Origin of the sequence: Sporosarcina sp. P37 (genome assembly GCF_002109365.1) — a bacterium.
Taxonomy (GTDB): domain Bacteria; phylum Bacillota; class Bacilli; order Bacillales_A; family Planococcaceae; genus Sporosarcina.
Genome location: NZ_CP015349.1, coordinates 517,240 through 574,910, shown reverse-complemented (window position 1 = coordinate 574,910; position 57,671 = coordinate 517,240). Strand labels below are relative to the sequence as shown.

Here is a 57,671-nt window from a genome sequence, read left to right as displayed (position 1 = left end):
CAATGACTTTCCCGCGTTCATTAATCACAGGACTGCCGCTGTTTCCTCTGTACACAGGCGCTTTAATCATCACGACAGGGCGATCCCAATCGGATAACTGTATGTAGTCAATTATATTCCCTTTATTGGCGATTCCCGAAAAACTGAGGGGGTTTCCAATGAATGTAATAGGTTCGCGGTCATAGAATGTCGTCTCTTCTGCTAAAGATAAGAACGGGAGGCCGGTTCCATCGACTTTGAGCACCGCAAGATCAATTTCCGGGAACACTTCCGTGACATCAGCAGTAAACCGATCTCCTTCGGGGAAAGAGACGATCATCGTGTCATGACCTTCCACGACATGATAGTTAGTCAGAATCGTTCCTTCTGCATCAATTGAAAAACCGGTGCCTTTACTGTTTTCTGTTGCGACGACTACAACTGCTTCTTTGTATGTTGCAATGGCTGGATTCTGCGACAGTTCTGAAGACGCTTTTAAAAATTCCAGCGCAGGAATCGAATAAATTTGAAAGACGATAGCAAACGTACTGACCATTAATGTAGTTGCCATTGTCCAGAATACCCACTTAGGAAAAGGGCGATACGTGCGGCGGACGTTTTTTTCGGCAGCCGCTTTGTCTAACGCTTCACGCTGCGCTTCCAAGACAAGGTCCTGTAACTCGTCGTCATCCAAGTCTTCCTGAAACGGATCTTTTCTATCCACTGTACCCACCTCTTTCTCGTACATAGTTTACCAGATAATCCATGCAAATGATCTCCGTGAAAAACATGCGCAGTTATCAGAAAATATAGACTCTTCCAGTAAAGAAACAATTTAATGTGGTATAATAGTAATGAAGATAAAGAACTATTCGGATGGAGGTGGAACTATGACCCGATCTATTACAATCCAGGCAGAAACTGTTGAGAAGGCGATAGAGGAGGCGCTTGTTATCCTTCAATTGACGCTGGATGAAGTTCATGTGCATGTAAAACGCCCCGCCCGTACATCCATTTTTGGTTTGCGGAAAGTATTAGCTGAAGTAACGGTAAGCCGTCTGGAACAAACGAAAGAAACTATAGAAAAACAGGTGCAAGAAACCCCGGCCGGTGTCAGAATTCATAATGGGCAGCTGGAAGCCCGTTTTGGGACACAGTCATATCCCATCATCGTTCCGTCAGCGGGAGTGGAATTGCGGGTTAACAGTGAAGAGAGCAGACAGCGCACCATTATTCTGCCTTCAGATATAATCGAATGTACAGCGATTCATGAAGATATCGCTGCACAGTATCTAGTGAATCTGAGCAAAGATCTGATGACAGCCGCCGCTAAAGTGACGCCCGGAAAACGAATAACCCGCAGGCTTTTGGATTCCTCCTGGAAACGGGTGCTGGATATACAGGCAACAGAAGATATTGAAGTTTATAATCAGCTGACAACAGAGGATATCTTAGAAGAACTGGACGGTTTGGGTATCGTTGCCGGCATCAAAATGAGCGGCATTATTCAGGCGGTGAATACGCTGGAAATGGCGGAGATCGTCATTGCAGAAGGTATGGCTCCTATTGCAAGTCAGGATGCCCGCTTAGACATTCATTTGAAAAGTAAAAAAGAACATGCGGAAGACCATGAGCGCGTGGACTTCCGGGAACACAATTTCATCCCTACAGTAAAAGCGGGCCAATTAATCGCCACTTATATTCCCGCGGTTCAGGGGAAGAACGGGTTGAATTTGCTGGGAAAAGAATATAAAGTAAAACCGCCCAAAGAAGTGATTGTTCGGCCTGGCCCAAGTGTCGACAGTGTTCTGCATAAGCTGTATGCTAAAATTGACGGCAGGCCTGTAATCGAATGGCGCGGGAAAGTAGTGAAAGTCAGCGTCAACCGTGAATACCGTCATGCGGCAGACGTAAATCTGGAAAGCGGAAACATTCATTTTGAAGGAGACGTATGGATTGGAGGCAGTGTTCATCCATCCATGTTCATTGCTGCTTCCGGTGAAATTACAGTGATGAAAAATTGTACGAAAGCTTCCATTCGAGGGACGAAATCTGTATATATTAAAGGGAGTATTTTCTCTTCGACAGTTACAGTAGGTATTCAAGAGAAAATTATTACAATGATGGTGAATGATTTAGAAGAAATTCTGAAGTACTTGCGTAATATCGAATTGGCACTCAGACAAATTTTCGCCTTACGCGGTGAAGTTCCTGAAGAGGTCCCGCCGTTTACTTTGAAACAGGCCATTCAATTATTGCTGGAACAAAAATATAGTGAATTCACTGAGAAAAATAAGCATTTTATCCAATTGGTGAAAAACCATACGAGACGACTGGACAAAGAATGGCTGGCACTCGCTGATTGGCTGTATCAGTTATTTATTGATCCGCAGAGAGAAGAGCAGACAACGATTCTTTCCTTGCGTACGCTGATTCAGGAGGCGGATGAGCTGCTGCAATTGTACAGCGAAGAAATCAGTCCGGAGTCCGTGCTGCAGGCGGCATTTGCGCTGAACAGTATTCTGTACAGTAACGGCAATATCCAAATCCGCTCAAAAGGTGTCTACAATTGTTCCATTACAGCGCTTCATGATATTACAATAAAAGGCGTGTGCCGGGGCGGGGAAGTCATTGCCGGAAGATATATTGAGCTGGACGAAACCGGGTCAGCTGCCGGAGTAAAAACGCATATCCAGACAAGTGAAAAAGGAGTCATCCGAATTGCCAGAGCGCATCCCGGAACGGTACTTCAGATTGGTTCACACTCTCATGAATTCTTCCAAACCCGGCAGCAAGTTACAGCCAGGCTGAATGAACATGGCGCACTGGAGATTACACAGCTGTGATTTTCGCAGAAAATGTTGAATGAACAATGAATTTCATAAAATTATTTCATAGAATATAGCAGAATATGATAAAAAGTTCGTTGTTTTTTAAAAAAGATGTGAATACAAGACGAAAATGCTTTAAACATGTTACGATATACTATAATATCTAAAGTAGTCACTTTATGCGCGAAGTGTGGGATAGGGGGATCATAGTGAGATGATATACGTCATCATTCCATTAATTATCGTCATTATTTTGACGGTAGTGGCATTTCTGGCTAGGCGAAAGCATATAACGGAAATCAGTGAAATGGAACAAGAAAAATTACAAATTCAAAACCAGCCAATATTTGAAGAAATGACGAAAGTTAAGCAGCTCAATATGACCGGTGAGACAGAAGAGATGTTCGAGAGATGGCGCAACGCTTGGACTGAAGTAGTGGATGACCGGCTTCATACTGTAGATTTGCTTTTACTGGATGCTGAAGGACAAGTCGATCGTTTCCGTTTTAAGAAAGCTGCCGGAACTGAAAGACAAATCCGCGAAATATTGATGGAATGTGAAAAAGAGATGCAAACGATCTTGAAGGAACTGAACGAATTGATTGGCAGTGAAGAACGAAATCGGTTCGAGATAGAAACGGTGAAAGAACACCACCGTGCCGCGCGCAAAAAGATCTTAGCTCATCAATATGCATTCGGACCTGCTGTAGAACCATTGGAAAAAGAGTGGGAATCGTTCATTCCAAGATTTGAGGAATACGATGCACTGATTGAAAATGGGAATTACTTGCAAGCACGTGAAATCGTCATTGTCTTAGGGGCAAAAGAAGAACGCTTTTCATTCCTGCTGGACGAGATTCCTGCATTGCTGACAGAACTGCAGACGAAAATTCCTGCAGCACTGCGTGAATTGCGCAAAGGAATTATCGAAATGGAAGGTCAGGAGTATTATTTAGGACACCTGAAAATGCCTTCGAGATTCGATAAGATTGAGCAGCGGGTAGCAGACCTTCGCCAGCTGCTGGCACGTCTGGACGTAGAAGAAGTGGCAGCGGAAGTGAACGAAATTCATGATGAAATCGAATCATTCTACGATGTGCTGGAAGAAGAAGTAAGTTCCCGCCATTATGTGGATGAGCATCTGGATCAAATGCTGGATCTGTTTGAAGAACTTCAATATTCGATTCCGGATACGATTGAAGAAGTGAAATTCGTGCAGCAGAGCTACCGCCTGGACGACAACGAAGTGATTATTCCGCAAATGGCATTGCAGAAACTTAACGCACTGGCAAAGCGAATTGAAATATTCATTGAGCGCCAAGATGCGAAAAACCTTGCATATTCCGCTCAGCAGATCGAACTGCAGGAACTTGTGGAAGAGTTGGATGCAATTGCTGAAGCGCATAATAAATTCAGCAATCGCATCAAGAATCTTCGCATCGATGAAAATCTTGTGCGTTCCCGCATTGTGACGCTTGCACAGCAGCTTCAAATTGCGGACCGTAATCTGCACCGCGCCAATATTCCCGGAATACCGGACGATATGGAAGTGCAGCTTGAAGAAGCAGACGAGCAAATTTTCATCGTCAAGCAAAGTTTGGAAGAAGTGCCGCTTAATATGGCATTGGTTGAATCATATGTTCAAAAAGCAGATGTGGTTGTCAATGATGTATGTGCGAAAGCAGAAGACATGATTGAAAATGCTTTGCTTGTCGAACGGATCATCCAATACGGCAACCGGTATCGCGCGTCTCATCCGCATGTACATGAAAAATTATTGCAGGCGGAAGAATCTTTCATGCAGTTCCGCTATTTACGTGCATTAGAAGAAGCAGGTACTGCAGTAGAAGAAGTAGAACCGGGTGCCATGAAAAAAATTCAAGGAATGCTTCATCAGAAAGCATAACTATATTCCGACAAAGCCACCGGTTTTCCGGTGGCTTTGTTTCTTTCATTCTCATGGAAAAGAGAGGATTCACATATGTATTTTGATCACAGCGCCACAACAAAGCCAGACGAACGGGTTCTTCAGACCTTTATGGACGCTTCCGTTTCTTATTTCGCGAACCCGGCTTCATTACATATGGAAGGAAAACGTACGGAAAAATTATTGGAACGTGCACGCGCTCAAATTCTTGCGGCAATTGGACTGGATTTGACGGAAGGGATATTCACGTCTGGAGGAACGGAAGCGAATAATCTTGCGATACTGGGCTTTGTATACGCCAATCAGCATAAAGGACGCCATCTGATCACGAGCAGTATCGAACATCCATCAGTGCTGCGCGTATTTCAGCAGCTGGAACAGCAGCATTTCACAGTTGACTACTTGCCTGCAGACGAAGAAGGAAAGGTGTCGCCAGCTGATGTAAAGGCTGCATTAAGACGTGACACGATACTTGTCAGCATTATGCATGTCAATAATGAAATCGGAACGGTTCAGCCGATCGAACAGTTCGCACAAATCATTCATTCATCCTCACGGGCAATGTTTCATTCGGACTGTGTGCAGAGTTTTGGTAAGCTGCTGCCCGGTAATTTTTCGGACGGGCCTGATCTTGTCACGTTATCAGCCCATAAAATTTATGGCATAAAGAACAGCGGCTTTTTAGCTTATCGGCAAAATATCCGGCTGCAGCCGATAGTGTTTGGCGGCGGGCAGGAACAGGAACTGCGCAGCGGCACGGTATCCGTACCTCATGCGGCATCGCTTGCAAAAGCTGCACGTCTGATCGCGGAAGAAGCGGATATGCAGCAGTTCAGCCAATGGCGAACGGATCTGATTCAATTCTTTTCGACTTTCGAGGAATGTAAAGTATTGGCTCCGCAGGCAGGTGCACCCTACATCCTGTCGGTTGCATTTGCGCACATTACCGGAGAAGTCGCGATCAATTTCCTGCAGGAACGCGGTATTATTGTGTCGACATCCAGCGCTTGTTCTTCAAAAAATTCGAGTGTCAGTCATGTGATTGAAGCCATACAGGTTCCGGCCGATTATGCAAAAGGTGTAATCCGGATCAGTTTCGGCAAAGATCAGACAACAGAAGAAATTGAACAATTGAAAGAAGCGGTTCGTCAATTAATCGGACTGCTGAGAAAAGGAGTGGGAAAATGAACTGGAATACTATTTTGATCCGATATGGTGAAATGTCGTTAAAAGGAAAAAATAAAAGTAAATTTGTCCGCAAACTGAAAGAGAATATAAAAGCTGCATTGTCTGAACTGACTACATTGACGATGCGTGCAGAACGGGACCGAATGTTTATTTATACAGAAAAACCGGAGGAGCTGGAACGGGCAATTGAGATCCTGCCGAACGTTTTCGGCATTCAGTCGTTCAGCCCGATAGCGATTTGCGAGCCGACACTTGAAGCGATTAAAGAAACATCGCTAAAGGTGATGGGCAAGACGGAAACAGCCGGTAAAACATTTAAAGTGGATGTCAAGCGTACGGATAAACGTTTTCCGCTCAACACAGGTGAAATACAGCAGGAGCTCGGCGGACATGTCCTGCGCTCATTCCCTGAGTTAATTGTACAAATGAAAAAACCTGAGATTTTACTGTATATTGAAATTCAGCAAACAGCAGCCTATATTTCATCACATGTCTATAAAGGAGCCGGCGGGATGCCTGTCGGTTCTAACGGCCATTCACTGCTGCTGCTGTCGGGAGGAATCGACAGTCCGGTGGCAGGTTATCTGATGATGAAACGCGGTGTGTCATTTGATGCCATTCACTTCGCGAGCCCGCCGTTCACAAGCGATTTAGCAAAGCAAAAAGTAGAAGACATCATAAGACAGCTGAATACATTCGGCGCGGATATCCGTTTGCATGTCATTCCGTTTACCGATTTGCAGCAGACAATTGTTAAGCAAGTGCCCAGCAATTTGTCGATGACTACGACCAGACGAATGATGATGAAAGTGGCGGATCAGGTGCGTAAAGACACCCATTCACTCGGTTTGATTACTGGGGAGAGTCTGGGTCAGGTAGCAAGCCAGACGTTGGAAAGCTTGACTGCGATCAATGAAGTCACTGCTACACCAATTCTGCGTCCGCTCATCGCGATGGACAAACTGGATATCATCCGGATTGCTGAAAAAATCGGAACGTATGACATATCCATTCGGCCGTACGACGATTGCTGCACGGTATTTACACCTCCAAGCAATAAAACAAAACCGCAAATCGATAAAGTCGTCTATTACGAAAGTTTCCAGGAGTTCGATGATATGGTGGCACAAGCCGCAAATCAGCGCGTCACCACCATTCCAAGCAGACAGACGGAAGAAGATTTCGACGGCCTGCTGTAAGAAGAAATTTCCTGTCACCTTCCTTGCATGATATTTTGAGAAGTGGCCATTCTAATGTCACAAGGAGGTGAACGACATGCCAAACAACAACAGCGGCAACTCAAACCAATTGTTAGTTCCAGGAGTACAGCAGGCGCTAAACCAAATGAAAGAAGAAATTGCTTCTGAATTTGGTGTACAACTTGGACCAGACTCCACATCGCGTGCCAACGGATCCGTCGGCGGAGAAATCACAAAGCGATTAGTGCGTCAGGCTCAATCTCAAATGAATGGTTACACAAAGTAAGTAAAATGTAAGACATGGGATGCCTTCAGAAGCTGAAAAACTTCTGAAAGCATCCTTTTTGATTTGAAAAAGCTGCAAAATGCATACAGATTCTTGTCTCTATCCGCTTTTTTAATGCGCGAGACAGTTCGGTGTAGTCTGTGAAAAGCACGTTATCGTATACGTTTTTAAACAGTATATTGGAAAAAAGTATATAAAGTTTTGAATTATTGTCTTTCTATTTGTATACTTATACTATTACGAAAAAGGGGGAATGAATATGAACCGTGAAGACCTGCTTGCGCCGGCTCGCTATAATATTGTTTCGGAGTTCGAAAAATATGCTACGGGTGATGGCAGACAAGCAATAATTTATGTAAATGAGCAAAATCAAAAACAAGAGGTAACATACGATGAACTCATCCGGGCGGCGAACCGAACAGCCAACGTGCTGACAGAGAACGGCCTGAAACAAGGTGATGTAGTATTAGTGATGGTACCGCGCATGATTGAAGCATATGTTACATATATCGGCGCGCTAAAAGCAGGACTTGTTGTAATCCCTAGTTCAGAAATGCTGCGTTCCTCCGATATTGAATACCGAATCGAGCATAGTAATGCAAAAGCAATTATTGCATACGATGCATTCACCGATCAGCTGGAACACGTAGACAATATAGATAAAGTGAATATCTATATTATCGGTGAGGCAAAAGAAGGCGAAATTTCTTTGACAGAACAAGAAAAAAACGCGTCTTCTGAATTTGCGGCCAGTGATACTGCCAGTGACGATACTGCGTTTTTATCGTATACGTCGGGTACAACAGGCAAACCAAAAGGTGTTGTGCATACACATGGATGGGGATACGCACACTTACGTACCGCTGCGCCGAACTGGCTGGGCATTGCGGAACGTGACATTGTCTGGGCTACAGCAGCTCCCGGCTGGCAAAAATGGATTTGGTCACCGTTTTTATCCGTACTCGGAAGCGGCGCGACAGGATTTGTCTACAGCGGCAAGTTTGATGTAGATAAATACTTACACTTCTTGGATGAATATCAAATCAACGTTCTATGCTGTACCCCGACTGAATATCGTTTTATGGCCAAAGCGGAAAACTTGAATAACTTCTCACTGGCTTCTGTTAAAAGTGCAGTATCTGCCGGCGAACCGTTAAACCGGGAAGTCATTGATATTTTCGAAAAACAGTTTTCACTCACTGTGCGCGACGGCTACGGACAGACAGAAAATACCCTGCTGGTCGGCACGATGATTGGAATGACACCGCGTCCAGGCTCTATGGGGAAGCCGACGCCCGGCAATATTGTGGAAGTGATTACCGATGAAGGAACTGTAGCGGGGGTTGATGAAGTAGGCGATATTGCAGTCCACAAATCAACACCGGCACTTTTTAAAGAGTACTTAAATGACTCTGAACGGACGAAGATGCAATTTAGAGGCGATTATTATATTACAGGCGACCGTGCGAAAAAAGATGCGGAAGGCTATTTTTGGTTTGAAGGACGAGGCGATGATATCATCATCAGCTCGGGTTACACAATTGGGCCTTTCGAAGTGGAAGATGCGCTGATCAAACATCCGGCAGTCCGTGAATGTGCGGTTGTGGCGAGTCCTGATCCAGAACGCGGAAATGTTGTGAAAGCGTTTGTTGTATTGCGTGACGAGGCGGCAGACTCTACTGAAAAAATGGTGAAAGACTTGCAGGATCACGTCAAACAATTGACGGCACCTTATAAATATCCGCGGAAGATTGAGTTTTTACAAGAGTTGCCGAAGACTTCTTCCGGAAAGATTATGCGTGTTGAATTGCGTAAAAAAGAACAAAATCAGTAAATTGATAGATTGGCTGCAATGAAAAAAGGACTGCCAAAAGTCGTTTTTATCCGACGATTGGATAGTCCTTTTAGCTTTTAATCAAAAAAACGTGCGCTGAACTTTTTCGAAGAATGAGTTGTCTGAAAGCTTGGCTGTACGGATGACTTTCTTGCTGAGCATCGCTTCCACCTTTTCGACTTGTTTAATGCCAAGCGCTTCGTTGTCGGCAGCGATCGAAGGGAATTCATTGCCTTCCTGCTGAATATTGAGAGTCAATTGACGCTGATTGCTTAAAATAAAGGAAGCGCCAAGTGTGCGGTAACGGTTATTGTTTACAGATGCGAGCTCAGTCACCTGGAAACTTTGAAGCAGCGGGTCAATCACCGCGCCTTTTACGGACTTATTATATGCCGTGCTGCCTGTAGGCGTCGAAATGATCATGCCGTCACCTAAAAAGGTTTCGAATAGCAAATCGTCGATGTAAATATCCATGACGAATGTGCGGATGATCGTGGAGCGGATACTGAATTCATTCAGACAATAAAAAGGTTTATGCCCGTTAATTTTCACTTCCAGTAAAGGGTAATGACGTTCTTTAATAGTTGATTGCCGTAATGTTTGGATCAGCGGACGAATATCATCATATTGGAAATCGCAATATACGCCGTGCGGACCTTTTATAGAAAGTCCCAGGTAAATGCAGTCCTGACGGAAATCAGTCTTGCGCACTGCCTGAAGGAAAGTTCCGTCACTGCCGATACTGATAACAACATTTGCTTCTGTATGATTGTCTGTCAGTACAAAACCTTCCTTTTGCAGCTGTTTTCCAACAAAACTTTTTTTATGGACGGTATCTTCGTCCAGCCGGCTAAACAGAAATATCACGTATTCCGAAGTCATTTGAATCGTCTCCTTTTTCAGTTAATAGACCAAGTGTAGCATGAATGAAACATTAGGACGATGAGGAACGTACAGTAATATGTGGACAAAGGAGGAAATTATTTATGAATGCAAAAAGATGGATTGCCGTTGCTGTTGCGGCGACATTGATTATTGTGTCCGTTGGGATCAATATGATGTCATGGGTCTTTACGAGAGACTGGAACAGTTTCGTCAATGAAATCAATGTAATGGAAAAGCAAGTGCAGGAAACGATCGTGGAGGAAGGAAGTACCAGTGAACGCATCGCGGTATTAACGGTGGATGGCGTTATTCAGGACACAGGTGAAGCGTCTATATTCAGCGGAGCGGAGTACAATCACCGCCAATTTATGACGCAATTGAATGAATTGGCAAATGACGACACCGTGAAAGGGATTGTGCTTTCAGTGAATTCCCCAGGCGGCGGTGTGCTGGAATCCTCCGATATCTATGATGCGCTGACAGAAATTCAGTCAGCGAAAAAAATTCCGGTGTATGCGGCGATGGGCGGCATGGCGGCTTCAGGAGGCTATTATATTTCCGCTCCGGCAGACAAGATATATGTTCATCCTGAAACATTAACCGGTTCAATTGGAGTCATCATGCAGTCTGTCAATTATGGAAAACTGGCGGAAAAATACGGAGTCGATTTCCCGACGATTAAATCAGGTCCATATAAAGATATGATGAGTCCTACACGGGAAATGAAATCTGAAGAACGTGCCATGCTGCAAGAAATGATTGATGACTCGTATCAGCGTTTCGTCGACATTATTGTAGAAGGGCGCGGCATGAAAGAAGCAGCGGTGCGCAAAGTAGCTGATGGGCGCGTCATGAATGGCCGTCAAGCAATTGAAGCAGGGCTTGCTGATGATTATGGAAAGCTGCCCCTTGTCATTTCTCAAATGAAAGAAGACTATCATTTGGAGAAAGCGGAAGTGTTTGAGTATGGAACACCTACAAATTTAACCGCATTGCTTTCCATGAAAGCCCATGATGTATTCAGTGGAGATGCAGAGTCACAAATCATGAAAAAGCTGCTGACTGATAATCACGCGCCGCGCATGATGTATTTATATGGTGAGTAAGGAGGAGGACATGATCATGATGAACGAACTGCCGGATACAGATCAAACAGTGCAGATGGAACAGAGACTCATACCTAAATACGCTGGATTCTGGATCAGACTATGGGCATTTTTACTTGATATGCTAGTTATTTCGGCGATAAGCGGCATCTTTGTCAAGCCGGTGTTTCGCGTGCTCGATATAGCCATTACCAAGCCATCCGCCTTTTTATTCAGCCCGTATAAAGTGACGGCACTTGTTTTACTGCTGCTGTATTTTATGTTGATGACGAAGTTTGCGGGGCAGACGATAGGAAAGATGGTCATGGGAATCCGTGTCATGACAGCGGACGGACGCAAGCCAGGCTGGAGCGCTATTCTGTTCAGAGAAGGCTTCGGACGTTTTATTTCACAAATGTTATGGATTCCTTATTTGCTCGTTTTGTTCCTGCCGAAAAAGATGGCGCTTCATGACTTGTTTGCGGATACAGTCGTTGTTCATGAACGCACATTTGAAAGAGTGGAAGTTCAGAAGATGATACATCCTGAACAACATCAGTTGCAAGAAGACCCTACCGTTTAGTACACTATCGTAAAAGGAGTGGTTAGTTATGGTACAAGTCACATTCAAAAATAATCCGATTCATCTTCTAGGCTCAGAAGTAAAAGTAGGTGATCAGGCACCGGATTTTACAGTGCTTGCGAATGATTTGAATCCTGTCACATTAGATGATTCAAAAGGTAAAGTACGCTTGATCAGTGTAGTGCCTTCTGTCGACACGGGTGTATGCTCTATTCAAACGAAGCGCTTTAACGATGAAGCAAATTCCCTTGGCAATGATGTGGAAGTCATGACGGTTTCATGCGACCTTCCTTTTGCTCAAGCACGCTGGAAGGAAGAAGAAAAGGTAGAAAATGTACACCTTTATTCTGATCACCGCGACCTGTCATTCGGAAAAGCATTCGGTACGGCAATTGAAGAATTGCGTTTATTGACTCGTTCAATCTTTGTAGTTGACCGCGATGATAACGTAACGTATGTAGAGTATGTCAGTGAAGCAACTGATCATCCGGATTACGATGCAGCCATCAAAGCAGTTAAAGAATTGATGTAAACAACGAACCCACCTGGACGATAGGTGGGTTTCTTATTGGGGGAATAACGAATGAACAATACAGAAAAAATATTTGCGTATTATGACCAGCATGCTGAATCAACGGATGGTCTGTATTTGGATGCCGTATTGGAAGCAAGTGAAAAATGGCTTGATCATCCGTCCGCGGTTGAATTGCAGAATCCCGAAAAAGAAGAAATCCGAAAAGGTATTCAGCTGGCTCTGCTTAAAGGAATGAAACAATCAGCCCAGGCCCATCATCAGATGACTCCAGACACGATTGGTTTTCTGATCGGCTATGTAATTAATAAATTACTCGATGGCAAACAGCCGGTTACGTTTTTGGATCCTGCCGCCGGAACAGGAAATCTCTTATTTACAGTTCTTAATCAATACAAAGGAGCCGCATCTGCAAGTGCGGTGGAAATCGATGATGTATTAATTCAAATTGCAGCAGCGACTGCCAATTTGCTGGAGCTTCCGGTGTCTTTCTATTTGCAGGATGCACTCCGCCCGCTGCCGATTGATTTGGTCGATGCGGTAGTCAGTGATATTCCGGTCGGGTATTATCCTGACGATGAAGTTGCTATGGAGTATGAGCTCATGCCGGCGGAAGGCCATGCGTTTTCCCATTACTTGTATATCGAGCAGTCCATGCGCTATGTGAAGCCGGGCGGTTACGGATTATTTATCGTCCCGTCAAGGCTGCTGAGCGCGGAAGGTGCAGAACCAATTCTGAACTTTGTTAAAGACCATAAACTGTTAAGAGGTTTGCTGGAATTGCCTGAATCCCTGTTTTCTGATCAGCGTTTCGCAAAAAGTATTTTACTGCTACAGCAGCCGCCGCATGAACAATTTATTATGCCGGATGTACTGCTTGCTAAAATTCCGGAACTCGGAAACGCCGCGGCAATGCAGAGGTTCTTCAGTAAATTGAATGACTGGATGGAAGCGGAAGGGGAGTGACTGAGTCGTCGCTCTTCCTTCTTTTTTTTCTTGTCAAAAATTAATCACAGATCAGCGGCATGATTTTCATGAATTCAATTGCTTTTAAAATTGTTAGATACTATAATAACTTCAAACGTTATACGACGTAATCATAGTAAGGGGTGGGTATTTTTGCCGAAAATTTTGTCGATAAATGCCGGAAGTTCTTCTTTGAAGTTCCAATTGATCGAAATGACGACAGAAAAAGAGATTACCAAGGGGTTATTTGAGAGAATCGGTCTAGAGAATTCCGTTTTCTCCATGGCAACAGATGAAAAGAAAATCGAAAAAGTTTTGGATATTGCGAATCACTCTGCAGCCGTCACTATGCTGCTGGAGCAATTGCTCAGTGAAGGGGTTGTTTCATCCTATGATGAGATTGACGGGCTTGGTCACCGCGTAGTTCATGGGGGAGAACTATATAGTGACTCCGTTTTGATCACGGATGAAGTAATTGGAAAATTGGAAGAGATTTCAAGATTCGCACCGCTGCATAATCCGGCAAATATTGTCGGAATCAAAGCATTTAAGAAAGCATTGCCAAATACACCGGCAGTTGCAATTTTCGATACAGCGTTCCATCAGACTATGCCTGAAAAATCGTTTTTGTATGCACTGCCATACGAATATTACGAAAATTATGGCATCCGTAAATACGGTTTCCATGGCACAAGCCATAAATACGTAACAGAGCGTGCTGCCAAAATTTTGAACAGACCGCTTGAAGATACACGGCTAATTTCTTGCCACCTCGGCAACGGCGCAAGTATTGCAGCTGTTAAAGGCGGCAAGTCAGTAGACACGTCAATGGGCTTCACACCGTTGGCGGGCGTCATTATGGGTACTCGATCAGGGAATATCGACCCGGCGCTAATTCCGTACATAATGGAATGTACAGAACAGTCAGCTGAAGAAGTAGTCAATGTATTGAATAAAAAATCAGGGCTGCTCGGCCTTTGCGGATTCTCCAGTGATTTGCGTGATATCACGGAAGCTGCAGAGCAAGGAAACGAACGCGCACAATTAGCGCTTGATGTCTTCACTGACCGTATTCACCAGCATATCGGACAATATGCTGCAGGAATGGGCGGTGTCGACGCGATTATCTTTACAGCTGGAATCGGTGAGAATAGCGCAATTGTGCGGGAGAAGGTTATGAACGGCCTGGAATTTATGGGTGTTTACTTCGATCCAAGCCTTAACAATATCCGCGGAGAAGAAGCGTATATCAGCTTCCCGCATTCACCGGTAAAAGTACTAATTATCCCGACAAACGAAGAAATCATGTTAGCACGCGATACCGTTCGAATTGCAGGTATACCTGTAGAATCACTGGAAGTCGCAGCAGAATAACCGTATGTCCCGCTTGTCAGAACTTCTGACGGGCGGGACATATTTAATGAATGCGTAAATTGTATTGATACGGCACGTGCGGCTTCATAACGGATCGGCAGACTGCGGCTGCATGAGTGCACACGAAAAAACTGTCGCAGAAAATCGTTAGCCACGATTTTCTGGACAGTCTTTGAAAACTATCAGTCCTGAAGGTGTTCAGGTGTGCGTACGACGAGTACATCGCATTTCGCGGAGCGAACGATATTCTCGGAAACACTTCCAATCAAGAAGCGTTCTACACGGTTCAGACCTGTAGCACCACAGATAATTAAATCTGCTTTGAGCTTTTTCGCAATATCCCGCGGGATCAATGTTTTAGGGGAACCATATTCCACATGGACCTGAACATTTGTAATGCCTGCCTGTGCAGCTTCTGAGCTGTAGTCCTGCAGCAGTTCTTCAGCATATTTTTGCGCACGCTCTGCAATGGAACGGTCGTAAGCTTCCACCGCTGCGTAAGAACGCGTATCAATAATATTGATCAAGTGAAGAGTTGCGTCGTTACGATCTGCAATTGCAATCGCTTTTTTGAAAGCCCATTTTGCCTCATCTGAACCATCCACAGCTACGATGATATTTTTGTACGTAAGTGCCATAGTACCACTCCATCCTTAAAGTTAAATTGATTCTACACTGTACATATTCTTCATAGTTGAAGAGAATCCTTCTTTTTTGTCGAAATTATTTTATAAAATTGTATAAACAAAAAACATTTATGAAACATAGAAAAAAAGAGGTAAAATCTTTTATATTCTGATAAGATTAAATTGTCATTAATCGACAAAAAGAAGATCGACGTGAAACGAACTTTCATTTTAGGAGGATTTTGCATGCGTATAGGTGTTCCAAAAGAAATTAAAAACAATGAAAACCGAGTGGCAATAGCCCCTGCAAGTGTATTGACATTAAAAAATGCCGGACATGAAGTATTAATTGAAACAGGTGCGGGTATAGGGTCAAGTTTCAAGGACGAGGAGTATGCGGAAGCAGGTGCGACGATTGTCAATACTGCCGCTGAAGCATGGGGAGCAGAGATGGTTCTGAAAGTAAAAGAGCCGGACGCTTCAGAATATCAGTATTTCCGTGAAGGGCTCATCTTATTTGCGTATTTACATTTAGCGCCGGAACTGAAACTGACACAAGCGCTGCTTGAAAATAAAGTGACTGCAATCGCTTATGAAACCGTTCAACTGCCAAGCGGCGGATTGCCTTTATTGGCGCCGATGAGCGAAGTTGCAGGCCGTATGGCAACACAGATCGGTGCACAGTACTTGGAAAAGACAAGAGGCGGAAAAGGCATTTTGCTTGCCGGAGTACCTGGCGTATCCCGCGGAAAAATCACAATTATCGGCGGCGGCCAGGCAGGCACGAACGCAGCGCGCGTTGCCATCGGAATCGGCGCACATGTAACTATTTTGGATTTGTCAGTAGAACGTGTGCGTCAGCTTGATGAGATTTTCGGGGAACACATTCAAACACTGGTATCGAACCCGTATAATATTGCACACGCAGTAAAAGATGCAGACCTGGTCATCGGCTGTGTGCTGATTCCAGGTGCAAAAGCGCCGACACTTGTAACGGAAGAAATGGTTAAATCGATGAGCCCGGGCTCTGTACTGATCGACATCGCAATTGACCAGGGCGGAATTTTCGAAACATCCGACCGCGTCACAACGCATGATGACCCGACCTATACAAAACATGGCATCATCCATTACGCAGTCGCCAATATGCCGGGGGCAGTTCCACAGACATCCACTATGGCACTGACCAACGTAACTATTCCTTACGCACTTCAAATTGCCAATAAAGGCGTCAAAAAAGCATGTATGGACAATGAAGCACTGCGAAAAGGAATAAACACACTGGCCGGACACATCACCTATCAGGCAGTGGCAGAAGCGCAGGAATTAGAACATGTTCAAGTAGAAAAAGCATTGGAAACGATCTGATTTGCCATAAGAAAAGACCGCTGCACTCAGCAGCGGCCACAGACTGAAGATGACCCTTGCAGGGATTCGTCTTCAGTCTTTTTCTTTTAACGTACAGCGAGACGACAGGATCGCCCATTGTGCTTATCCGATAACTTTCAGATCTTTAGGGAACTTTGTCAGCACTTCGACTCCGTCTTCCGTCACATACAAATCATCTTCGATTCGCACGCCGGTAATTGCCGGGTCGTATATGCCCGGTTCAATCGTGAACACCATACCTTTTTCAAGAGGCATATCATTTGTACCTGTTAATGAAGGATATTCATGAACGGAAATACCGAGACCGTGTCCGATTCGGTGCGGGAAGAGCTCACCGTAACCTGCTTCTTCAATGACAGAACGAGCCGCAAGATCAACCTCTTTTGCCAGTGTGCCGGGACGCACCACGTCAATTGCCGCCTGCTGGGCTTTTTTGACTGTCTCATAGATCTTACGCTTTTCTTCAGACGGTTCGCCGAATGACACTGTCCGCGTTATATCCGAACAATATCCTTTATATACAACGCCAAGATCGAATAAAATGAAATCGCCTTTCTCTATTTTTCGTTCACCCGGAATGCCGTGGGGCGAGGCAGTTTTTGTGCCTGAAACAATAATTGTGTCAAATGACATTTTCTCTGCGCCTTTTTGTTTCACTGCGGTCTCTACCGCCTGCACGATTTCCAGCTCCGTTTTGCCTTCTGCGATTTCATTGCAGCCGACTTCGATGGCATAGTCCGCCAATTCTGCCGCTTTACGCAGATGTTCCAATTCAATTTCATTTTTAACTAATCTGCAGCTTGCGAGTTTCTCATCCAAGTTCGCAAATTGCAAGGAAGGGAAGCGCGACTGTAAAATTTCAAAACGATCTACTGTCAGATGCTGTTTTTCAATTGCCAGCAATAAGAACGAAGAAATTCTTTCAGTAATTGCCTGTTCTAAAAATGCAAAGGCGTTGTCTGTGTCTTTATAGCCGATAATATCATAATTCCAGCCAATTGCTTTTACATCAGCGACTTCCATCGCGGGACAAATAATAAACGGGTCCTTTTCTTTGAAAACCACTACGCCAAGCAATCTTTCGTGCGGATCACTGCGGAAATCTGTCAGATAAAATATATTATCGGGATTCGTAATAAGTGCTGCGTCGATAGAATGTTCAACTAAGAAATCCTGTACTTTTTGAATGTTCGCCAAAATATAGCCTCCTCTGTTTTGGTTAGTATAACAAAAAAGAGGGTTTTATGCTGCAATGGAGAAGGTATAGGTATAGAGAGAGTTATTAACTATAGGAGTGTGATCGTTTTGAAAATCTCGTACCATGGCCATTCGGTCGTAAAAATTGTAACAAAAGGGAAAACTATATTAATTGATCCGTTTATTACGGGCAATAAACTGACCGATCTGAAGGCGGCTGATGAAAAACCTGACGTCATCTTGCTTACGCATGGCCATAATGATCATGTCGGCGATACGATGGACATTGCAAAAAGAGAAGATATCCTGGTCGTAGCGCCCAATGAATTAGCCGTATACCTTGGATTCCAGGGGGTAAAAACACACGGTATGAATATCGGCGGGGCAAATGAATTTGATTTTGGAACAGTGAAATATACACAAGCCTTCCATAGTTCATCGTACACTACAGAAGATAATGAAATTATTTATACCGGCATGCCGGCAGGACTGCTGCTGACCATTGAAGACAAAGTCATCTATCATGCCGGAGATACATCGCTGTTCAGTGATATGAAATTATACGGAGAAGCCGGAATAGACGTGGCATTCCTTCCAATCGGGGACAATTTCACAATGGGGCCTGAAGATGCGGCAAAAGCAGTGGAACTTCTGAACCCGAAGCTGACTGTCCCTGTTCACTTTAATACGTTCCCTCCGATTGAGCTCGATCCGCAGAACTTCAAGTCGCTCGTGACGAATCACGAAGTGAAAATTATGGAGCCTGGTGAATCAATCGAGCTGTAAAAGACGGAAACAAATAATTACGGTTCAAGACGCATAGTTATCGTCTTGGACCGTTTTTTTAATGAAATTATGGTATGATTAGCAAAAAGCAGAAACCTAACAGAAGGTTAAGGAAAAGGTGAAATCATGTCAACTAAACACGAACAGATTTTGCGTTATATTGAAAGCTTAGCAGTTGGAGAAAAAATCTCTGTACGTCAAGTTGCGAAAGCATTGGAAGTCAGTGACGGCACTGCATACCGCGCAATAAAAGAGGCGGAAAATCAGAAACTTGTCAATACTATCGAACGGGTAGGAACGATCCGGATTGAAAAAAAGAAAAAAGAAAACATTGAGCGCCTGACATTTGCTGAAGTGATCAATATTGTCGATGGTGTCGTGCTGGGCGGCCGCGACGGCTTACATAAAACATTAACGAAATTTGTAGTGGGCGCCATGCAGCTGGACGATATGATCCGATATATCGACGCAGGCAGTTTATTGATTGTAGGAAATCGGCTGAAAGCGCATGAAATCGCTATTAAGGCCGGGGCAGCTGTCCTGGTTACAGGCGGCTTTGATGCGACTGATGAAGTGAAGCAGCTGGCGGATGAAATGAATTTGCCGGTCATCTCCACAAGTTATGACACGTTTACCGTGGCAACGATGCTGAACCGGGCTATTTATGATCAGCTGATCGAGAAAGAAATTTTATTGGTGGAAGATATCCTCACGCCGATTGCCCGCACAGTGACATTATCGCCAGAGGATTCGGTGGATCAGTTCTTTGAAGTGAATCACCAAACATCGCACTCAGCCTATCCCGTCGTAAAATCAGACGGAACGCTTGTAGGAATTATTACATCCCGTGACGTGGTCAGTAAGCCTGATGTCAATATTATCGGGAAAGTCATGACAACCCATCCGATTACGGTGAACGGTAAAATGAGTGTGGCTTCTGCGGGGCACAGTATGATTTGGGAAGGTATCGATTTGATGCCTGTTGTCGATGATGCGGGTATTCTTGAAGGAATTATCAGCCGTCAGGACGTTTTAAAAGCACTGCAAATGACCCAGCGTCAGCCGCAGCAAGGTGAAACAATCGATGACATCGTCAAAAATCAAATGAAAGCAATTACTAATTCACCGGATAAAATCGAGTTTTCCGTTGTTCCGCAAATGACCAATCAATTTGGCTCACTATCCTATGGAGCGATGCTGACAATCTTAACAGAAGCGGGCAGCCGCGCGATCAAACTCCAAAAACGCGGAGAAAGTGTTCCCGAGAACGTAACGATTTATTTCATTAAACAAGTGCAGCTGGGTGCAACGGTGACCGTAGAACCGAAAATCATTCACTTAAGCCGCCGCTTCATCAAACTGGAAATCGAGCTGACATCCAATGACGGCATTGTGGCCAAAGCAATGGGGACGTTCCAGCTTTTTGAAAAATAAAAAACTGACATCAATTGACGTCAGTTTTGTTTAATGCACGTTCTTCTTCTACGAACTGCTTATAGTGTTTCTGGGCGTTAAAATTAAAGATCGCCACATAGCCGCCGAATAAAATAAAAATAGCCGACACGATATATGTCAGGACGCCGTCAAAGAGCAGCAATTGATTGATGCCGAAAAAAATCAATAAGGCACCAAGTGAAGTTCCTGCCATGCTTGCATACATCTTTTTACGGATGGGAAACATATGGCTTGTCCGGAATTGGCGTGTTTTAAAAACAAAATAAAAAACGCCGGAAGCGACGATACCAAAAACAAAAAGAAAATTAACCGTCTCCATCAAAAAGCCTCCATTACATAAAAATAACCTGGCGCCTGCGCGCTGCGGTTCATACTACATTGTATCGGCTTTTTATCGGAAATGCGAATACTTGGACAGAAACTTGGGGGGAAACACATGAAACGACAAATCATTGACACAATTGAACAATATAAAAAAATTATTATTCACCGGCATGTCAGACCGGATCCGGATGCATACGGTTCACAGATGGGACTGAAGGCATTAATTCAGAAAAACTATCCCGCAAAACAAGTGCTGGCAGCAGGCACACATGATGAACTGCTCGGCTACTTGGGGGAGCCTGACACTGTGACGGAAGCCGATTACGAAGGGGCGCTGGTCATTGTCACTGATACAGCAAACACAGATCGGATCGACGGGCCTTTTTATGACCGCGGCGCATTTTTATTGAAAATTGATCATCACCCAAATGAAGACCCGTATGGCGATGAACGCTGGGTGAATACAGATGCGAGTTCCTGTTCTGAAATGATCTATACCATCTTTGAAGAAGGGCAGGCAGTATACGGCTGGGAAATGTCTCCTGAAGCCGCCCGTTTCTTATTTGCAGGAATTGTAGGTGACACAGGCCGGTTTATGTTCCAAAGTACGACAGAGAAAACATTCGAAGTTGCGAGTTCATTAATCAAACAACCGTTTGACCGTACAAAATTATTTGCGGGAATGTATGAAGTCGACCGAAAAATTCTGCATCTGCAAGGGTATATCTATCAGAACTTTACAATAGATGAACACGGTGCGGCCTATATTAAATTAACGAAAGATATCCTGAAAGAGTTTGACGTGACAGTTTCCGAAACCTCTCAGCTGGTTGGATCGCTTGGGGATGTGAAAGGAATCTGTGCATGGATCATCTTTATCGAAGAAGATGATCAAATCCGTGTCCGTCTGCGCTCGAAAGGCCCTGTCATCAATACATTGGCCATGCAGCACAACGGCGGCGGCCACCCTCTTGCTTCAGGTGCTTCCGCATATTCATGGACAGAAGTGGACGAAATTATTGTCAAACTGCAGGAAATTTGCAGAAACTATTAAGCAGAGCTGAGGGATTGAAATGAACCTGATGTATCCGCAAATTATAACCGGCGCAGATCTTTTGCGCGGCATTGTAAAGTTAGATGAACTGGCTCCTCTTTTGCAGAAAAGAGGGGCTGCTTCTGCCGCAATCGTCAACAGTAAATTATATGGCGTCCGGTCTTTCAGTAAAATGGCCACGAAATACGGCATACGCCCTGTGATCGGCCTGTCTGTCATGCTGAATGCAGATGATACAGAAGTGCTTCTGTATGTGTATGCGCGAAACCAGACAGGCTTTTCTAATTTAATGAAAATGAGCAGTGCGATTTCGACGCGTGAAGATGAGACGCTGCCGCTTACTTGGCTGCAGGCCTACAGGGAAGGGTGCTTTATCATCTGCGCGATGACCGATGCATCTTGGGCAAATGCACGAAACGTGGAAGTGCTGCAGCAAATCGCTGAAGGGCGCTCGGATTCGTCTGCATTTATCGGAATCAGCCGGCCAGCAGGAAGCGCCCATGCGGAGGAAGAACATCTTATCAGACTGAGTGAGGAAAGCGGGCTGCCTATTGCTGCTTGCCATGAAACACGTTTTCTTCATCCGGAAGATTTTCAGGCTTATGAAGTGGCCACGGCCATTCGTAAAGGATATAAACTGAACGACCCGCAAAAACCTCCCAATCGCTATCGCCAGGCTTATTTGCCTGAGCGGGAAGAGTTCATGAATTGGTTTTCTGACCGTCCTGAATGGCTGAAAACTACAGAAGCTATGATGAATGCGTGCAATGTAAGCATTCAGAAGGAAGACTTTTTGCTGCCGGCATTTCCCATGAAAGACGGCCAGACATCTGACTCATTGCTAAAAGAGCATTGCCGATTGGGTATGCAGCAGCGCTTTCACGTATTGCCTGCAGCATACGAAGAACGTCTGCAGTACGAATTATCAATTATCAGTCAGATGGGCTTCACTGATTACTTTTTAATAGTAGAAGATTATGTGCGCTATGCAAAATCCGAGCGAATTTTGGTCGGTCCCGGACGGGGGTCTTCTGCCGGATCACTCGTTGCATACGCGCTTGGCATTACAGAAGTCGATCCGATTGTCTATGGATTGCTGTTTGAACGGTTCCTGAATCCCGAACGGGTGACGATGCCCGATATCGATATCGATTTCGCGGATCACCGCAGAACAGAAGTCGTAAATTATGTGGCGGATACATACGGCAAACAATATGCCGCGCAGATTATTACTTTCGGTACGCTGTCAACGAAAGCCGTTGCGCGCAACGTCGCCAGAGTGCTTGATTTCACCCCGGAAGAAGTCCGCTTCATGTCAAACGAATTAAACAGCAGCCGTTCATTCAAAGAGAATATCATTCAATCGAAAAAACTCCGTGACTGGATTGACGTGGATCCGCGCAGAGCTGTCTGGCAGATGGCAGCGGAACGTCTGGAGGATTTACCGAGAAACGCTTCCACACACGCAGCGGGCGTCGTGCTTGCAGCAAAACCGCTCGTTCATTATGTGCCGCTGCAGATAGGTACCGAAGAAGTGTTCTTGACGCAATGGGCCATGAAAGACGTGGAAGAAGCCGGATTATTGAAAATGGACTTTTTAGGACGTGCGAAACGTTAGTTTGAAAGGGTATCAGAAATGATATCTGGGGATAACTTATTTGAAAACTGTAATTCTGATGGTTGGAATGAGAGCAGTCATGTTTGCTCGAAACACCACGCTAATATCCCACATGCATTATGTTACATATAAAACATGGTGTATGAAGCTGGGTGAAGTCGTCGAATACTTAGGGAAATGAACCGAGGTATAGAGTAGGCGGGCGGTGATTAGATATGGTTAGAATGTGGTTCAACACCACTGACGAATCTTCGAATGTAAGGCTCTATAGGAAGTTATATATCCTGCGACGGATATGTAGTACCGATGCGGTACGCTTGATAGGGAAAAGTAGTCATGTCCTAAGCGAAATTCCTGATACTCAACAATTGAGAGTATAATGCAAGCAGGGTCAAAGAAGAAACCTAAGTCTTATCAATACTAGGAATTATGGAACGTGGAAAGCTAGTGATTGCCAAGTTAAACCTTATATGAGGGGCAAGTATAACGAAAAGATAATTTCATCTATAAGTTATTTAACGCTAGTGAGAGTGGAGCCACAGTACCATTGAAACCATGATAATAAGTGGTGGAGGGATAGGCTCTAGTCGTTTCATGAGATATTAATTAATTGATGAACTATTTCGCTTTTCGAGTATGACAGGGAAACAACCACCTCTAGAACTTATAAGGAGGTTGCCCAGCGAAATGAACATATACAGATACAATCAATACTACCAAATGCAGGAAATACTTGATGGACTATATAATGATTCATCAAACCAAGTTGAATTTAAAAACCTTATGGACATTATCGCAAGCGATAATAACATTAGACTAGCCTTTAGAGTTATCAAATCTAATACGGGCAGTAAAACCGCAGGAACTGATGGTAAAACCATTGAAGACTTTAAAAAGGAATCTTTAGATGAATATATTTCACTCGTTAAAAACAAGTTGAACAACTACAAACCAGATACGGTAAGACGAGTATTCATTCCAAAAGAAAATGGTGACAACAGACCATTAGGCATTCCGTCTATGATTGACAGATTAGTGCAACAATGCATTAAACAAGTCTTAGAACCGATATGTGAAGCGAAGTTTCACCCACATAGCTACGGTTTTAGACCCAATAGAAGCACAAAACATGCCATAGCAAGACTTAACAGTTTAGTTAATCAAGCCGGTTTACACTATGTTGTAGACATTGACATTAAAGGATTCTTCGATAATGTCAACCATAACAAACTCATTAAACAGATGATTGCATTAGGCATTAAAGATTTTAAATTACTTAAAATCATTAAATTAATGCTTAAAGCACCTATACAGGGCGAAGGTATTCCGAATAAAGGTACACCACAAGGAGGAATATTATCACCACTACTCTCTAATATTGTGTTAAACGAATTAGATTGGTGGTTAAGCTCTCAATGGGAAACACACCCAACACATCATGAGTACACGAAACTGAATAAATATAATGCGATGAAAAAATCCAAGCTAAAAGAGTTCTTTTTAGTTAGATATGCAGATGATTTTAAAATTGTCTGTAGAAGCTACACAGTTGCAAAGAAAATATTTATTGCGGTTGAAGAATGGCTCGGCAAAAGACTTAAACTTAAAATCAGCAAAGAAAAGTCTAAAATAGTAAACCTTAGAAAAAATTATTCAGATTTCTTAGGTATCAAAATTAAAGCTATAAATAGACCAAAAAGTAAACATGGCTATGTTGCACAATCAAGAATCGCGGATAAAAGATTTAACAAAATCTTGAAAGTCTATAAGGATAAAATCAAAAAGATAAAGAAAACACAAAACGTTAAATATGTTGCAGAACTTAACAGCATGACACTAGGTATTCACGAATACTACAACATAGCAACATATGTTAGCTTAGACTTCAAAAAGATAAGTTGGAAGCTACTAAGGTATATGTTCAACTCTTTTCACACATATGGTAAACAAGAAGTACCAAACAGTAACTCGACAGATTCAATCTACAAAAAGTTTTACGGTAATTCTAAAAGTAAAACTTGGTTAATGTTTGGGAAATATATCTATCCAATTCATTATGTGAAACACAAATCAACAATGAATTTCAAACAAACCACTTGTGATTACACAGTGCAAGGACGAGAATACTCGAACAAAGCATTGAAATCAAAAACACATGTACTAGCAATTGAAATGGCAAAAAGATTTAATGCAAATCAATCTGTTGAATACAATGACAACCGAATTGCACGTGCGTCGATGACGCAGATGAAATGCGAAGTCACGAAAATTGAACTAGAACTAGATAATCTACATTGTCATCATGTTATTCCACGTAAAATAGGTGGAGATGATAAGTACGACAATCTAAGAATCGTTCATACAGATATTCACAAACTAATACATGCAACAAGTGAAGAAACAATTAGGAAATACATTCACATAATAAAGGATTCAAAAAACACCATAAGAAGAGTATTAACGAACCTAAATAACCTTAGAGTAAAAGCCAACAACTATAAACTTGAAGAGGATGCCATCAGAGAGTGGTTAGAAGTTAAAAATTGGAAAAACAAACAGGTAGTATAATCAACTAATTAGTAATCAAGAAGGAAACGATGGAACGCCGTATGATGGGAAACTATCACGTACGGTGTGAAGCGGGGGAAAGGGAGTAATCATAACAGGTAATGCTGATGAAGAAACCTACCTATCGCTATTGCGCAATTTAACGCTGCTCGACAGAATCCGTTCCATGATTCAATACAATAAGAAGCAAGTCATTGATTTTGAACGTATTCCGCTGGACGATGCGTTGACTTATGAAATATTCAAGGCAGGCGACACGACCGGCATATTCCAGTTTGAATCACCGGGAATGCGGCGTGCGCTGAAAACTATCCGGCCTGATAACTTTAAGGATGTCTACTCGGTCAATGCTTTGTACAGACCGGGTCCTATGGAATTCATTCCGCTGTACAGCCGCCGTAAAAACGGACAGGAGCCGATCCGCTATGACATACCTGAACTGGAGCCGATTTTGGCGGAAACGTACGGCATCATCATCTATCAGGAGCAGATCATGAAAATTGCCGTAGAAATTTCAGGCTTTACACTGGCGGAAGCAGATCTTCTCCGGCGGGCGATCAGCAAGAAGAATCAGCAAGTGCTGGAGAAAGAACGGCAGCACTTTATTGCCGGAGCCATAAAAAAAGGATTCGACCGCATCAAAGCGAATAATGTGTATAACTTAATTGTCAAATTTGCTGATTATGGATTTCCGAAGAGCCACGCAGTAGCGTATTCTCTGATTTCCTACCGTCTCGCATATTTTAAAGCGAACGAACCTATGTACTTTTATGCGGCCTATTTATCATCTCTGACAGGCAGCAAGGAAAAGATGATGGAAGTGATCCGTGAAGTAAAAGGGAGAGGGATACGCATTCTGCCGCCTTCTGTGACGAAAAGCCGTTATTCACATACAGTGGAAGGCGATGCAATCCGTCTCGGGCTGGGCGCGATCAAAGGAATCACTCTTGCGTTTTACCGGCATCTGGCAGATTCACGTGAAAAGGGCGGCTGGCAATCCATGTTTGACATGGCCGTCGCGCTTGGGGCAGATCATTTCACTGAGAAATCGATAATCCCGCTAATTAAAGCAGGTGCGCTGGATGACTTTGGTGAAAAGCGTTCTGTCCTTCTCGCATCCATAGATGCCGCTCATTCCCATGCGCTTTTTATAGGTGATGATGCATTAAGTGATCAGTTTCATTTTAATTCGCAGCCGAAATATACACCGGGCGGAGAGATGGATCAGATGACCAGGCTCAGTTTTGAACATGATATGTTAGGATTTTATCTGTCGGAACATCCTATTGAGCAGCTTAAGCGCAAGGCAGCAGATCGGATCCCGCCAATTTCCTCGCTGTTTACTTTACGGAAAGGCACAAAAGTTCAGTGCATGGGCATGATACTGTCTATTAAAAGAATCCGAACAAAAAAAGGGGAAGCAATGGCATTCCTGACATTGCAGGACGAAACAGAAGAAATATCCTGTACGGTCTTTCCGAAACAATTTGCGCAAACCAGCGTCCATTTACAAGAACAGGCATTTGTTCGAGTTTCGGGAAGCATCGATTACCGCAATCAATCGGTACAGCTTATCGTTGATCAGCTGCAGCCGGCAGTCCGTATAGAAGAATAAAAAATAAAATACTACATTATTGTATAAAATTCTATGGCTTCTGATGGCGCATAGCGCGCCATTAGAAACCAAACTCCACTTTTCGACAAGCGAGCGTTCAGTCGGGAGGAAAAATGACGAAAAATAAACACTTGTATTTTCAAGATATTGCTTTACGTAGTGCTCTCTTTTTTGTATGCTAGTATGCAGGTGGTCAGACCACTCTGTTGATGGAACGAAAAAGGAGTTCTCCTCATGCAAAATTCACAATCATCATCCAAGCGTTTTTTGGATATTATCGGAGAGCTGCAATCACTGATCAGCGAGCAAAAAATCGAATATGGCGATAAGCTGCCATCTGAACGTCATTTGGCGGAAAAACTTCAAGTGAGCAGAACGGCAGTCCGTGAAGCGTTGCGCAGTATGGAACTGCTCGGTCTGATTGAAACGAGAAGAGGCGAAGGCACGTTTTTATCCGATTTTAAAAAACATCAGTTAGTGGAAGTTCTCTCGGCATTTATCATGCAGCAGGCAAGATCCATCCAGGATGTAGTTGAAACCCGGATGATTCACGAGCGTGCGGCGATTACAGCAGTCACCAAAAATGAAGAACTGCGCATGTTACCTGTTTGGAGAGGTATGCAAAGTAAATTAAACGAAGAAGAAGCGATGTTTTTGCGTGAAGATATGGTCCGCGAAACGATTGTCGCAACTGAAAATCGGCTCTCACTGAAAATTTGGTTTTTATTGAAGCAATACAGCGGAGTTTCTTTCGATGTGGCCATTACTGATCCAGATGAAATAATGACTGTCCGTGAATTGCTGGGTGAAATGATGGCTGGTAATACAGAGCAAGCCTTGGCTTGTTATGAACAATGGATGAACCAAGTTGAGGGAGAAAGAAGGGAAACGGAATGAGTATCAGAGAATTATTTAAAAAGAAACCAAAAGAAGACCAACATACAATGCCGTCTGCAAAAAGTAAGGCGGATGTGCCCGAAGGAATTATGACAAAATGTCCGGAGTGCAAGCATGTCATCCTGACGAAAGAATTATTGAAGAACGGCAAAGTCTGTCCTTCTTGTCAGCACCATTACAAAATGACTGCACAGGAACGGATCGATCATCTGTTTGATGAGGGCAGTTTCGAATCGATGGACAATCATCTGAAAACAGAGAACCCGTTAAATTTCCCTTCCTATACAGAAAAGGTAGAGGCTGATGCGGAAGCAACAGGGCTGAATGAAGCGGTGCTGACAGGTGTCGGGAAAATTCAGGGCCAGAAAGCAGCCGTTGCCGTTATGGATGCGCATTTCAGAATGGGCTCCATGGGTTCAGTCGTTGGTGAAAAGATTACGAGAGCAGTAGAAAAAGCAACAGAATTAGGGATTCCGATGCTGATATTTTCAGCAAGCGGCGGTGCGCGGATGCAGGAAGGTGTCATCAGCCTGATGCAGATGGCGAAGGTGAGTGTAGCACTTGAACGGCACGCGAGCCAAGGGTTATTGTATATTTCCATCATGACGTATCCGACGACCGGCGGTGTATCAGCCAGCTTTGCATCGGTAGGAGACATTAACCTGGCTGAACCAAAAGCGCTGATCGGTTTTGCGGGACGCCGTGTCATTGAGCAAACTGTGCGTGAAAAGCTGCCGGATGATTTCCAGACAGCTGAATTTTTGCTGAATAATGGTCAATTAGACGCAATTGTTCATCGGAATGACATGCCAGGTGTTATGTATAAAATCCTGAAACTTCACGCAGGAAAGGAGACGGAACTTGTATGAGTAAAACACTCGCTTTTGAAGAACCTATTGTAAAGCTGCGTGAAAAAATTAATGAGCTGGAAGAATATACAGCCATGAATGATGTCGATCTTTCCTCAGAGATTGTGAATCTGAAAAGCAGATTGGCAAATTTAGAAAAAGATATCTATGAAAGCATGGAGCCATGGGATCGCGTCCAAGTCGCCCGGCACCCTGCAAGACCGACAACCAATGATTATATTTCCCGTCTCTTTGAAGATTTTATCGAATTTCACGGAGACCGTAATTTTGCTGATGATGAAGCGATTATTGGCGGTATTGCTTCTTTTGAAGAGACTCCGATTACCATTATTGGCCATCAGCGCGGGAAAGATACAAAAGAAAATGTCAAAAGAAACTTTGGCATGCCGCATCCTGAAGGATACCGAAAAGCACTGCGTCTGATGAAACAGGCCGAGAAATTCAACCGGCCGATTATCTGCTTCATCGATACGAAAGGCGCATATCCGGGGAAAGCTGCCGAACAACGCGGACAGAGTGAAGCTATTGCACGCAATCTGGTCGAAATGGCCGGCTTGAAAGTGCCTGTCATCTCCATTGTGATTGGGGAAGGCGGAAGCGGGGGAGCATTGGCACTTGGGGTAGCTAACCATATCCATATGCTTGAAAACTCCACATACTCCGTAATATCTCCGGAAGGGGCGGCTTCCATCTTGTGGAAAGACGCGTCGCTTGCCAAGCAGGCAGCGGAAGCAATGAAAATTACGGCGCCAGATTTAAAAGAAATGAACATTATCGATGAAGTGATCCCGGAAGTTCTTGGCGGCGCTCACCGTGATGCCGCTAAGCAGGCAAACGAGATGCGTGAAACGGTGCGAAGATCACTCAATGAATTATGTAAGTTGTCACCGGAAGAATTAATTGATAACCGATATAAGAAATTCCGAGCAATCGGTGTATTTTCGGAATAAAAGATGCGGGCGACCGCATCTTTTGCTCGTACATAACAGTAACTGCAAAAGGAAGTGATGAACATGAAAAGAATTGCAGTCTTAACAAGCGGCGGCGATGCGCCAGGGATGAATGCGGCAATCCGTTCCGTTGTCAGAAAAGCGATTTTTGAAGGCCTGGAAGTTTCCGGCGTGTTTAATGGGTATCAGGGACTGATTGACGGAAAGATTGAACAATTCCAGCTGGGATCGGTAGGAGACATTATTCAGCGCGGCGGGACGATATTGAGATCAGCGAGATGTCCGGAATTTATGACAGAAGAAGGCCGTCAAAAAGCGATGAAACAAATCACCTTACACGGAATTGAAGGAATTGTCATCATCGGCGGTGACGGTTCATTCCGCGGGGCGTATGAATTGGTCAAAATGGGAATCCCATGTGCGTGTGTGCCTGCTACTATTGATAATGACATCAATGGCACAGAATTCACGATTGGTTTTGACACAGCATTGAATACGGTTGTGGAAGCCATCGATAAAATCCGGGACACCGCGACATCGCACGAACGTTCATTCATCATTGAAGTTATGGGGCGTGATGCGGGAGATCTAGCGTTATGGGCAGGTCTTGGCGGCGGTGCGGAATCGATATTGCTGCCTGAAAAACCATTTGATGCAGAGTCGATCGTCAGCCGAATTAAACGCAGTACGAGCCGGGGGAAGAAACACAGTATTATTGTGCTGGCTGAAGGGATGATGTCTGCTTCTGAGCTCGCAGATATTTTGAAAAAAGAAGCGGGCGTGGAAACACGAGTATCCATTTTAGGACATATACAAAGGGGCGGCTCTCCATCTGCACGTGACCGGGTTATAGCCAGTCAATACGGTGCAAGAGCTGTTGAATCACTTTTGTCAGGAAAGAAAAGTGCTGCTGTTGGTATGAGAAATCATAAAGTGGTAGACTATAACTTAGAAGAGGTATTTATGAAACGAGAAAAGTTGGACTTGTCATTATTAGATTTGGCGGAAACATTATCCATCTAATTAGTCAGAGTCTACATGACGCAGAGGAGCGATAAGTAGTGAGAAAGACAAAAATAGTGTGTACAATCGGGCCGGCAAGTGAATCGTATGAGGCATTGCTGAAACTGATTGACGCGGGGATGAACGTTGCACGTCTGAACTTCTCCCACGGCACCCAAGAAGAGCACAGAGTACGTATTGAACGAATCCGCAAAGCAGCCGCTGAAAAAGGGAAGTTGGTCGGAATTCTGCTCGACACGAAGGGTCCTGAAATACGGACGCATAAAATGGAAGACGGGCAGATCGAGTTAACGAGAGGACAGGCAGTGGACATTTCCATGAAGGAAGTTCTTGGGACAAGTCAAGTCTTTTCCGTTACGTATGAGAAGCTAATCAATGACGTCGAACGCGGTTCATTCGTGCTTCTTGACGATGGCCTGATTGAACTGGAAGTGACGGGTAAAGATAACGAAAAAGGCTTAATTCATACAAAAGTAATCAACGCAGGCCCTTTAAAAGACAATAAAGGCGTCAACGTGCCGAATGTTTCTGTGCAGCTGCCGGGAATTACGGATAAGGACAAAGAAGATATTCTGTTCGGTATTGAACAGGGCGTCGATTTTATCGCTGCTTCATTTGTGCGCCGTGCAAGTGATGTCATTCAAATCCGCGAATTACTCGAAAAGAATAATGGCGGTCACATCCATATCGTGCCGAAGATTGAAAACCAGGAAGGTGTCGATAATCTGGATGAAATCCTTCAATTATCTGACGGTCTGATGGTTGCGCGCGGGGACTTGGGTGTTGAAATTCCTGCAGAAGAAGTTCCGCTGGTGCAAAAAACGATGATCCGCAAATGTAACCAATTCGGTAAGCCTGTTATTACAGCGACTCAGATGCTGGATTCTATGCAAAGAAACCCGCGCCCGACACGTGCGGAGTCAAGTGATGTTGCCAATGCGATTTTAGACGGTTCTGACGCGGTCATGCTTTCAGGCGAGACAGCTGCCGGATTATACCCGGTGGAATCAGTGAACGTTATGTGTAAAATTGCGTTGTCCACCGAAGAATCAATGGACTTCCACTCTGTTGTTTCCAGAAGAACGAGAGAAAAAGAAGGTAATTTGACAGAGGCAATTGGACAAGCCGCTGCTTATACCGCTTTGAATTTGAATGTCAAGGCTATTTTGGCGCCAACTGAAAGCGGACAGACAGCTACTATGATCGCTAAATACCGTCCGGGTGTTCCGATCATTGCGGTGACACGTTCAGAAATGATCTCTAATAAGCTGACACTGGTCTGGGGCGTCTATCCTATCGTCGGCAAAAAGGCTCTAGACATCGATGGAATTCTTCAGGAATCAGTTGAAGAAAGTGTAAAACATCAATACGTCACACACGGCGATGTAGTGATCATCACTGCGGGCGTGCCAGTCGGTAAAGCGGGCACGACAAACTTGATGAAGCTGCATGTTATCGGCGATTTGATCGGGCGCGGACAGGGAATCGGCAAAAATGTCGCATTCGGTAAAGCAAAGGTCATCAAGTCCTCACAGGAAGCGCTGACGCAAGTAACAGAAGGCGACATCATCGTCACCCAGTCTACTGACCGTGACATGTATGCGGCACTTGAGCGATGTGCGGGCATCATCACAGAAACTGGCGGATTAACCAGCCATGCGGCAGTGGTAGGATTGAGTTTAGGCATACCTGTAATCGTAGGTGCCGAGAACATTACATCAATTATTAAAAATGGCAGTGACATTACAATGGACGCAGCAAGCGGAGTCATCTACAACGGTCACGCAAAAGTTTTGTAAAAACACAAAGACCGCTATTCTCACTTGAGAGGGCGGTCTTTTTTGGAGGTTACTGTATGAAATGGTTAGCAGCATTATTCATCCTTGTCCCGACTGCAGAACTGGCTGTATTGATGCTGTCGGGAAAGACCATCGGAATTCTTCCGACAATAACAATCATCATCGCAACGGGAATCGGCGGTGCATATCTTGCGAAAAAACAAGGCCTGCGTGCATGGCGAGATCTGCAGTACCGCCTGGCTAACCGGGAGACGCCGGGCAAAGCTCTCGTAGACAGCGTCTGTATTTTACTGGGCGGGTTATTATTATTAATGCCTGGATTTATTACGGATATTGCTGGTTTATTGCTGCTGTTTGGCGGACCCCGTAAAATACTGTATCCGTTTATTGTCAAATGGATCTACAATAAAATCCGCAGCGGACAAATTCGTGTCATGTAAATGTGGGATGTTCTTTGACTTTTAAGGCAATGAATAAGAAGAACGGCAAAAACAAAATACCGTAGATGCCAAACAAATAAACGGCGCAAGCGGTAATAATGAAAGAATGTACCGTGCGCAGTTTGAATGTATGGGCCCATAAAAGTGATTCAGTCATCTGTCTGGTGACAAGCAAAACGATATACAAAACTAATAAACCGACAGCAGAATACATGTCATCAATATAGAAGGAAAATGCAATCATCGGCAGAAAAACCAGCCCGATTCCGAGAAATGGGATGCTGTCGACCATTGAAATCAAAAAAGCTTTTGTGAGAAAAGACTCGAAATCCAGTAACCAGAATCCAATCGTCATAAGCACAAAGGTAATGAAAAAAAGACGGATCTGAACCGAGAAGAAATGACCCATCAGGCGGCTTGACTTATCAAAAATGCGTCTGGCGAACTGTCTGAAGTCTGAAGGAAAGTACACTAAAAACCAAAACCGGTTTGTTGCACTTTCCCGCAGAGAGAAAAAATAAGCAATGATAAATAGAAATATGCTGAAAATCGACTGAAAGATTTTTTGCAGAAAGTTCAGTATCCCATCCATTGCATCATGACTCGACTGGATAAATTGCTCGGCTGCTGCATGCAAGTTCCACCCTCTGCTATCCATCATCTCAATGATCAGCCCCAATTGATCTTCCATTGTCCAGATGACAGAAATCAATCCATTGATTGATAGCAACAAGAAGGTGTATACTAAAGAGGCGAGCATTCCCATTATGAGTAAAGCAGCTAAAAAAGCAGGAAGTTTTGTAAGGGAAATCAGGGAATTCATGAGCGGAGCAGTAAAGAAAGCAAAAACAATCGCAAATCCGACAGGCGGAATTACCACCAAGAAAAGAACGATCAATATAGCAGGCAGCCATTGGCGTGAATAGGTTTGCAAACGTTTTGAGTCGAAGGATATCATATGGATTTGCCCATTCCTTTCTAGTAAATATAAACAAAAATAGTTATTAACCATTCACAAAATCGGAAAAGTTGCTATAATGGACTTTGTAAGCGTTTTAGATAAAAATATAATTAAGCAGATGGTCATCACTCCGCACTCCGCTTCAGAGGGTGGCCAAACTGGGAAGAAGGAGAGAATATCATGACAGCAACAAAAGGATTGGAAGGTATCGTTGCAGCACAATCACAAATCAGTTCCATTATCGATGACACTCTTACATACGTAGGATACGGCATCGATGACTTGGCGGAAAATGCTAGTTTTGAAGAGGTTGTCTATCTTCTGTGGCACAAGCGTCTGCCAAATGCAGAAGAACTTGCTGAATTGAAGCAGCAATTAGAAGATAACGCAGAAATTCCACAAGGGGTTATCGACCACTTCAAAACGTACCCAATCGACAAAGTGCACCCAATGGCAGCACTTCGCACAGCAATCTCACTTCTAGGATTATACGACGACAAAGCGGAAGATATGTCACCTGAAGAGAACTACAAAAAGGCAGTTAAGCTTCAGGCGAAAGTTGCAACTGTTGTAACAGCATTCGCACGTATCAGAAAAGGACAAGAGCCTGTGGCGCCTAAAAAAGGTTTAAGCTATGCGGCAAACTTCCTTTACATGCTTTCTGGGGAAGAGCCTGCTGATATTGCTGAAGAAGCATTCAATAAAGCACTTGTATTGCATGCAGACCACGAGCTGAACGCATCTACGTTCACTGCACGCGTTTGTGTAGCTACTCTGTCTGATATGTATTCTGGTGTTACTGCTGCAATTGGCGCACTCAAAGGCCCACTGCACGGCGGTGCAAACGAAGCGGTTATGAATATGCTGATGGAAATCGGCGATGAAGATAAAGTAGAATCTTATATTCGTGAAAAGCTTGCAAACAAAGAAAAAATCATGGGCTTCGGACACCGTGTATACCGTCAGGGTGACCCGCGTGCGAAGCACTTGCGTGAAATGTCTAAACGATTGACTGCTCTTCGCGGTGAAGAAAAGTGGTACAATATGTCTGAAAAAATCGAAGCAATTGTCACTGGAGAAAAGAAATTGCCTCCAAATGTTGATTTCTACTCCGCTTCGGTATATCATTCATTAGACATCGATCATGATATTTTCACGCCTATTTTTGCAGTTTCTCGTTTTTCAGGATGGATTGCACATATCCTGGAGCAATACGAAAACAACCGCTTGATCCGTCCGCGTGCAGAGTACGTAGGACCAGGCATGCAAAAGTATGTCCCTATCAATGAACGATAAAAAATAGTAAATTCGTGGGGCGGTATCTCGTATACCGGCCCACTGATATTGAAATCAGGAGGATATCAATAATGGCTAATGATGGAAAGATTACAGTAACTAACGGTGTTTTAAACGTCCCAGATCACGCAACAATTCCTTTCATTATAGGTGACGGAACAGGTCCGGATATTTGGCATGCAGCTTCACGCGTTATCGAAGCAGCAGTTGAGAAAGCTTATGAAGGAAAAAAGAAAATTAATTGGCTGGAAGTTCTTGCAGGAGAAAAAGCATTCAACGAAACTGGTGATTGGCTTCCGAAAGAAACTCTAGAAACAATTAAGGAATATCTGATTGCGATTAAAGGACCTCTTACAACGCCGATCGGTGGAGGATTCCGTTCATTGAACGTAGCACTGCGTCAGGAACTAGATCTGTACACGTGCTTGCGTCCGGTTCGTTATTTCGAAGGAGTACCATCACCCGTGAAACGTCCTGAGGATTGTGACATGGTTATTTTCCGTGAGAACACTGAAGATATCTATGCTGGTATCGAGTATCAGGAAGGTACTGACGAAGTAAAGAAATTAGTTAACTTCCTTCAAACTGAGTTAGGCGTTAAAAATATTCGTTTCCCTGAAACTTCAGGTCTTGGTATTAAACCGATTTCTGAAGAAGGTACAAAGCGTATTGTACGTTCAGCGTTAAATTATACAATCAGTGAAGGCCGTAAATCTTTGACGATTGTACACAAAGGAAACATCATGAAGTTCACAGAAGGCGCATTCGCAAACTGGGCTTACGAGTTGGCTGAAGAAGAATTCGGCGACAAAGTATTCACATGGAAAGAATATGACCGTATTAAAGATGCTGAAGGAACAGATGCTGCTAATAAAGCGCAATCTGATGCAGAAGCTGCAGGCAAAATCATCGTTAAAGATGCAATTGCTGATATCTTCCTGCAACAGATCCTGACACGTCCAAAAGAGTTCGATGTAGTAGTTACAATGAACTTGAACGGTGACTACGTTTCTGACGCACTTGCTGCGCAAGTAGGCGGAATCGGAATTGCACCGGGAGCGAACATTAACTACGAGTCTGGACATGCGATCTTTGAAGCAACTCACGGTACAGCACCGAAGTATGCAGGATTGGATAAAGTTAACCCTTCATCCGTATTGCTGTCAGGTGTTATGATGCTTCAGCACCTTGGCTGGAACGAAGCGGCTGATCTAATCACTGCTTCCATCGAGAAAACTATCGCGTCAAAAGTAGTGACATACGACTTCGCACGTCTAATGGACAATGCGACAGAAGTTAGCACTTCCGGATTCGCTGATGCATTAATCGAAAACCTATAAGAGACTGACGAGAGAGGGATGAAAATCCCTCTCTTTCTACTATATTGTTCTGAAAAAGGGGAGTTTTACATGTCATTCAAGCGTAAAAAAGTATCGGTTATAGGATCTGGTTTTACTGGAGCAACAACTGCATTCCTTTTAGCTCAAAAAGAACTTTGCGATGTCGTGATCGTGGATATTCCAGCTATGGAAAATCCGACGAAAGGCAAAGCTTTGGACATGTTGGAAGCTGGTCCGGTTCAGGGGTTTGATGCTGCGATTACCGGCACATCGAATTATGAAGACACGAAGGATTCCGACGTTGTCGTCATTACTGCTGGCATTGCACGCAAACCGGGAATGAGCCGTGACGACTTAGTACAGACAAATCAAAAAGTAATGAAATCAGTAACTGCTGAAATCGTCAAGTACTCACCGGATACGAAGATTATTGTTCTGACGAATCCTGTCGATGCAATGACTTATACGGTATTCAAGGAGTCCGGTTTCCCGAAAGAGCGTGTCATCGGCCAATCAGGTGTACTGGATACAGCGCGTTTCCGCACGTTTGTAGCACAGGAACTGAATCTGTCAGTGAAAGATGTGACAGGGTTTGTCCTCGGCGGCCACGGGGATGATATGGTCCCTCTTGTGCGCTATTCTACTGCGGGAGGCGTTCCTCTTGAAAATTTAATCCCGTCCGGCCGTTTGGAAGAAATCGTGGAACGCACACGTAAAGGCGGAGCGGAAATCGTCAACCTGTTAGGGAACGGCTCTGCTTATTATGCACCGGCCGCTGCTTTAGTGGAAATGACGGAAGCCATATTGAAAGACCAAAAACGTGTGCTGCCTTCTATCGCATATCTTGAAGGCGAATACGGCATGAATGGTATTTATTTAGGTGTGCCGACTGTCTTAGGTGCAGGCGGTATTGAAAAAATCATTGAACTTGAATTAACAGACGCTGAGAAAACCGGGCTTGAAAAGTCCGCGGATTCAGTGCGTGCTGTGATGAATGTTCTTGCATAACTTTGTATTCTGCAAATCGGTCAGCTATGGAGCTGGCCGATTTTTTAGTGTAACTCGATTTTTCACCAGTGGGTTGTTATAATTTACTTATTGAAGTAATTTTCAGCTTTTTCATTCACATGTACACAACTACAGGAGGGATTCTATTGTTAAAAAGCAAACGAAAATCCATAGGTAAAGATATATCGAAGTTAGAGGTGGGGGAAAGGCTGCACCTCACGGAAAAAATTGAAGATAAAGACTTGATGCTGTATCTGGGACTGACAAACGATGCGAATCCGCTGTATTTGCAGCATGACTATGCCGCAGAGACCATTTATGGACAGCCTATTGTCCCTCCGATTATGCTGACAGGTATTGTGACCGCGGCGATATCCAAACATATGCCGGGTCCCGGCGCGCACATTATTAATCAGCAGCTCCATTTCCCAAAGCCTGTTTATCATTATGCCATTGTGGAATTCATCCTGGAAATTACGAAACTCGATCCGGCGTCAAATCAAGTAACTATTCAAGTGGACGCCACAGATGAAGAAGGCGAGCGGATCATGAGCGGAGAAGTGGTCGTCGTAGCGCCGCAGAAGCCAGCTGATGTCAGCAAACCAAAGGATTCGGCAGATGGAAACTAAACAGCATAAAATTCTGATTGTTGAAGATGAAGAGTCCATTCAAAAATTGCTTGCTATTACACTGCAGCAAGCAAACTTTGATACCATTCTGGCAGTTGACGGTGAAGAGGCTCTGGAAAAAGTGCTGGATGAACAGCCGGATTTGATTGTTCTCGATTTAATGCTGCCGAAAATAGACGGGTTAGAAGTATGCCGGATGCTCAGAAAGCAAAACATTGAAACACCGATTATTATGCTGACTGCCAAAGGGGAGGAGATGGATAAAATCGTCGGTTTAGAGATGGGTGCCGATGATTATATGACAAAGCCATTCAGCCCCCGGGAAGTCGCTGCGAGGGTACGGGCAGTTCTGCGGCGTACTGGTGAACGCGGGCAATCCAAGGAGAAAGTGCTTGTTTCAGGCCAGCTGACAGTGTATCCAGAACGGCTGGAAGTCTATTTGGATAAGGAGCGGCTTGAATTCACGCCGAAAGAATTTGAACTGCTCGTCTATTTCATGAAAAATCCGAATCGGGTGTTCACCCGTGATCAGCTTCTTCAGGCTGTATGGAATTATGATTTTGCGGGGGACACGAGAATCGTCGATGTGCATGTCAGTCATCTGCGGGATAAAATCGAAGAAAATACTAGAAAGCCGCGTTATATCAAAACGATGAGAGGCGTGGGCTATAAATTTGGGGAGTAAAACAAGATGAAGAACTATTATTCAAAACTCTTAGCAGCTTCCGCAGTTATTTTATCCATTCTTTTAATTGTGCTGGGAATCATCTTAGGACAATTTTTTCATTTATTCGCGGATGAGGTGGAACCGGTCATTCAGCAGACGTATTGGGTCTACTTGCTGTTCACGCTCGTTTTGGCATTCATTGTCATGATGTTCGTGATGGCAAAAATACTTCAGCAGTTTGCGCAGCCAATCGATCATTTCGCCGATATAACTCACCAGCTGGCACAGGGGAATTATGTAGCCCGGGCTCATTTGGAAGACAGTGCATTACATCAGCAGCTGACTAACGAGATCAATCAAATCGCTCAAAAGCTGCAAGGGAATTCTGCTCAGCGTGCAATGGAGCAGGAACGCTTGAAAACGCTGGTCAGCAGTATCGGGAGCAGCCTGCTGATGTTCGGCAGGCAAGGCGCCGTCAATTTGGTCAACCGGGTATTTGAAGAGACGTTTCAGCGCGATGGGGAAAAGCTGATGGGCAAAACGTATAAAGATATCGGACTGCCTTCGGATATTGAGGAAGAAATTGAAGCGATATTCCTGACAGAAGAAGTTCGCTCTTTTCAATCACAGATACTCACTGATGAAGGAATTTGCCACTTGGAAGTGTATGGTGCGCCAGTTATTGGGGAAAACGGCAATTGGCTCGGAATTGTTATTATCATGCATGACATTACCAAGCTGATCCGGCTAGAACAAGTGCGCAAAGATTTTGTGGCGAATGTTTCGCATGAACTGAAAACGCCGGTCACTTCGATAAAAGGTTTCTCTGAGATGCTTCTGGACGGCGCGGTGGATGATCCGGCGCTTACGCGGGATTTCTTGCAGATCATGTATAAAGAAAGTAACCGGCTGCAATTATTAATTGAAGATTTATTGCGGCTATCGAGCCTGGAAAGCGGAAGTTTTGAAATTAGCCATGAGTCTGTCGATGTAGTGGAGATTATTAAACAGTCGATCAAAATTGTTCAGACAAAAGTATTGGAAAAAGAGATGAATATTGTATTAAACATGCCGAAGCAATTGATTATTCCGGCGGATCACGATCGTCTTGTACAGGTGATGGTCAATTTATTAAACAATGCCATTGCATATTCACAGGAAAAAACGGAAATTACAGTCGGGGTAAAAGCGGAGCAGGATCAGGTGGAGATCACGGTCAGCGATCAAGGGATCGGGATTATGTCTTCAGAACTGCCGCGGTTATTTGAGCGGTTTTATCGTATTGACCGTGCGCGAAGCAGAGAATCCGGCGGTACAGGTCTAGGCCTGGCAATTGTAAAACACATCGTGGAAGCGCACCATGGCACGGTTTCCGTTGACAGTGAAGTAGGAGTGGGCACCGTTTTTCGCATTCAATTGCCTGCAGCAGAATAATCCGGGTGACAAAAGTGAAACTTACTGGTCTGTTGTTCCGTACAGTAGTCATACATAGAAAAGGGAGGAACAGATATGGGCACAAAAAGAATCTTAGTGTCACTCGGTTTAGCGGTCACGGGACTAGTGCTTTTATTGATCGTATTTACTACGTGGTATACCGTGGACGAATCTGAACAGGCTGTCGTCATTTCATTTGGGCAGGCCGGGGCACCTATTACCGATTCAGGTCTTCATTTTAAACTGCCGTGGCCAATTCAGCGGGCAGAAATTTTATCAAAGGAAACGTACAGTATTCACTTCGGCTACAAGCAGGATAAGTCGGGGGAGATTGTCGACAAAGAAACGAAAATGATCACAGGTGACGAATATATCGTCCTGACCGATCTGACAGTCCAATGGCGTATTGTGGATCCTAAGAAATACTTATTCAATGCGGAAGAGCCAATTGAAATATTACGCGACGCCGCATCCGCTTCCATTCGATCCATCATTGGAAGCTCCACCATTGATGCCGCACTGACAGACGGCAAGGCGGAGATTGAAGCGAAGACGCGCGACTTATTAACAAGTTTAGTAAAGAAATATGATATCGGTATCGCTGTGCAGGGTGTCAAGCTTCAGGACGTGGAACTGCCGAATGCCGAAGTGCGTGCAGCGTTTACTGCTGTTACAGATGCGCGTGAAACAAAAAATACGAAAATTAACGAAGCAAAGAAATACGAGAACAAGCGCACGAAAGAAGCAATCGGTGAACGGGACGCAATTAAATCCCAGGCTCAGGGGAAAAAGACAGCACGTATTGAGCAGGCCCGCGGAGATGTTGCGGTATTCAGTGATCTGTATAATGAATACGCAAAGAACAAAGAAATCACACGGGAACGTCTGATTTTGGAAACACTTGAACAAGTGCTGCCAAAAGCCAATCTTTATATTATGAATGACAGCGGCGAGACGATGAAGTATTTGCCGCTCCAGCAGCTGCAGAAAACGCAGGCAGGCGAATCGGAAGAAACGGATAAGTCAGCCGCGAAAGGAGGGAAAGCTTCATGAGCAACGAACAGAACCCCTTCAAGAAAATAGAAGATGCGTTAAAGAAAATGAGCGAAACGGATCAAAAGAAAAAAGTGCAAAAGCCGGCAGAACCCGGGCCGGACTCAAAAGTCACGCCAATGAGACCGAAAAAGGCGGCGGATATTAAACGCCATACGAAGTTAATTATCACGCTGACAGCGATCTTTGCTGTATTGGCCATTCTGCTGTCCAACTTATTCATCGTCAAAGAGAATGAGTACCGGATCATCCGTCAATTCGGTGAAATTACAAGAATTGTGCAGGAGCCGGGAATCAATATGAAAATACCATTCATTCAAAGTGTTTCTTCACTGCCGAAAAATCAAATGACATACAATGTCTCAGAAGCAGAAATCAATACGAAAGACAAGAAGCGGATTATTATCGATAACTATGCGGTATGGCATATTACGGACCCCGCTAAAATGATTGCCAACGCTAGGAATATCGTGAATGCAGAAGCGAGAATGGAAGAGTTCATCTATTCGGTTGTCCGCAATGAGATGGGGCGGCTGGACTACGTGAATGTCGTCAATGACGAAGACTCTTCCCGTGGTAGCTTGAACGATAATGTGACAGAAAAAGTAAATAAGTTTTTGGAAGAAGGAAACTTCGGGATCGAAGTAGTCGATGTGCGCATGAAGCGTATTGACTTGCCTGAAGAAAACGAACAATCCATTTACACGCGGATGATTTCGGAGCGTGAGTCCACTGCTCAGTCGTATCTGTCAGAAGGCGATGCGGAAAAGCAGAAAATTGAAGCAGAAACAGACCGGGAAGTTCAGGAAATGCTTGCGAAAGCAAAGAGAGAAGCGGCGGTTGTAACGGCACAGGGTGAAGCCGAAGCTGCAAAAATTTATAATAATGCATTTTCTAAAGACCCGGAGTTTTACAAACTGTACAGAACACTTCAATCGTACTCGAAAGTCGTAGATGACGAAACGATGATCATTCTGCCGGCAGATTCACCATATGCCAAGCTGTTAACGGGCAATACACAGTAACATAAGTGCGTCATTTTCATTTACAGTTGCCAACGTGGTAAACTAGATGAAAATGACGTTTTTTTATTAGCGATGAATACGAAGGAGTGGGATGGATTTTGACGAAAAAGAAAGTGCTCTTATTGGATGGAAACAGCTTAGCGTACCGTGCGTTTTTCGCGCTGCCTTTATTGACGAATGAAAAAGGGATTCACACAAATGCGGTATATGGTTTTACTATGATGCTTGAAATGATTCTGGAGAAAGAAAAACCGACGCATATGCTGGTAGCCTGGGATGCCGGGAAAACGACGTTCCGCCACAGCACGTACACCGAATACAAAGGGGGCCGCCAAAAGACCCCGCCTGAGCTGTCAGAACAATTCCCATACATCCGTAAGCTGATTGAAGCATTTGGCATTGAACAGTATGAACTCGACCGCTACGAAGCGGATGACATCATCGGAACACTAAGCAAGGAATGCAGTGAAGCGAAAGCGGAAGTTGTCGTTATTTCAGGTGATAAGGATTTAACACAATTATCAAATGAACATACAACCGTATGCATTACGAGAAAAGGAATTACCGATCTCGAAATTTACACGCCTGCACATATCGAAGAAAAGTACGGTATTGCCCCTTTGCAGATTATCGACATGAAAGGTCTGATGGGTGATGCATCCGATAATATTCCAGGTGTGCCGGGAATCGGAGAAAAAACAGCGCTGAAGCTGCTGAAAGAGTACGGTTCTGTAGAAAACGTCTATGAGTCGATCGATCAAATTACCGCAAAGAAAATGAAGGAAAACTTAGTGAATAATAAAGAGCAGGCATTTATGAGTAAAGAGCTTGCAACGATTGAAGTGGACGCGCCGATTACCGTATCGCTGCAGGAACTCGATTATGCAGGACGAAATGAAGAGGAAGTCATTCAGTTATACAAAGAGCTGCAATTCAAATCCTTGCTTGAAAAAATGGATGCGCCTGTCGAAGTTGAGCCCCTGGAAGAAATCGGCGTTCACCACGTGGAAGAAGTCACTTCGGATATGTTAACAGACACAATGGCGCTGCATGTGGAAATCGATGGGGAAAACTATTTGTCTGGAGACGTTTTAGGCATCGGCCTGTCGAATGACGAGCAGACGTATTTTATTTCGACGGAGCTGGCTGCTTCTTCCGGCGTCTTTAAAAAGTGGATTGAAGATCACGGGACCCGTAAATATGTCTCTGATTCCAAGTCCGCCTATGCGGCAATTGCGCGGCTCGGCCTAGAGCTTGCTGGCATAGACTTTGATTTGATGCTGGCTGCGTACATCGTCAATCCTTCATTCTCGACAAATGAAGTATCTGAGATCGCACGGTCATTCGGCTATCATGGCGTTGAAAATGATGAAACAGTCTACGGCAAAGGAGCTAAACGTTCATTGCCGGCAGCGGACCAACTGGCCAATCATACGGCAAGAAAAGCGCATGCCGTCTGGGAGCTGTATCCGGTCATTACAAAACAATTAGAGGATAATGAGCAGCGGGACTTATTCCATGATCTCGAACTGCCATTGGCAAAGATACTTGGAAAAATGGAAGTGACGGGCGTCAGAACAGATGTGGATGTATTGCGCTCAATTGGTGAAGAGTTATCAGAACGTCTGACAGTCATTGAGAAAACGATTTATGAAATGGCGGGCGAGAAGTTTAATATTAATTCACCTAAGCAATTGGGTGTTATATTATTTGAAAAAATCGGCCTGACACCGATCAAGAAAACGAAAACAGGTTACTCCACAGCTGCCGATGTGCTCGAGAAGCTTGAAAGTGAACATGAAATTATTCAGCATATTTTATTATATCGGCAGCTCGGAAAATTGAATTCCACATATATCGAAGGTCTGACGAAAGAAATTCATGAAGACGGAAAAATTCATACCCGGTTCCAGCAGGCGCTGACTCAGACAGGAAGATTGAGTTCCATCAATCCCAACTTGCAAAACATCCCGATCCGTTTGGAAGAAGGAAGAAAAATACGCGCGGCGTTCATACCGTCTGAAAAAGACTGGATTATGTTCGCGGCGGATTACTCGCAAATCGAATTGCGTGTGCTTGCGCATATTTCACAGGACGAAAAGTTAATCGAAGCGTTCCGTCAAGGCGCAGATATTCATACGAAAACGGCGATGGATGTATTTGGCGTCAAAGAAGACGAAGTGGACGGGAATATGAGGCGTGCGGCAAAAGCGGTCAACTTTGGAATTGTTTATGGAATCAGCGACTATGGATTATCACAAAGTTTAAATATTACGCGCAAAGAAGCAGGGGAATTCATTGACACGTATTTGGCAAGCTTCCCGGGCGTAAAGCAATATATGGATAACAGTATTACTGATGCAAAACAAAAAGGGTATGTAACGACTCTGCTGAAGCGCCGCCGTTATTTGCCTGACATCACAAGCTCCAATTTCAATTTGCGCGGATTTGCGGAGCGCACTGCCATGAACACACCGATTCAGGGGACGGCTGCAGATATCATTAAACAGGCAATGATTGATATGGATGCACGACTTGAAGAAGAAAATTTGCAGGCCCGTATGCTGCTGCAAGTGCATGATGAGCTGATTTTTGAAGCGCCTATGGAAGAACTGGAGAAGTTAAAAGAAATCGTACCGGAAGTCATGGAGCAGACGATTCAACTGGACGTTCCATTGAAAGTCGATTGGAATTATGGCAAGTCCTGGTACGAAACAAAGTGAGTGGATATTCATGCCGGAACTGCCGGAAGTAGAAGGAGTGGTGCAGGATCTCGCACCGCTTGTGGAAGGACGGACGGTCAAACAGCTTTCAGTCTCGGATACCGTTGTGACGTCAAAATTAGCAGGAAAAGAAACAATCATTAAAGGCAAAACAGTGGAGGACTTTCTTCAGGGGATGGAGCAGATGCACATCGAGAAGATTGTCCGGCGCAGTAAATATATTTATTTTCATTTATTGAAAGACAGCCGTCCGCATTTGCTCGTCAGCCATTTAGGCATGACGGGCGCGTGGTTCGTCGTCAATTCTCCCGATGACATTACAGAAGACAAGTTTCGTAAACATGCCCATATTTTTTTGGAGATGGAAGACGGCGGTTTGCTCGTCTATTCGGACATACGCAGATTTGGCGAGATGCGTCTTTTACAGTCAGAAGAAGATTTTCCGCCGTTGCTGGATATGGCGCCGGAACCGTTTGCCGAAGAGGCATTGGAACATTTTCTGTCTATGGCAGAATCGCCTAAATATAAAAAGAAGCCAATTAAAGAAGTGATTATGGACGGAAAAGTTATTTCAGGCTGCGGCAATATCTATGCGACGGAAGCTTTATTCCATATGAAAATTCATCCGGGCCGCGCAGCAGAGCGAATCAGCAGAAAGCGGAAAATCCTGCTATTTGAGGAAATCGTGCGCGTGCTGCAGGAGAGCATTGATGCGGGAGGCAGTACGATATCAGATTACCGTTCGGTCAACGGCAATGCGGGAACGATGCAAGACCGATTGCATATGTATGGAAAAAAGATCTGTACTGTCTGCGGTAAGCCGACAAAGAGCAGGCAGATTGCGGGCAGGACATCTGTCTATTGCCCTGCTTGCCAAAAATAAGGAGTGGTAGGTATGATCATCGGGTTGACGGGCAGTATTGCAAGCGGAAAAAGTACGGTGGCAAATATGCTTCGCGAAAAAGGTTACCCTATTGTAGACGCAGATGTAATTGCCAGGGAAGTGGTAGAGCCGGGCAGCCCGCTTCTTGATCAGATTGCGCAGGCGTTCGGCAAACATGTGCTGCATGAAGACGGAACGCTTAACAGAGAGCAGCTTGGCGCCATTGTCTTTGGTGACGAAGAAAAACGCAAACAGTTGAACGAATTAATGCATCCGGCGATCAGAGGCAGAATGGTCAGTCAGAAAGAGGACTACCTGAAGCAAGGCTTTCAAACCGTCATTATGGACATCCCGTTACTCTTTGAAAGCAAATTGTATGACTACGTCGAGAAAATTCTCGTCGTTTCTGTGACAAAAGAACAGCAAAAGCAGCGCCTGATGGCACGCAACGGACTGACTGAAGCGGAAGCGGACGCAAGAATTGCTTCGCAGCTTGACATGCGCAGTAAGGAACAAGGGGCTGACAAAGTTATTTATAACAACGGAACGGTTGAAGAGTCGCGAATCCAGCTGGAAAAAATCCTTGATGACTGGCAAGCTATGCCCCGATAATTATTTTCTGCAAATAATTTATGAATAAATTGTGTATTAGTGTTGGCTTAATGATAAAATGTGTTATACTAATGAACGATTAAAGATAATAAGTATAACATACATGCAGGAGGATCCCTTTCATGACTACTAATATTGCAATTAACGGACTCGGACGTATTGGACGTATGGTGTTCCGCCAGATCATTAAGGAAGACGATGTTAATTTAGTTGCTGTAAATGCGACATATCCCGCAGAAACAATAGCACATCTCTTAAAATATGATTCAACACACGGTATTTTCGATGGTGACATTCAGGCAGAAGAAAACGCAATTATTGTAGACGGTAAACGTGTACAACTCGTTACAGAGCGCGACCCTTCAAAACTGCCTTGGAAAGAACTTGGTGTAGATATTGTCATCGAATCAACAGGCGTATTCAATTCACGTGATAAAGCGGCGCTTCATTTAGATTCGGGTGCGAAGAAAGTCATCTTGACTGCACCGGGCAAAGATGAAGATGTGACAGTAGTGATCGGCGTTAACGATGATAAACTGGACATTGAAAAACACAGCGTTATTTCTAATGCAAGCTGTACGACAAACTGTCTGGCACCGGTCGCAAAAGTATTGAATGATGAATTCGGTATTGTGAACGGCCTGATGACGACTGTCCATGCTTATACAAATGACCAGAAAAACCTTGATAATCCGCATAAAGATTTACGCCGCGCGCGTTCTTGCGGAGAATCCATCATTCCTACTTCTACAGGAGCAGCAAAAGCTTTGTCTCTTGTATTGCCTGAATTAGAAGGAAAGATTCATGGTCTGGCATTGCGTATCCCGACACCGAACGTTTCTCTTGTTGACCTGGTAGTGGACGTGGAAAAAGATGTAACGGTTGAAGAAGTAAACAACGCTTTCCGTAAAGCAGCTGAAGGATCAATGAACGGCATCCTTCGTTTCACTACAGAACCGCTTGTATCGATCGACTTCAACACGACAACAGAATCTGCCACACTTGACGGACTTTCAACAATCGTCATGGGCGACCGTAAAATCAAAGTACTTGCTTGGTACGACAACGAATGGGGCTATTCCGCACGCGTAGTGGAATTAGCAAAAAAAGTGGCTGCTGCTTTAGCAGACAAAGTAACTTCTTAATGAGTGATTCCGGCACTTCATCCTACAGGGTGGAGTGCTTTTCTATGTCCGCTTGTTGTTGTATGGACAGTTTCTGTTATAATGAAAAGTACTAATGAATATGCGGAGGAACTAACTATGTTATGTCCAGCTTGTCACTACAACGGAACACGTGTAATCGATTCACGGCCGGCCGAAGAAAACCGTTCCATTCGAAGAAGACGTGAATGTGAGAAATGTACTTTTCGTTTCACGACATTTGAAAAAGTAGAACATTCTCCATTAGTAGTCGTGAAGAAGGATAAGACACGGGAAGAATTCAGCGGCGAAAAATTATTGCGGGGCTTGATCCGGGCCTGTGAAAAACGTGCAGTTCCGATTGAAGAACTAAAAGATATTGTCACTTCTATTGAAAAAGAACTGAGAAGCTCGGGAAATGTTGAAATAGACTCCGAACAAGTCGGAGAGATGGTAATGGAACGTTTAGTGGATGTCGATGAAGTTGCTTATGTGCGCTTTGCTTCCGTCTATCGGCATTACAAAGACATCACCGTCTTTATAGATGAACTGCAGCAGCTGCAGAACAGAAAAAATCATGAAGAGTAAATGTTTGACCAGAAGGGGAGGCGATTGTTCAAATGCTTTATACAGAGTTGCAGCCTGTCGATTCCTTCGAAGTAAGATTAGCGCACCCTTTTTCCACATATGACCGGCAGATGCTCACATTATTTTATCAGCCGCTCATCGGACCTGAGGCGGTCAGTTTATTCATGACGCTCTGGTCAGATGCGGAAAGCAGAGAACCGCAAGAGCACAACCATTATTATCTAATGAATATGTCTTCTTTTCCGCTTCAAGCGATTTTTGAAGCACGGATTTCATTGGAAGCGATCGGATTATTGCGCACCTATAAGAAAAAAATAGAGCTGGAAAAGCGCTCGTTTGTCTATGAATTACTGCCGCCGCTTGACGCGCATTCATTTTTCAATGATCCGCTCCTGTCTACATTTTTATTCAGTAAAATAGGCGAGCATCCATACCGCCAGTTGCGGAACCGTTTTCTCGAGGAACCAATGCCAATGGAAGAATATCAGGATATTTCACGTACATTTTTGGATGTATTTCAGCCGGCAAGAGGGGATCAGGCGATGGAAATGACCGCCGGAATGCAGTTTCAAGGGAAAACAGAGCCGCCCGGCATTCCATTTTATCAATCGGAATTTAACTTTGAGTTATTTTACAGCGGTCTTTCAGATCAAATGATTCCGAAAGCTTCGTTGCGGAGTATTTCTCGGGAAATGATTGCTATGCTGGCTTTCCTGTATTCATTAAGCGCGCTGGATATGCAAAAAGTCATTATGCTTTCTATAGATGAGAACCATCAGCTGACCGAAGAAAGAGTTCGGAAGGCAGCATTGGATTTTTACAAAATGAATACTTCGACAGAACCGCCTAAGCTGCAGACTGTTTTCACTAATGCTGCACCGGCGGAAGAGCCAAAAGAACATATGAGCCGTGATGAAGAACTGCTGTATTATTTAGAACATACACCGCCTAAAGATATGCTGCGGAAAGTCAGCGGCAAAGAGCCTTTCCTTGTAGACGTTCAGCTTGCCGAACGATTGATCAACTTGCATAAATTCCCGGTAGGCGTAGTAAATGTGCTGCTCCAATATGTGATGATTCGCAATGACGGGAAAATCACCAACAGTTTTGTGGAGAGAATTGCTTCTCACTGGGCAAATAAACAAGTAAAAGATGCGAAAACAGCCCTTGAACTTTCGAGAAAAGAGCATGATCAATATATGAAGTGGCTTAAAGAAGGGAAAAAGCCAGCACCTGCAAAACGAAAAACAACCCGTGAGGAAAAAGTTCCTGAATGGTTTTCCAAGCGTGACAATAAAAAGAAAACATATGAACAACCTGCTGATTTCAATGTGGAAGAAGAGCGTAAGAAATTATTGAAAGAGTTGGGGATTCAAGAATCAGAGGTGAAATAATATGGAACGAATTGGTGACGCGATGAAACGGGTAGTCAATGCCCCTTCATTAACAAAAAAATATGAGGAGCTTCGAAATGAAGTGTTGGAAGATCCGGCTGTCCAACAATTTATCGGTAAGCATGCGGATGAAGTGAATACAGAAGTCGTGGACCGAAGCCTCGGGAAGCTGTATGAATTCACAACAGCATCCCATGCATGTGAACGCTGTCCAAATCTTGCAGGCTGCATTAACGTCATGAAAGGCTTTGAACCTAAATTGGTGATCTCACAGCGCCTGATTGACCTTGACTACGTCGTCTGTCCAACGAAGCAGCTGGAAGACGAACGGCGCAATGTCTCTAAAATGGTCAGCAGCATGTATATGCCAAAAGAGGTAATGGAGGCGCGGTTGGCGGACGTCAATTTCACGTCAGAAAATAGCCGTGTCATCGTCATACGCGCAGCGAAAGACTTCCTGAATCATATCGATTCAACAGGAGAAGTGCCGGATCGCGGCTTCTATTTGTTCGGAAACTTTGGCATTGGAAAATCCTTTATTTTAGGTGCGTTAGCGAATGAATTGGCGACGAGACGGATTCAGACAGTAGTTGTTTATGTGCCGGAGTTTTTACGTGAAATGAAACAATCCATACAAAACCAGACGCTGGACGAAAAAGTGGAGTTTGTAAAACGCGCTCCTGTGCTCATGCTCGATGATATTGGGGCAGAAACGATGTCAACATGGACGCGTGATGAAGTGCTTGGCACGATACTGCAGTATCGTATGGCAGAAAAACTGCCGGTCTTCTTTACTTCCAACTTTGATTATGATGAACTGGAATATCATCTCACTACAAGCCAGCGCGGCGAAAAAGAGCCGATTAAGGCTGCCCGCATAATGGAAAGAATCCGTATGGTCAGCAAACCTTTCAGACTGGAAGGAGAAAATTGGCGGGATTGAAAAGCTGAAGTTTGATCCGATTGTTGAAAAATAAGAAAATACACTTGCAATTTCACTGAGACTTTTCTATACTATTACTCAGTTCAACTTAAATAAATTGTCAAAATGCATCGAAGAGGACAATAATTTATTGATCACCTTCCAGAGAGCAGGGGCCAGGCTGAAACCCTTGCAGGCAGAACATAAATTTACCACCTCCGAGCAGCATCAGTGAATAGAGTAGCTGATGACGGTAACGGCCCGTTAGCCGATCGAAAGCTTCGTCTTTTCGCCTATGCGAATAGAAGGAAGAAGGGTGGAACCACGAGCTCAAGCCTCGTCCCTTTAGGGATGAGGCTTTTTTGCGTTCAAAAAAAGAAAGGGAGTCATACAAATGGCAGAAAACATTCATTTAACATTTCCGGATGGAGCAGTAAAAGAATTTGAGAATGGCGTAACAACGGAAGAGATTGCAGGCTCCATCAGCCCCGGGCTGCGTAAGAGCGCACTGGCAGGGAAAATCGGAGATCGGCTGATTGATTTAACAACACCCATTCATGAAGATGGGGACATCAGCATTATCACTCCAACATCAGATGAAGCATTGGAAATCTTGCGCCACAGTACGGCTCACCTTCTGGCACAAGCCGTTAAACGCAAATTCCCTGATGCGAAACTCGGTATTGGTCCGGTCATCGAAAACGGATTTTACTACGATATCGATTCGCCTACACCTATTACTGCGGAAGATTTGCCTGAACTGGAAAAAGAAATGAAGCGTATCATCGGTGAAAATCTGCCGATCATCCGTCACGATGTTTCCCGTGAAGAAGCCAAAAAGCGTTTCGAGGAAATCGATGATGAATATAAATTGGAACTTCTTGAAGCAATTCCTGAAGGCGAGCAAGTATCAATTTACGAACAAGGCGAATTCTTCGACCTATGCCGCGGAATTCACGTGCCGTCTACAGGGAAGCTGAAAGAGTTCAAATTACTGAGTATTGCAGGCGCATACTGGAGAGGTAATTCCGACAACAAAATGCTTCAGCGAATCTACGGAACAGCGTTCTTCAAAAAAGACGAACTAAAAGAACATTTGCGTCTGTTGCAGGAAGCAAAAGAGCGTGACCACCGTAAAATCGGGAAAGAACTGAATCTATTCACGAACTCGCAAAAAGTCGGGCAAGGTTTACCGCTTTGGCTTCCTAAAGGCGCGACAATCCGCCGCGTAGTCGAGCGCTACATCGTTGATAAAGAAGAAAGACTGGGCTATCAGCACGTTTATACACCGGTACTTGGAAGTGTGGAACTGTACAAAACTTCAGGTCACTGGGATCACTATCAGGACGGCATGTTCCCTGCGATGAGCATGGACAATGAAGATCTGGTGTTGCGTCCTATGAACTGTCCGCATCATATGATGATATATAAAAATGGCATTCATTCTTATCGAAACTTGCCGCTTCGAATAGCTGAACTTGGCACTATGCACCGGTATGAAATGTCCGGAGCGCTTTCAGGTCTGCAGCGCGTGCGCGGAATGACATTGAATGATGCACATATTTTCGTGCGTCCTGATCAGATTAAAGAAGAATTTAAACGTGTAGTTAATTTGATTATTGAAGTATATAAAGATTTCAACATCAAGGATTATACGTTCCGTCTGTCTTATCGTGATCCGGAAGATACAACTAAATATTTTGATGACGATGAAATGTGGGAACGTGCACAAAAGATGCTGAAAGAAGCGATGGATGAGCTGGAGCTTCCGTATACAGAAGAAGAAGGCGAAGCAGCATTCTACGGTCCAAAACTGGACGTGCAGGTAAAGACAGCCATCGGTATGGAAGAAACTCTCTCTACTGCTCAGCTGGACTTCTTATTGCCGGAGCGTTTTGATCTCACGTATATCGGTGAAGACGGCAAGCAGCATCGCCCGGTTGTTATTCACAGAGGTGTCGTGTCAACGATGGAACGTTTCGTTGCCTTCCTGATCGAAGAATACAAAGGCGCATTCCCGACATGGCTGGCGCCGATTCAAGTGGAAGTTATCCCGGTTTCTCCGGAAGTTCACTTTGACTACGCAGATGATATCAGAGAAAAGCTGACGCAAGCAGGATTCCGTGTCGATGTGGACAGCCGCGAAGAGAAGATCGGTTATAAAATCCGTGAAGCACAAGTGCAGAAAGTTCCATACATGCTAGTTCTTGGAGACCGTGAAATGGAAGCGGGCGAAGTCAATGTGCGCAAATACGGTGAACAAAAATCCGTCAGCATGTCATTTGACGCGTTCATTGAAATGATCAAAGAAGACGTAAAGAAGGACTGACAGACAGGAACCTGCTTCGGTAGCCCGAAGCAGGTTCCCATAAGTTTTTCGCGTGAAAATGAAATTAACAGTTGCAATATAGTTCACTATGCGCTATACTTACAAAGTTGAAGAAATTCAGACAGTACCAGTGCATCCAACAGCAGGAAATGTTATGCTGTTGACACACCATGCAATACATGATAATATTAATAAGGTTAAATGAATACAGTTTGTGGTATAAGAAGAGGCTACCCGCTTCTCACCTGATCGACGCAATGAAGTTGTTGCCAGGTTAGCACATAAGTGAATCTCTATGCATAGCAGGCATAGGTTACTTACGCGGGTAGACAAATACTATTTGTCTACTTTTTTTATTTCGTAAAATGGATGGACCTGTGGGACCTGAAGCCGGCATTTCCGGCGTACCCAAAACGTGTATTCACGAGACAATATTCGGAGGTGGATTACTATTAGCAAAGACATGTACGTAAATGACGGTATCCGGGCACGTGAGTTGCGGTTAATTGATCACAACGGCGAACAGCTTGGTATCAAATCACGTAATGAAGCTTTAGAAATTGCTGCTCGAGTGAACCTGGACCTTGTTCTTGTTGCTCCACAAGCGAAGCCCCCAGTAGCTCGTGTTATGGACTATGGAAAGTTCAAGTTCGAACAGCAAAAGAAAGAGCGTGAAGTACGTAAAAATCAAAAAGTCATCAATGTCAAAGAAGTTCGGCTCAGCCCGACCATTGATGAGCATGATTTCCAAACGAAACTTCGTAACGGAATCAAATTCCTCGAAAATGGGGATAAGGTAAAAGCTTCGATTCGTTTCCGCGGCCGTGCAATTACGCACAAAGAAATTGGCCAACGAGTGCTGGATCGTTTCGCAGAAGCCTGCAAAGAAGTAGCAACTGTTGAAGTTAAACCAAAAATGGAAGGCCGGAGCATGTTCTTAATACTTGCACCGCTTGCCGAAAAACAGTAACACGAACAATTTAGGAGGAACAGAACATGCCAAAAATGAAAACTCACCGCGGTTCCGCGAAACGTTTCAAAAGAACTGGAACTGGTAAACTAAAGCGTGGCCGTGCTTACACAAGTCACCTTTTTGCAAACAAATCTACAAAGGCTAAGCGTCACTTACGCAAGTCTTCACTAGTTTCTTCAGGCGATTACAAGCGTATTCGTGAAATGCTAACAAACATGAAGTAATACCGAACACACACTTACAGGATAAGCAGGAGGTAATGCACTATGCCACGCGTAAAAGGTGGAACAGTAACGCGCAAGCGTCATAAAAAAGTATTGAAATTAGCAAAAGGTTATTTTGGTTCAAAACATAGACTTTATAAGGTAGCTAACCAACAGGTAATGAAATCTTATAACTATGCATACCGTGACCGTCGTCAGAAAAAACGGGATTTCCGTAAACTATGGATTACACGCATCAACGCGGCTGCTCGTATGAATGGTCTTTCATACAGCACATTAATGCACGGCTTGAAAGTAGCTGGCATCGATGTTAACCGTAAAATGCTTGCAGATCTTGCAGTGACAGATGCACAAGCATTTGCACAGCTTGCAGAAACTGCAAAGAAATCTGTAGCAAAATAAGATGAACCAAAATCCGCTTTCGTTTTCATTCTTATATGGAAATGAAGGTGGATTTTTTCGTATGGAGGAATGGCTGCAATGGCGCAAACTCTATTGATCTACATGGCGGTTCTGTCCGTCTGGGCATTTGCCGCTATGGGATATGATAAACGGCAGGCGCGCAAGAAAAACCAGCGGATACCCGAACGAAATCTTTGGCTGCTTGCTTTACTCGGCGGGGGAGTGGGAGCCTATTTCGGTATGCAGGTTTTTCATCATAAAACGAGAAAAACCCATTTTCGCATCGGATTTTTACTTCTCGCTATGACGGACATTGTCATCGTGCTTGCAGTCTATGGCGTGAAGTTGCCGTCTGCCGGCTTATTCTGAGGAATTCGAGTAAAAAACGGAAATAGCGGCTGGGCTATTTCCGTAAAAGTCAAGATTTCATTAATTGTTCGATCGGATTCTTCCAGTTGATTTCAGCATGCGGATAATACGTTTGAACTTCTGTTTCGAGAAAATGAAAGTCTTCTTTAGTCATACCTTGCAGTTTCGACTCATTTTTTACCCAAATGAAAATGGAAACTACATCGAATGAATCTTTCGTAGTACCCAGATATTTCTCGCCTTCAAACATCGCGCCTTTATACGTGATGAAAAAGTTTTTCCGGATATTTTTATTGTCATCATAAAAATAATACTGTCCTTTTTCATACGCTTCATCTAACTTACGTTTAGCATCTGTCAAATAGCGGATTCCCGCATAAAATAAGTAAATGACAAGTGCCAGAATAAATACGCGAATTAATAAAACCATGAAATCAGCTCCTGCTAATGGTATAGTACAGTACTATACGGATGAGCAGTCTGTTAAGTTTCACTTTTAGTACATGTTGGAGGGAATTCAGATGAAATTACATCAATTGTTTGAAATGCAGCGGGCACTCGATACATACATTCAACAAAATCATCAGACGAATGAAACGTTCGCGGAAAGAGGACTGGCATTATTGGTCGAACTTTCTGAACTTGCCAATGAGACACGCTGCTTTAAGTTCTGGAGCACCAAAGGGCCTTCTGCTGAAGATGTCGTTCTGGAGGAATACGTGGACTCGATCCATTTCTTGCTGTCATTGGGCATTGAGAAAGGCTATGACGGATTGGAAGAATGGCCGGCAAGTCCGCTGCAAGAACAAAATCTAACGCAATTATTCATCCAGACAAGCCATTCTATTCATGCCTTTTTAGACTCGCTGACATTGGATGATTACAAAATGATTTGGGTTCACTACGGTGCGCTCGCCAAGACGCTTGGATTCACTGAAGATCAGATTATTCAGGCGTATATTGATAAAAATGAAGAAAACTATGCGCGTCAGAAAAGCGGCTACTAATTGGTACAGCTAGCTTGCCGGCGATTTGAACAGAAAATGCATTTCATATAAAAATTAATTGACAACCAAGCTATTTTGATAATAATATTAATACATTACAGGGTACACAGGGGGTATTTCGTTGAACGAATGGAGTAAGGATGATTTTGGATTGCGTTTGAAAGCGCTGAGAGAACGCCGCGGACTTTCGATGATGGCATTTGGAGCGGCAATCGGTACGTCTGCCAGCCGAATTAAAGATTGGGAGCGCGGCAAAAACGCACCGTCTGCAGCATGGATCGCTAAAATTTCAGAGCGGTTCTCTGTTTCTACTGATGAATTGATTATGGGTGAGGTGACATTTACACCGTATTTCAAAGCAACAGGCAATACAGTGGAATCTCTCTATGATCGTCTTCGTGAAACGATGAATGTTGAATCCTCCGGAAATTGGCCGTCGGAAACTGATGAATTATATACAGAAATCGACACAGTGAATAAAGAGAAGTACCGCAGCGGAAAAGGCCGCCGTTTGGCTGAAAAAGAGCTGATGGAATTGGTCATCCGCCTGCCTAAAAAAGATGTGCTCGAATTATTGGAATTAGCTAAATATAAAAGACGCACTTTATGACACAATGATGCTACGGCTCATTGTGTTTTTTTGCATGGCATACCCAGTCAAATAAATTGAAATGTAGGAATATACGATGAAATACGGTATGATAGTACCGAAGATCATTGCAGGAAGGATGAGTGGATTGAAGGCATTTGTTCATAAAAATGGTGAGTTACAATATACAGATATTGCAGACCCTAAGGCTGGTGCAGGGGAAGTAGTCGTTGCACTGAAGACAGCGGGTCTGAACCGGCGCGATACAGGATTGCCCGCACGCCGCGGGAAGGCTGCAGAACCTCTCGTTCTGGGCTCAGATGGTGCGGGCATTATTGAAGCAATAGGCCAGGATGTAACCGGATGGAACGTGGGAGATGAAGTAATTATTAACCCGTCTCTCCGCTGGTACGAAAAGAGTGACGCGCCGTCTGCCGAATTTGATATTCTCGGTTTGCCTGATCACGGCACGTTTGCTGAAAAAATTTCTATCTCCGCAGAGCAGCTGGAAAAGAAGCCATCTTATCTGACGTGGGAAGAGTCTGCGGCAGTTGCGCTGGCGGGATTGACAGGTTATCGCGCGCTTGTGACAAAAGGGCAGATTCAGGAAGGGCAGACAGTGTTCATTCCGGGCGCAGGAAGCGGTGTCGCCACGTACATGATTCAGTTTGCGAAGAAACTTGGGGCACGGGTAATTGTTTCATCAAGAAGTGAAGAAAAAAGAGAGCATGCGAAAACGATTGGCGCGGATTTGGCGATTGATACAAATAGCGACTGGCTGGAAGAATTAAAGAATGAACATGTAGATCTCGTCATAGAGAG

General features: G+C 44.1%; 54 protein-coding genes and 1 other annotated feature (2 of these 55 only partly in view). Of the genes, 47 read left to right on the top strand and 7 right to left on the bottom strand.

Annotated features, from left to right (window positions below):
- A protein-coding gene (locus tag SporoP37_RS03070) for a S1C family serine protease (protein ID WP_085430233.1) crosses the window boundary here: on the bottom strand, positions 1 to 703 show its 5' portion. Its footprint begins 95 nt before the window's first position; only the first 703 of its 798 coding nucleotides appear in the window; it begins with the start codon at positions 701 to 703; its stop codon lies beyond the left edge, outside the window.
- A 166-nt stretch (positions 704 to 869) separates the two neighbouring features.
- On the opposite strand from SporoP37_RS03070, the gene SporoP37_RS03065 reads away from it, so the two are divergent.
- From SporoP37_RS03065 to mbcS, 6 genes are all read left to right on the top strand, one after another.
- Positions 870 to 2,825 (top strand): flagellar assembly protein A, encoded by a 1,956-nt coding sequence (locus SporoP37_RS03065; RefSeq protein WP_158233602.1) that lies wholly within the window; start codon positions 870 to 872, stop codon positions 2,823 to 2,825.
- A 199-nt stretch (positions 2,826 to 3,024) separates the two neighbouring features.
- Positions 3,025 to 4,716 (top strand): septation ring formation regulator EzrA, encoded by a 1,692-nt coding sequence (ezrA, locus tag SporoP37_RS03060; protein WP_081242266.1) that lies wholly within the window; start codon positions 3,025 to 3,027, stop codon positions 4,714 to 4,716.
- Positions 4,717 to 4,791: 75 nt separating this feature from the next.
- Positions 4,792 to 5,925, top strand: a complete 1,134-nt coding sequence (locus SporoP37_RS03055; RefSeq protein ID WP_085430231.1) for a cysteine desulfurase family protein — start codon at positions 4,792 to 4,794, stop codon at positions 5,923 to 5,925.
- On the top strand, positions 5,922 to 7,124 hold the full coding sequence (gene thiI, locus SporoP37_RS03050) for a tRNA uracil 4-sulfurtransferase ThiI (protein ID WP_085430230.1): 1,203 nt from the start codon (positions 5,922 to 5,924) through the stop codon (positions 7,122 to 7,124). Before SporoP37_RS03055 ends, thiI begins: the two co-directional genes overlap by 4 nt.
- Before the next feature lie 76 nt (positions 7,125 to 7,200).
- A complete protein-coding gene (locus SporoP37_RS03045) occupies positions 7,201 to 7,410 on the top strand; it encodes an alpha/beta-type small acid-soluble spore protein (RefSeq protein WP_081242263.1) in 210 nt (69 codons plus the stop codon).
- Between the two features lie 259 nt (positions 7,411 to 7,669).
- Complete coding sequence (mbcS, locus tag SporoP37_RS03040; protein WP_085430229.1) at positions 7,670 to 9,244, top strand: acyl-CoA synthetase MbcS; 1,575 nt, start codon at positions 7,670 to 7,672, stop codon at positions 9,242 to 9,244.
- A gap of 81 nt (positions 9,245 to 9,325) precedes the next feature.
- Here the strand turns inward: mbcS and SporoP37_RS03035 are convergent, their stop codons facing one another.
- Positions 9,326 to 10,126, bottom strand: a complete 801-nt coding sequence (locus SporoP37_RS03035; protein ID WP_085430228.1) for an NAD kinase — start codon at positions 10,124 to 10,126, stop codon at positions 9,326 to 9,328.
- Positions 10,127 to 10,230: 104 nt separating this feature from the next.
- Between SporoP37_RS03035 and sppA the strand changes: the two genes are divergently transcribed.
- The 5 genes from sppA (at position 10,231) to SporoP37_RS03010 (ending at position 14,669) form a co-directional block, all read left to right on the top strand.
- A complete protein-coding gene (gene sppA, locus SporoP37_RS03030) occupies positions 10,231 to 11,235 on the top strand; it encodes a signal peptide peptidase SppA (RefSeq protein WP_085430227.1) in 1,005 nt (334 codons plus the stop codon).
- A gap of 16 nt (positions 11,236 to 11,251) precedes the next feature.
- Complete coding sequence (locus SporoP37_RS03025; RefSeq protein ID WP_231293283.1) at positions 11,252 to 11,797, top strand: RDD family protein; 546 nt, start codon at positions 11,252 to 11,254, stop codon at positions 11,795 to 11,797.
- A 28-nt stretch (positions 11,798 to 11,825) separates the two neighbouring features.
- Positions 11,826 to 12,329: a thiol peroxidase gene (tpx, locus tag SporoP37_RS03020; protein ID WP_081242258.1), complete on the top strand. Its 504-nt coding sequence runs from the start codon at positions 11,826 to 11,828 to the stop codon at positions 12,327 to 12,329.
- Positions 12,330 to 12,380: 51 nt separating this feature from the next.
- Positions 12,381 to 13,295 (top strand): class I SAM-dependent methyltransferase, encoded by a 915-nt coding sequence (locus SporoP37_RS03015; RefSeq protein WP_081242257.1) that lies wholly within the window; start codon positions 12,381 to 12,383, stop codon positions 13,293 to 13,295.
- Between the two features lie 153 nt (positions 13,296 to 13,448).
- On the top strand, positions 13,449 to 14,669 hold the full coding sequence (locus SporoP37_RS03010; protein ID WP_081242256.1) for an acetate kinase: 1,221 nt from the start codon (positions 13,449 to 13,451) through the stop codon (positions 14,667 to 14,669).
- 182 nt (positions 14,670 to 14,851) lie between these two features.
- On the opposite strand, the gene SporoP37_RS03005 is transcribed toward SporoP37_RS03010, so the two are convergent.
- Complete coding sequence (locus SporoP37_RS03005; RefSeq protein WP_081242255.1) at positions 14,852 to 15,307, bottom strand: universal stress protein; 456 nt, start codon at positions 15,305 to 15,307, stop codon at positions 14,852 to 14,854.
- Positions 15,308 to 15,541: 234 nt separating this feature from the next.
- Between SporoP37_RS03005 and ald the strand changes: the two genes are divergently transcribed.
- Complete coding sequence (gene ald / locus SporoP37_RS03000; protein WP_081242254.1) at positions 15,542 to 16,663, top strand: alanine dehydrogenase; 1,122 nt, start codon at positions 15,542 to 15,544, stop codon at positions 16,661 to 16,663.
- Between the two features lie 123 nt (positions 16,664 to 16,786).
- Here ald and SporoP37_RS02995 read toward each other — a convergent pair whose 3' ends face one another.
- The gene (locus SporoP37_RS02995; protein ID WP_085430226.1) at positions 16,787 to 17,881 is read right to left on the bottom strand and encodes a M24 family metallopeptidase; all 1,095 of its coding nucleotides are present in this window, start codon (positions 17,879 to 17,881) and stop codon (positions 16,787 to 16,789) included.
- 108 nt (positions 17,882 to 17,989) lie between these two features.
- Here SporoP37_RS02995 and SporoP37_RS02990 point away from each other — a divergent pair, with 108 nt between their 5' ends.
- Complete coding sequence (locus tag SporoP37_RS02990; protein WP_081242252.1) at positions 17,990 to 18,667, top strand: metal-dependent hydrolase; 678 nt, start codon at positions 17,990 to 17,992, stop codon at positions 18,665 to 18,667.
- Between the two features lie 126 nt (positions 18,668 to 18,793).
- Positions 18,794 to 20,101: a DRTGG domain-containing protein gene (locus SporoP37_RS02985; protein ID WP_081242251.1), complete on the top strand. Its 1,308-nt coding sequence runs from the start codon at positions 18,794 to 18,796 to the stop codon at positions 20,099 to 20,101.
- 10 nt (positions 20,102 to 20,111) lie between these two features.
- Here the strand turns inward: SporoP37_RS02985 and SporoP37_RS02980 are convergent, their stop codons facing one another.
- The gene (locus tag SporoP37_RS02980) at positions 20,112 to 20,441 is read right to left on the bottom strand and encodes a YtpI family protein (RefSeq protein WP_081242250.1); all 330 of its coding nucleotides are present in this window, start codon (positions 20,439 to 20,441) and stop codon (positions 20,112 to 20,114) included.
- Between the two features lie 117 nt (positions 20,442 to 20,558).
- Here SporoP37_RS02980 and SporoP37_RS02975 point away from each other — a divergent pair, with 117 nt between their 5' ends.
- From SporoP37_RS02975 to SporoP37_RS02930, 10 genes are all read left to right on the top strand, one after another.
- Complete coding sequence (locus tag SporoP37_RS02975; protein WP_085430225.1) at positions 20,559 to 21,500, top strand: DHH family phosphoesterase; 942 nt, start codon at positions 20,559 to 20,561, stop codon at positions 21,498 to 21,500.
- A 19-nt stretch (positions 21,501 to 21,519) separates the two neighbouring features.
- On the top strand, positions 21,520 to 23,118 hold the full coding sequence (gene dnaE / locus SporoP37_RS02970; RefSeq protein WP_085430224.1) for a DNA polymerase III subunit alpha: 1,599 nt from the start codon (positions 21,520 to 21,522) through the stop codon (positions 23,116 to 23,118).
- Positions 23,119 to 23,805: 687 nt separating this feature from the next.
- The gene (ltrA, locus tag SporoP37_RS02965; protein ID WP_085430223.1) at positions 23,806 to 25,686 is read left to right on the top strand and encodes a group II intron reverse transcriptase/maturase; all 1,881 of its coding nucleotides are present in this window, start codon (positions 23,806 to 23,808) and stop codon (positions 25,684 to 25,686) included.
- A gap of 130 nt (positions 25,687 to 25,816) precedes the next feature.
- Positions 25,817 to 27,301, top strand: coding sequence for an exodeoxyribonuclease VII large subunit (locus SporoP37_RS02960; protein ID WP_085430222.1), 1,485 nt, complete (start codon positions 25,817 to 25,819; stop codon positions 27,299 to 27,301).
- Positions 27,302 to 27,535: 234 nt separating this feature from the next.
- Entirely contained in the window at positions 27,536 to 28,198 is a 663-nt protein-coding gene (locus SporoP37_RS02955) for a FadR/GntR family transcriptional regulator (protein WP_081242247.1), read from the top strand.
- Complete coding sequence (accD, locus tag SporoP37_RS02950) at positions 28,195 to 29,067, top strand: acetyl-CoA carboxylase, carboxyltransferase subunit beta (RefSeq protein WP_081242246.1); 873 nt, start codon at positions 28,195 to 28,197, stop codon at positions 29,065 to 29,067. Before SporoP37_RS02955 ends, accD begins: the two co-directional genes overlap by 4 nt.
- On the top strand, positions 29,064 to 30,017 hold the full coding sequence (gene accA / locus SporoP37_RS02945; protein ID WP_081242245.1) for an acetyl-CoA carboxylase carboxyl transferase subunit alpha: 954 nt from the start codon (positions 29,064 to 29,066) through the stop codon (positions 30,015 to 30,017). The genes accD and accA overlap by 4 nt, the downstream gene beginning before the upstream one ends.
- A 63-nt stretch (positions 30,018 to 30,080) precedes the next feature.
- On the top strand, positions 30,081 to 31,040 hold the full coding sequence (gene pfkA / locus SporoP37_RS02940) for a 6-phosphofructokinase (RefSeq protein ID WP_081242244.1): 960 nt from the start codon (positions 30,081 to 30,083) through the stop codon (positions 31,038 to 31,040).
- Positions 31,041 to 31,078: 38 nt separating this feature from the next.
- Positions 31,079 to 32,839 (top strand): pyruvate kinase, encoded by a 1,761-nt coding sequence (pyk, locus tag SporoP37_RS02935; protein ID WP_081242243.1) that lies wholly within the window; start codon positions 31,079 to 31,081, stop codon positions 32,837 to 32,839.
- Between the two features lie 56 nt (positions 32,840 to 32,895).
- Positions 32,896 to 33,279: an FxsA family protein gene (locus tag SporoP37_RS02930; protein ID WP_081242242.1), complete on the top strand. Its 384-nt coding sequence runs from the start codon at positions 32,896 to 32,898 to the stop codon at positions 33,277 to 33,279.
- Here the strand turns inward: SporoP37_RS02930 and SporoP37_RS02925 are convergent.
- Positions 33,272 to 34,237 carry an AI-2E family transporter gene (locus SporoP37_RS02925; protein ID WP_196796835.1) on the bottom strand — a complete coding sequence of 322 codons (966 nt, stop codon included), beginning with the start codon at positions 34,235 to 34,237 and terminating at the stop codon, positions 33,272 to 33,274. The two genes, SporoP37_RS02930 and SporoP37_RS02925, sit on opposite strands and share 8 nt — an antisense overlap.
- 183 nt (positions 34,238 to 34,420) lie before the next feature.
- Here SporoP37_RS02925 and citZ point away from each other — a divergent pair, with 183 nt between their 5' ends.
- The 20 genes from citZ to SporoP37_RS02825 all read left to right on the top strand — a co-directional run bounded on the left by citZ (position 34,421) and on the right by SporoP37_RS02825 (position 55,253).
- Positions 34,421 to 35,536: a citrate synthase gene (gene citZ, locus SporoP37_RS02920; RefSeq protein ID WP_085430221.1), complete on the top strand. Its 1,116-nt coding sequence runs from the start codon at positions 34,421 to 34,423 to the stop codon at positions 35,534 to 35,536.
- Between the two features lie 71 nt (positions 35,537 to 35,607).
- Positions 35,608 to 36,876 (top strand): NADP-dependent isocitrate dehydrogenase, encoded by a 1,269-nt coding sequence (gene icd / locus SporoP37_RS02915; protein WP_081242239.1) that lies wholly within the window; start codon positions 35,608 to 35,610, stop codon positions 36,874 to 36,876.
- Positions 36,877 to 36,945: 69 nt separating this feature from the next.
- Positions 36,946 to 37,884, top strand: coding sequence for a malate dehydrogenase (gene mdh, locus SporoP37_RS02910; protein WP_085430220.1), 939 nt, complete (start codon positions 36,946 to 36,948; stop codon positions 37,882 to 37,884).
- A gap of 146 nt (positions 37,885 to 38,030) precedes the next feature.
- Positions 38,031 to 38,513: a MaoC/PaaZ C-terminal domain-containing protein gene (locus SporoP37_RS02905; RefSeq protein WP_081242237.1), complete on the top strand. Its 483-nt coding sequence runs from the start codon at positions 38,031 to 38,033 to the stop codon at positions 38,511 to 38,513.
- Positions 38,503 to 39,198: a response regulator transcription factor gene (locus tag SporoP37_RS02900; RefSeq protein ID WP_085430219.1), complete on the top strand. Its 696-nt coding sequence runs from the start codon at positions 38,503 to 38,505 to the stop codon at positions 39,196 to 39,198. Before SporoP37_RS02905 ends, SporoP37_RS02900 begins: the two co-directional genes overlap by 11 nt.
- Before the next feature lie 6 nt (positions 39,199 to 39,204).
- A complete protein-coding gene (pnpS, locus tag SporoP37_RS02895) occupies positions 39,205 to 40,614 on the top strand; it encodes a two-component system histidine kinase PnpS (RefSeq protein ID WP_085430218.1) in 1,410 nt (469 codons plus the stop codon).
- Positions 40,615 to 40,689: 75 nt separating this feature from the next.
- Positions 40,690 to 41,667 carry an FtsH protease activity modulator HflK gene (gene hflK / locus SporoP37_RS02890; protein WP_085430217.1) on the top strand — a complete coding sequence of 326 codons (978 nt, stop codon included), beginning with the start codon at positions 40,690 to 40,692 and terminating at the stop codon, positions 41,665 to 41,667.
- Entirely contained in the window at positions 41,664 to 42,692 is a 1,029-nt protein-coding gene (gene hflC, locus SporoP37_RS02885) for a protease modulator HflC (protein WP_085430216.1), read from the top strand. The genes hflK and hflC overlap by 4 nt, the downstream gene beginning before the upstream one ends.
- 98 nt (positions 42,693 to 42,790) lie before the next feature.
- Positions 42,791 to 45,415, top strand: coding sequence for a DNA polymerase I (gene polA, locus SporoP37_RS02880; RefSeq protein ID WP_085430215.1), 2,625 nt, complete (start codon positions 42,791 to 42,793; stop codon positions 45,413 to 45,415).
- A gap of 10 nt (positions 45,416 to 45,425) precedes the next feature.
- Positions 45,426 to 46,298: a bifunctional DNA-formamidopyrimidine glycosylase/DNA-(apurinic or apyrimidinic site) lyase gene (mutM, locus tag SporoP37_RS02875; RefSeq protein ID WP_085430214.1), complete on the top strand. Its 873-nt coding sequence runs from the start codon at positions 45,426 to 45,428 to the stop codon at positions 46,296 to 46,298.
- A gap of 12 nt (positions 46,299 to 46,310) precedes the next feature.
- Positions 46,311 to 46,910, top strand: a complete 600-nt coding sequence (coaE, locus tag SporoP37_RS02870; protein ID WP_085430213.1) for a dephospho-CoA kinase — start codon at positions 46,311 to 46,313, stop codon at positions 46,908 to 46,910.
- Between the two features lie 122 nt (positions 46,911 to 47,032).
- Complete coding sequence (locus SporoP37_RS02865; RefSeq protein ID WP_081242229.1) at positions 47,033 to 48,055, top strand: glyceraldehyde-3-phosphate dehydrogenase; 1,023 nt, start codon at positions 47,033 to 47,035, stop codon at positions 48,053 to 48,055.
- A gap of 117 nt (positions 48,056 to 48,172) precedes the next feature.
- Positions 48,173 to 48,640 carry a transcriptional regulator NrdR gene (nrdR, locus tag SporoP37_RS02860; protein WP_085430212.1) on the top strand — a complete coding sequence of 156 codons (468 nt, stop codon included), beginning with the start codon at positions 48,173 to 48,175 and terminating at the stop codon, positions 48,638 to 48,640.
- 32 nt (positions 48,641 to 48,672) lie between these two features.
- Positions 48,673 to 50,034 (top strand): replication initiation and membrane attachment family protein, encoded by a 1,362-nt coding sequence (locus SporoP37_RS02855; RefSeq protein WP_085430211.1) that lies wholly within the window; start codon positions 48,673 to 48,675, stop codon positions 50,032 to 50,034.
- 1 nt (position 50,035) lies between these two features.
- A complete protein-coding gene (gene dnaI, locus SporoP37_RS02850) occupies positions 50,036 to 50,977 on the top strand; it encodes a primosomal protein DnaI (RefSeq protein ID WP_085430210.1) in 942 nt (313 codons plus the stop codon).
- 101 nt (positions 50,978 to 51,078) lie between these two features.
- Positions 51,079 to 51,304: a binding site (T-box leader), on the top strand.
- A 46-nt stretch (positions 51,305 to 51,350) separates the two neighbouring features.
- Complete coding sequence (thrS, locus tag SporoP37_RS02845; protein WP_081242225.1) at positions 51,351 to 53,285, top strand: threonine--tRNA ligase; 1,935 nt, start codon at positions 51,351 to 51,353, stop codon at positions 53,283 to 53,285.
- Positions 53,286 to 53,748: 463 nt separating this feature from the next.
- Positions 53,749 to 54,255, top strand: coding sequence for a translation initiation factor IF-3 (gene infC / locus SporoP37_RS02840; protein ID WP_143565457.1), 507 nt, complete (start codon positions 53,749 to 53,751; stop codon positions 54,253 to 54,255).
- Positions 54,256 to 54,281: 26 nt separating this feature from the next.
- The gene (gene rpmI, locus SporoP37_RS02835) at positions 54,282 to 54,482 is read left to right on the top strand and encodes a 50S ribosomal protein L35 (protein ID WP_029052909.1); all 201 of its coding nucleotides are present in this window, start codon (positions 54,282 to 54,284) and stop codon (positions 54,480 to 54,482) included.
- Between the two features lie 42 nt (positions 54,483 to 54,524).
- On the top strand, positions 54,525 to 54,884 hold the full coding sequence (gene rplT, locus SporoP37_RS02830; protein WP_081242223.1) for a 50S ribosomal protein L20: 360 nt from the start codon (positions 54,525 to 54,527) through the stop codon (positions 54,882 to 54,884).
- Between the two features lie 78 nt (positions 54,885 to 54,962).
- Positions 54,963 to 55,253 carry a DUF1294 domain-containing protein gene (locus SporoP37_RS02825; RefSeq protein ID WP_085430209.1) on the top strand — a complete coding sequence of 97 codons (291 nt, stop codon included), beginning with the start codon at positions 54,963 to 54,965 and terminating at the stop codon, positions 55,251 to 55,253.
- A gap of 49 nt (positions 55,254 to 55,302) precedes the next feature.
- Here SporoP37_RS02825 and SporoP37_RS02820 read toward each other — a convergent pair whose 3' ends face one another.
- On the bottom strand, positions 55,303 to 55,683 hold the full coding sequence (locus SporoP37_RS02820; RefSeq protein WP_085430208.1) for a sigma-w pathway protein ysdB: 381 nt from the start codon (positions 55,681 to 55,683) through the stop codon (positions 55,303 to 55,305).
- A 91-nt stretch (positions 55,684 to 55,774) separates the two neighbouring features.
- On the opposite strand from SporoP37_RS02820, the gene SporoP37_RS02815 reads away from it, so the two are divergent.
- From SporoP37_RS02815 to SporoP37_RS02805, 3 genes are all read left to right on the top strand, one after another.
- Positions 55,775 to 56,260, top strand: coding sequence for a dUTP diphosphatase (locus SporoP37_RS02815; protein WP_085430207.1), 486 nt, complete (start codon positions 55,775 to 55,777; stop codon positions 56,258 to 56,260).
- A 121-nt stretch (positions 56,261 to 56,381) separates the two neighbouring features.
- On the top strand, positions 56,382 to 56,870 hold the full coding sequence (locus SporoP37_RS02810) for a helix-turn-helix domain-containing protein (RefSeq protein ID WP_158233600.1): 489 nt from the start codon (positions 56,382 to 56,384) through the stop codon (positions 56,868 to 56,870).
- 127 nt (positions 56,871 to 56,997) lie between these two features.
- A protein-coding gene (locus SporoP37_RS02805) for a zinc-binding dehydrogenase (protein ID WP_085431667.1) crosses the window boundary here: on the top strand, positions 56,998 to 57,671 show its 5' portion. 310 nt of this gene lie beyond the right edge of the window; 674 of the gene's 984 nt are visible here — the first part of the coding sequence; its start codon is at positions 56,998 to 57,000; the stop codon falls past the right edge of the window.

What these genes read in the sequence shown, in the direction of transcription:
- SporoP37_RS03065 (WP_158233602.1), top strand. Translation starts at nt 870, where the DNA reads ATGACCCGATCTATTACAATCCAGGCAGAAACTGTTGAGAAGGCGATA.
- ezrA (WP_081242266.1), top strand. Translation starts at nt 3,025, where the DNA reads ATGATATACGTCATCATTCCATTAATTATCGTCATTATTTTGACGGTA.
- SporoP37_RS03055 (WP_085430231.1), top strand. Translation starts at nt 4,792, where the DNA reads ATGTATTTTGATCACAGCGCCACAACAAAGCCAGACGAACGGGTTCTT.
- thiI (WP_085430230.1), top strand. Translation starts at nt 5,922, where the DNA reads ATGAACTGGAATACTATTTTGATCCGATATGGTGAAATGTCGTTAAAA.
- SporoP37_RS03045 (WP_081242263.1), top strand. Translation starts at nt 7,201, where the DNA reads ATGCCAAACAACAACAGCGGCAACTCAAACCAATTGTTAGTTCCAGGA.
- mbcS (WP_085430229.1), top strand. Translation starts at nt 7,670, where the DNA reads ATGAACCGTGAAGACCTGCTTGCGCCGGCTCGCTATAATATTGTTTCG.
- SporoP37_RS03035 (WP_085430228.1), bottom strand. Translation starts at nt 10,126, where the DNA reads ATGACTTCGGAATACGTGATATTTCTGTTTAGCCGGCTGGACGAAGAT.
- sppA (WP_085430227.1), top strand. Translation starts at nt 10,231, where the DNA reads ATGAATGCAAAAAGATGGATTGCCGTTGCTGTTGCGGCGACATTGATT.
- SporoP37_RS03025 (WP_231293283.1), top strand. Translation starts at nt 11,252, where the DNA reads ATGATGAACGAACTGCCGGATACAGATCAAACAGTGCAGATGGAACAG.
- tpx (WP_081242258.1), top strand. Translation starts at nt 11,826, where the DNA reads ATGGTACAAGTCACATTCAAAAATAATCCGATTCATCTTCTAGGCTCA.
- SporoP37_RS03015 (WP_081242257.1), top strand. Translation starts at nt 12,381, where the DNA reads ATGAACAATACAGAAAAAATATTTGCGTATTATGACCAGCATGCTGAA.
- SporoP37_RS03005 (WP_081242255.1), bottom strand. Translation starts at nt 15,307, where the DNA reads ATGGCACTTACGTACAAAAATATCATCGTAGCTGTGGATGGTTCAGAT.
- ald (WP_081242254.1), top strand. Translation starts at nt 15,542, where the DNA reads ATGCGTATAGGTGTTCCAAAAGAAATTAAAAACAATGAAAACCGAGTG.
- SporoP37_RS02985 (WP_081242251.1), top strand. Translation starts at nt 18,794, where the DNA reads ATGTCAACTAAACACGAACAGATTTTGCGTTATATTGAAAGCTTAGCA.
- SporoP37_RS02980 (WP_081242250.1), bottom strand. Translation starts at nt 20,441, where the DNA reads ATGGAGACGGTTAATTTTCTTTTTGTTTTTGGTATCGTCGCTTCCGGC.
- SporoP37_RS02975 (WP_085430225.1), top strand. Translation starts at nt 20,559, where the DNA reads ATGAAACGACAAATCATTGACACAATTGAACAATATAAAAAAATTATT.
- dnaE (WP_085430224.1), top strand. Translation starts at nt 21,520, where the DNA reads ATGAACCTGATGTATCCGCAAATTATAACCGGCGCAGATCTTTTGCGC.
- ltrA (WP_085430223.1), top strand. Translation starts at nt 23,806, where the DNA reads ATGAACATATACAGATACAATCAATACTACCAAATGCAGGAAATACTT.
- SporoP37_RS02955 (WP_081242247.1), top strand. Translation starts at nt 27,536, where the DNA reads ATGCAAAATTCACAATCATCATCCAAGCGTTTTTTGGATATTATCGGA.
- accD (WP_081242246.1), top strand. Translation starts at nt 28,195, where the DNA reads ATGAGTATCAGAGAATTATTTAAAAAGAAACCAAAAGAAGACCAACAT.
- accA (WP_081242245.1), top strand. Translation starts at nt 29,064, where the DNA reads ATGAGTAAAACACTCGCTTTTGAAGAACCTATTGTAAAGCTGCGTGAA.
- pfkA (WP_081242244.1), top strand. Translation starts at nt 30,081, where the DNA reads ATGAAAAGAATTGCAGTCTTAACAAGCGGCGGCGATGCGCCAGGGATG.
- SporoP37_RS02930 (WP_081242242.1), top strand. Translation starts at nt 32,896, where the DNA reads ATGAAATGGTTAGCAGCATTATTCATCCTTGTCCCGACTGCAGAACTG.
- SporoP37_RS02925 (WP_196796835.1), bottom strand. Translation starts at nt 34,237, where the DNA reads ATGATATCCTTCGACTCAAAACGTTTGCAAACCTATTCACGCCAATGG.
- citZ (WP_085430221.1), top strand. Translation starts at nt 34,421, where the DNA reads ATGACAGCAACAAAAGGATTGGAAGGTATCGTTGCAGCACAATCACAA.
- icd (WP_081242239.1), top strand. Translation starts at nt 35,608, where the DNA reads ATGGCTAATGATGGAAAGATTACAGTAACTAACGGTGTTTTAAACGTC.
- mdh (WP_085430220.1), top strand. Translation starts at nt 36,946, where the DNA reads ATGTCATTCAAGCGTAAAAAAGTATCGGTTATAGGATCTGGTTTTACT.
- SporoP37_RS02900 (WP_085430219.1), top strand. Translation starts at nt 38,503, where the DNA reads ATGGAAACTAAACAGCATAAAATTCTGATTGTTGAAGATGAAGAGTCC.
- pnpS (WP_085430218.1), top strand. Translation starts at nt 39,205, where the DNA reads ATGAAGAACTATTATTCAAAACTCTTAGCAGCTTCCGCAGTTATTTTA.
- hflK (WP_085430217.1), top strand. Translation starts at nt 40,690, where the DNA reads ATGGGCACAAAAAGAATCTTAGTGTCACTCGGTTTAGCGGTCACGGGA.
- hflC (WP_085430216.1), top strand. Translation starts at nt 41,664, where the DNA reads ATGAGCAACGAACAGAACCCCTTCAAGAAAATAGAAGATGCGTTAAAG.
- mutM (WP_085430214.1), top strand. Translation starts at nt 45,426, where the DNA reads ATGCCGGAACTGCCGGAAGTAGAAGGAGTGGTGCAGGATCTCGCACCG.
- coaE (WP_085430213.1), top strand. Translation starts at nt 46,311, where the DNA reads ATGATCATCGGGTTGACGGGCAGTATTGCAAGCGGAAAAAGTACGGTG.
- SporoP37_RS02865 (WP_081242229.1), top strand. Translation starts at nt 47,033, where the DNA reads ATGACTACTAATATTGCAATTAACGGACTCGGACGTATTGGACGTATG.
- nrdR (WP_085430212.1), top strand. Translation starts at nt 48,173, where the DNA reads ATGTTATGTCCAGCTTGTCACTACAACGGAACACGTGTAATCGATTCA.
- SporoP37_RS02855 (WP_085430211.1), top strand. Translation starts at nt 48,673, where the DNA reads ATGCTTTATACAGAGTTGCAGCCTGTCGATTCCTTCGAAGTAAGATTA.
- dnaI (WP_085430210.1), top strand. Translation starts at nt 50,036, where the DNA reads ATGGAACGAATTGGTGACGCGATGAAACGGGTAGTCAATGCCCCTTCA.
- thrS (WP_081242225.1), top strand. Translation starts at nt 51,351, where the DNA reads ATGGCAGAAAACATTCATTTAACATTTCCGGATGGAGCAGTAAAAGAA.
- infC (WP_143565457.1), top strand. Translation starts at nt 53,749, where the DNA reads ATGTACGTAAATGACGGTATCCGGGCACGTGAGTTGCGGTTAATTGAT.
- rpmI (WP_029052909.1), top strand. Translation starts at nt 54,282, where the DNA reads ATGCCAAAAATGAAAACTCACCGCGGTTCCGCGAAACGTTTCAAAAGA.
- rplT (WP_081242223.1), top strand. Translation starts at nt 54,525, where the DNA reads ATGCCACGCGTAAAAGGTGGAACAGTAACGCGCAAGCGTCATAAAAAA.
- SporoP37_RS02825 (WP_085430209.1), top strand. Translation starts at nt 54,963, where the DNA reads ATGGCGCAAACTCTATTGATCTACATGGCGGTTCTGTCCGTCTGGGCA.
- SporoP37_RS02820 (WP_085430208.1), bottom strand. Translation starts at nt 55,683, where the DNA reads ATGGTTTTATTAATTCGCGTATTTATTCTGGCACTTGTCATTTACTTA.
- SporoP37_RS02815 (WP_085430207.1), top strand. Translation starts at nt 55,775, where the DNA reads ATGAAATTACATCAATTGTTTGAAATGCAGCGGGCACTCGATACATAC.